This is a genomic window from Streptosporangium nondiastaticum (genome assembly GCF_003011965.1).
In the GTDB taxonomy this organism is placed as follows: Bacteria; Actinomycetota; Actinomycetes; order Streptomycetales; family Streptomycetaceae; genus Streptomyces; species Streptomyces nondiastaticus.
Genome location: NZ_PXWG01000009.1, coordinates 56,559 through 108,101, shown reverse-complemented (window position 1 = coordinate 108,101; position 51,543 = coordinate 56,559). Strand labels below are relative to the sequence as shown.

General features: G+C 69.6%; 59 protein-coding genes (1 of these 59 cut by a window edge). 44 read left to right on the top strand and 15 right to left on the bottom strand.

Translation table 11 applies throughout. From position 1 onward, the window contains the following. Positions 1–1,297, top strand: a 1,297-nt coding sequence (locus tag B7P34_RS06860; protein WP_223267576.1) for a globin domain-containing protein, incomplete at its 5' end; no start/stop codon positions are given. Positions 1,298–1,313: 16 nt separating this feature from the next. Here B7P34_RS06860 and B7P34_RS06855 read toward each other — a convergent pair. The 5 genes from B7P34_RS06855 to B7P34_RS06835 all read right to left on the bottom strand — a co-directional run bounded on the left by B7P34_RS06855 (position 1,314) and on the right by B7P34_RS06835 (position 5,488). Further along, positions 1,314–1,820 (bottom strand): NUDIX hydrolase, encoded by a 507-nt coding sequence (locus B7P34_RS06855; protein ID WP_106674897.1) that lies wholly within the window; start codon positions 1,818–1,820, stop codon positions 1,314–1,316. Positions 1,821–1,874: 54 nt separating this feature from the next. Beyond that, a complete protein-coding gene (locus tag B7P34_RS06850) occupies positions 1,875–2,774 on the bottom strand; it encodes a LysR family transcriptional regulator (RefSeq protein WP_106674896.1) in 900 nt (299 codons plus the stop codon). A gap of 40 nt (positions 2,775–2,814) precedes the next feature. Next, a complete protein-coding gene (locus B7P34_RS06845) occupies positions 2,815–4,299 on the bottom strand; it encodes a tyrosine-type recombinase/integrase (protein WP_106674895.1) in 1,485 nt (494 codons plus the stop codon). Further along, positions 4,269–4,781, bottom strand: coding sequence for an ImmA/IrrE family metallo-endopeptidase (locus tag B7P34_RS39670; RefSeq protein ID WP_223267577.1), 513 nt, complete (start codon positions 4,779–4,781; stop codon positions 4,269–4,271). Before B7P34_RS39670 ends, B7P34_RS06845 begins: the two co-directional genes overlap by 31 nt. A gap of 131 nt (positions 4,782–4,912) precedes the next feature. Further along, positions 4,913–5,488 carry a helix-turn-helix domain-containing protein gene (locus tag B7P34_RS06835; RefSeq protein ID WP_106674894.1) on the bottom strand — a complete coding sequence of 192 codons (576 nt, stop codon included), beginning with the start codon at positions 5,486–5,488 and terminating at the stop codon, positions 4,913–4,915. 233 nt (positions 5,489–5,721) lie between these two features. Here B7P34_RS06835 and B7P34_RS06830 point away from each other — a divergent pair, with 233 nt between their 5' ends. The 11 genes from B7P34_RS06830 (at position 5,722) to B7P34_RS06785 (ending at position 11,615) form a co-directional block, all read left to right on the top strand. Further along, positions 5,722–6,039 (top strand): helix-turn-helix transcriptional regulator, encoded by a 318-nt coding sequence (locus B7P34_RS06830; RefSeq protein ID WP_223267575.1) that lies wholly within the window; start codon positions 5,722–5,724, stop codon positions 6,037–6,039. Beyond that, positions 6,036–6,158 (top strand): hypothetical protein, encoded by a 123-nt coding sequence (locus tag B7P34_RS39275; protein ID WP_286157452.1) that lies wholly within the window; start codon positions 6,036–6,038, stop codon positions 6,156–6,158. Before B7P34_RS06830 ends, B7P34_RS39275 begins: the two co-directional genes overlap by 4 nt. Next, on the top strand, positions 6,155–7,054 hold the full coding sequence (locus tag B7P34_RS06825) for a YqaJ viral recombinase family protein (RefSeq protein ID WP_106674893.1): 900 nt from the start codon (positions 6,155–6,157) through the stop codon (positions 7,052–7,054). Before B7P34_RS39275 ends, B7P34_RS06825 begins: the two co-directional genes overlap by 4 nt. Continuing rightward, on the top strand, positions 7,051–7,473 hold the full coding sequence (locus B7P34_RS06820) for a hypothetical protein (RefSeq protein WP_106674892.1): 423 nt from the start codon (positions 7,051–7,053) through the stop codon (positions 7,471–7,473). Before B7P34_RS06825 ends, B7P34_RS06820 begins: the two co-directional genes overlap by 4 nt. Before the next feature lie 66 nt (positions 7,474–7,539). Next, entirely contained in the window at positions 7,540–8,517 is a 978-nt protein-coding gene (locus B7P34_RS36685) for a mucin-2 (protein WP_146166758.1), read from the top strand. Beyond that, positions 8,514–8,921: a hypothetical protein gene (locus tag B7P34_RS37325; protein ID WP_106674890.1), complete on the top strand. Its 408-nt coding sequence runs from the start codon at positions 8,514–8,516 to the stop codon at positions 8,919–8,921. The genes B7P34_RS36685 and B7P34_RS37325 overlap by 4 nt, the downstream gene beginning before the upstream one ends. 256 nt (positions 8,922–9,177) lie before the next feature. Beyond that, positions 9,178–9,480: a WhiB family transcriptional regulator gene (locus B7P34_RS37320; RefSeq protein WP_106674889.1), complete on the top strand. Its 303-nt coding sequence runs from the start codon at positions 9,178–9,180 to the stop codon at positions 9,478–9,480. Next, positions 9,477–9,671 carry a hypothetical protein gene (locus B7P34_RS06800; RefSeq protein ID WP_106674888.1) on the top strand — a complete coding sequence of 65 codons (195 nt, stop codon included), beginning with the start codon at positions 9,477–9,479 and terminating at the stop codon, positions 9,669–9,671. The genes B7P34_RS37320 and B7P34_RS06800 overlap by 4 nt, the downstream gene beginning before the upstream one ends. Positions 9,672–9,700: 29 nt before the next feature. Beyond that, positions 9,701–10,333 carry a hypothetical protein gene (locus tag B7P34_RS06795; protein WP_106674887.1) on the top strand — a complete coding sequence of 211 codons (633 nt, stop codon included), beginning with the start codon at positions 9,701–9,703 and terminating at the stop codon, positions 10,331–10,333. Between the two features lie 156 nt (positions 10,334–10,489). Continuing rightward, on the top strand, positions 10,490–10,684 hold the full coding sequence (locus tag B7P34_RS06790; protein ID WP_106674886.1) for a hypothetical protein: 195 nt from the start codon (positions 10,490–10,492) through the stop codon (positions 10,682–10,684). Between the two features lie 25 nt (positions 10,685–10,709). Beyond that, entirely contained in the window at positions 10,710–11,615 is a 906-nt protein-coding gene (locus tag B7P34_RS06785) for a class I SAM-dependent methyltransferase (RefSeq protein WP_106674885.1), read from the top strand. Between the two features lie 312 nt (positions 11,616–11,927). Here the strand turns inward: B7P34_RS06785 and B7P34_RS36675 are convergent, their stop codons facing one another. Beyond that, a complete protein-coding gene (locus B7P34_RS36675) occupies positions 11,928–12,251 on the bottom strand; it encodes a hypothetical protein (RefSeq protein WP_146166756.1) in 324 nt (107 codons plus the stop codon). Positions 12,252–13,070: 819 nt separating this feature from the next. Between B7P34_RS36675 and B7P34_RS06770 the strand changes: the two genes are divergently transcribed. From B7P34_RS06770 to B7P34_RS06710, 13 genes are all read left to right on the top strand, one after another. After that, positions 13,071–13,496, top strand: a complete 426-nt coding sequence (locus B7P34_RS06770; protein ID WP_189382539.1) for a hypothetical protein — start codon at positions 13,071–13,073, stop codon at positions 13,494–13,496. Positions 13,497–13,515: 19 nt separating this feature from the next. Continuing rightward, positions 13,516–15,264: a terminase gene (locus tag B7P34_RS06765; protein ID WP_106674881.1), complete on the top strand. Its 1,749-nt coding sequence runs from the start codon at positions 13,516–13,518 to the stop codon at positions 15,262–15,264. 20 nt (positions 15,265–15,284) lie between these two features. Then, positions 15,285–16,679 (top strand): phage portal protein, encoded by a 1,395-nt coding sequence (locus B7P34_RS06760; protein ID WP_106674880.1) that lies wholly within the window; start codon positions 15,285–15,287, stop codon positions 16,677–16,679. A 152-nt stretch (positions 16,680–16,831) separates the two neighbouring features. Further along, positions 16,832–17,458, top strand: coding sequence for a hypothetical protein (locus B7P34_RS06755; RefSeq protein WP_146166755.1), 627 nt, complete (start codon positions 16,832–16,834; stop codon positions 17,456–17,458). A gap of 112 nt (positions 17,459–17,570) precedes the next feature. Further along, positions 17,571–18,077, top strand: coding sequence for a hypothetical protein (locus tag B7P34_RS06750; protein ID WP_106674878.1), 507 nt, complete (start codon positions 17,571–17,573; stop codon positions 18,075–18,077). A gap of 12 nt (positions 18,078–18,089) precedes the next feature. After that, positions 18,090–19,079, top strand: coding sequence for a phage major capsid protein (locus B7P34_RS06745; protein ID WP_106674877.1), 990 nt, complete (start codon positions 18,090–18,092; stop codon positions 19,077–19,079). Between the two features lie 33 nt (positions 19,080–19,112). Next, the gene (locus tag B7P34_RS06740; RefSeq protein ID WP_106674876.1) at positions 19,113–19,499 is read left to right on the top strand and encodes a hypothetical protein; all 387 of its coding nucleotides are present in this window, start codon (positions 19,113–19,115) and stop codon (positions 19,497–19,499) included. Further along, positions 19,481–19,843 (top strand): hypothetical protein, encoded by a 363-nt coding sequence (locus B7P34_RS06735; RefSeq protein ID WP_146166754.1) that lies wholly within the window; start codon positions 19,481–19,483, stop codon positions 19,841–19,843. Before B7P34_RS06740 ends, B7P34_RS06735 begins: the two co-directional genes overlap by 19 nt. Before the next feature lie 39 nt (positions 19,844–19,882). Then, the gene (locus tag B7P34_RS06730; protein WP_146166753.1) at positions 19,883–20,194 is read left to right on the top strand and encodes an HK97 gp10 family phage protein; all 312 of its coding nucleotides are present in this window, start codon (positions 19,883–19,885) and stop codon (positions 20,192–20,194) included. Continuing rightward, positions 20,194–20,574, top strand: coding sequence for a hypothetical protein (locus tag B7P34_RS06725; RefSeq protein ID WP_106674873.1), 381 nt, complete (start codon positions 20,194–20,196; stop codon positions 20,572–20,574). Before B7P34_RS06730 ends, B7P34_RS06725 begins: the two co-directional genes overlap by 1 nt. A gap of 65 nt (positions 20,575–20,639) precedes the next feature. After that, complete coding sequence (locus B7P34_RS06720; RefSeq protein ID WP_106674872.1) at positions 20,640–21,242, top strand: phage tail protein; 603 nt, start codon at positions 20,640–20,642, stop codon at positions 21,240–21,242. 85 nt (positions 21,243–21,327) lie between these two features. After that, positions 21,328–21,666, top strand: coding sequence for a hypothetical protein (locus tag B7P34_RS06715; protein ID WP_106674871.1), 339 nt, complete (start codon positions 21,328–21,330; stop codon positions 21,664–21,666). A gap of 83 nt (positions 21,667–21,749) precedes the next feature. Further along, entirely contained in the window at positions 21,750–22,085 is a 336-nt protein-coding gene (locus tag B7P34_RS06710; RefSeq protein ID WP_106674870.1) for a hypothetical protein, read from the top strand. Between the two features lie 72 nt (positions 22,086–22,157). On the opposite strand, the gene B7P34_RS06705 is transcribed toward B7P34_RS06710, so the two are convergent. After that, complete coding sequence (locus B7P34_RS06705) at positions 22,158–22,598, bottom strand: phage tail protein (protein ID WP_106674869.1); 441 nt, start codon at positions 22,596–22,598, stop codon at positions 22,158–22,160. A 299-nt stretch (positions 22,599–22,897) separates the two neighbouring features. Between B7P34_RS06705 and B7P34_RS37315 the strand changes: the two genes are divergently transcribed. The 8 genes from B7P34_RS37315 to B7P34_RS06665 all read left to right on the top strand — a co-directional run bounded on the left by B7P34_RS37315 (position 22,898) and on the right by B7P34_RS06665 (position 34,312). After that, positions 22,898–27,724, top strand: coding sequence for a hypothetical protein (locus B7P34_RS37315; RefSeq protein ID WP_189382537.1), 4,827 nt, complete (start codon positions 22,898–22,900; stop codon positions 27,722–27,724). A 49-nt stretch (positions 27,725–27,773) separates the two neighbouring features. Further along, entirely contained in the window at positions 27,774–29,348 is a 1,575-nt protein-coding gene (locus B7P34_RS06695) for a phage tail domain-containing protein (protein ID WP_106674868.1), read from the top strand. Further along, on the top strand, positions 29,243–30,538 hold the full coding sequence (locus tag B7P34_RS06690; RefSeq protein ID WP_106674867.1) for a siphovirus ReqiPepy6 Gp37-like family protein: 1,296 nt from the start codon (positions 29,243–29,245) through the stop codon (positions 30,536–30,538). The genes B7P34_RS06695 and B7P34_RS06690 overlap by 106 nt, the downstream gene beginning before the upstream one ends. Before the next feature lie 15 nt (positions 30,539–30,553). After that, entirely contained in the window at positions 30,554–31,516 is a 963-nt protein-coding gene (locus B7P34_RS06685) for a hypothetical protein (protein ID WP_106674866.1), read from the top strand. A 101-nt stretch (positions 31,517–31,617) separates the two neighbouring features. Beyond that, positions 31,618–32,466 (top strand): peptidoglycan-binding protein, encoded by an 849-nt coding sequence (locus B7P34_RS06680; RefSeq protein ID WP_106674865.1) that lies wholly within the window; start codon positions 31,618–31,620, stop codon positions 32,464–32,466. Further along, positions 32,370–33,779, top strand: a complete 1,410-nt coding sequence (locus B7P34_RS39665) for a DNA cytosine methyltransferase (protein WP_353620233.1) — start codon at positions 32,370–32,372, stop codon at positions 33,777–33,779. The genes B7P34_RS06680 and B7P34_RS39665 overlap by 97 nt, the downstream gene beginning before the upstream one ends. Positions 33,780–33,809: 30 nt before the next feature. Continuing rightward, on the top strand, positions 33,810–34,058 hold the full coding sequence (locus B7P34_RS06670; protein ID WP_106674864.1) for a hypothetical protein: 249 nt from the start codon (positions 33,810–33,812) through the stop codon (positions 34,056–34,058). Then, entirely contained in the window at positions 34,055–34,312 is a 258-nt protein-coding gene (locus tag B7P34_RS06665; protein ID WP_106674863.1) for a hypothetical protein, read from the top strand. The genes B7P34_RS06670 and B7P34_RS06665 overlap by 4 nt, the downstream gene beginning before the upstream one ends. A gap of 74 nt (positions 34,313–34,386) precedes the next feature. Here B7P34_RS06665 and B7P34_RS06660 read toward each other — a convergent pair whose 3' ends face one another. Continuing rightward, a complete protein-coding gene (locus tag B7P34_RS06660; protein ID WP_106674862.1) occupies positions 34,387–35,742 on the bottom strand; it encodes a helix-turn-helix domain-containing protein in 1,356 nt (451 codons plus the stop codon). Between the two features lie 575 nt (positions 35,743–36,317). Here B7P34_RS06660 and B7P34_RS06655 point away from each other — a divergent pair. The 5 genes from B7P34_RS06655 (at position 36,318) to B7P34_RS37310 (ending at position 39,830) form a co-directional block, all read left to right on the top strand. Further along, entirely contained in the window at positions 36,318–36,563 is a 246-nt protein-coding gene (locus tag B7P34_RS06655) for a hypothetical protein (RefSeq protein ID WP_106674861.1), read from the top strand. 457 nt (positions 36,564–37,020) lie between these two features. Further along, positions 37,021–37,632, top strand: coding sequence for a hypothetical protein (locus B7P34_RS06650; protein WP_146166752.1), 612 nt, complete (start codon positions 37,021–37,023; stop codon positions 37,630–37,632). 421 nt (positions 37,633–38,053) lie between these two features. After that, positions 38,054–39,028, top strand: coding sequence for a radical SAM/SPASM domain-containing protein (locus B7P34_RS06645; protein WP_223267572.1), 975 nt, complete (start codon positions 38,054–38,056; stop codon positions 39,026–39,028). Between the two features lie 181 nt (positions 39,029–39,209). Then, positions 39,210–39,569 carry a hypothetical protein gene (locus tag B7P34_RS06640; protein ID WP_106674858.1) on the top strand — a complete coding sequence of 120 codons (360 nt, stop codon included), beginning with the start codon at positions 39,210–39,212 and terminating at the stop codon, positions 39,567–39,569. A 123-nt stretch (positions 39,570–39,692) separates the two neighbouring features. Continuing rightward, positions 39,693–39,830, top strand: a complete 138-nt coding sequence (locus tag B7P34_RS37310; RefSeq protein ID WP_189382535.1) for a hypothetical protein — start codon at positions 39,693–39,695, stop codon at positions 39,828–39,830. Between the two features lie 1,257 nt (positions 39,831–41,087). On the opposite strand, the gene B7P34_RS06635 is transcribed toward B7P34_RS37310, so the two are convergent. After that, complete coding sequence (locus tag B7P34_RS06635) at positions 41,088–41,963, bottom strand: IS5 family transposase (RefSeq protein ID WP_106674857.1); 876 nt, start codon at positions 41,961–41,963, stop codon at positions 41,088–41,090. 10 nt (positions 41,964–41,973) lie between these two features. On the opposite strand from B7P34_RS06635, the gene B7P34_RS37305 reads away from it, so the two are divergent. Continuing rightward, entirely contained in the window at positions 41,974–42,351 is a 378-nt protein-coding gene (locus tag B7P34_RS37305) for a Pycsar system effector family protein (RefSeq protein WP_189382533.1), read from the top strand. Between the two features lie 39 nt (positions 42,352–42,390). Here B7P34_RS37305 and B7P34_RS06625 read toward each other — a convergent pair whose 3' ends face one another. Beyond that, positions 42,391–42,636: a GntR family transcriptional regulator gene (locus B7P34_RS06625; RefSeq protein WP_106674855.1), complete on the bottom strand. Its 246-nt coding sequence runs from the start codon at positions 42,634–42,636 to the stop codon at positions 42,391–42,393. Between the two features lie 179 nt (positions 42,637–42,815). Between B7P34_RS06625 and B7P34_RS06620 the strand changes: the two genes are divergently transcribed. After that, complete coding sequence (locus tag B7P34_RS06620) at positions 42,816–43,196, top strand: hypothetical protein (RefSeq protein WP_106674854.1); 381 nt, start codon at positions 42,816–42,818, stop codon at positions 43,194–43,196. Between the two features lie 552 nt (positions 43,197–43,748). Here B7P34_RS06620 and B7P34_RS06610 read toward each other — a convergent pair. Both B7P34_RS06610 and B7P34_RS06605 read right to left on the bottom strand, forming a co-directional pair. Then, complete coding sequence (locus tag B7P34_RS06610; RefSeq protein ID WP_223267571.1) at positions 43,749–45,041, bottom strand: cystathionine gamma-lyase; 1,293 nt, start codon at positions 45,039–45,041, stop codon at positions 43,749–43,751. 9 nt (positions 45,042–45,050) lie between these two features. Continuing rightward, complete coding sequence (locus tag B7P34_RS06605) at positions 45,051–45,431, bottom strand: phage holin family protein (protein ID WP_106674853.1); 381 nt, start codon at positions 45,429–45,431, stop codon at positions 45,051–45,053. Positions 45,432–45,533: 102 nt separating this feature from the next. On the opposite strand from B7P34_RS06605, the gene B7P34_RS06600 reads away from it, so the two are divergent. The 3 genes from B7P34_RS06600 to B7P34_RS06590 all read left to right on the top strand — a co-directional run bounded on the left by B7P34_RS06600 (position 45,534) and on the right by B7P34_RS06590 (position 47,008). Then, positions 45,534–45,851, top strand: a complete 318-nt coding sequence (locus tag B7P34_RS06600) for a cupin domain-containing protein (RefSeq protein WP_106674852.1) — start codon at positions 45,534–45,536, stop codon at positions 45,849–45,851. Positions 45,852–46,000: 149 nt separating this feature from the next. Further along, complete coding sequence (locus B7P34_RS06595) at positions 46,001–46,219, top strand: DUF5326 family protein (RefSeq protein ID WP_106674851.1); 219 nt, start codon at positions 46,001–46,003, stop codon at positions 46,217–46,219. Between the two features lie 372 nt (positions 46,220–46,591). Beyond that, positions 46,592–47,008, top strand: a complete 417-nt coding sequence (locus B7P34_RS06590; RefSeq protein WP_223267570.1) for an SsgA family sporulation/cell division regulator — start codon at positions 46,592–46,594, stop codon at positions 47,006–47,008. Here the strand turns inward: B7P34_RS06590 and B7P34_RS06585 are convergent. The 3 genes from B7P34_RS06585 to B7P34_RS06570 form a co-directional block, all read right to left on the bottom strand. After that, positions 47,005–48,612: an SPFH domain-containing protein gene (locus B7P34_RS06585; protein ID WP_106674850.1), complete on the bottom strand. Its 1,608-nt coding sequence runs from the start codon at positions 48,610–48,612 to the stop codon at positions 47,005–47,007. The genes B7P34_RS06590 and B7P34_RS06585 overlap by 4 nt on opposite strands. 236 nt (positions 48,613–48,848) lie before the next feature. Then, complete coding sequence (locus B7P34_RS06575) at positions 48,849–49,028, bottom strand: hypothetical protein (RefSeq protein WP_223267569.1); 180 nt, start codon at positions 49,026–49,028, stop codon at positions 48,849–48,851. Between the two features lie 65 nt (positions 49,029–49,093). Then, complete coding sequence (locus tag B7P34_RS06570) at positions 49,094–50,557, bottom strand: YibE/F family protein (protein WP_223267568.1); 1,464 nt, start codon at positions 50,555–50,557, stop codon at positions 49,094–49,096. A 195-nt stretch (positions 50,558–50,752) separates the two neighbouring features. Here B7P34_RS06570 and thiC point away from each other — a divergent pair, with 195 nt between their 5' ends. Further along, on the top strand, positions 50,753–51,543 hold the 5' portion of the coding sequence (thiC, locus tag B7P34_RS06565) for a phosphomethylpyrimidine synthase ThiC (protein ID WP_106674847.1). Its footprint extends 970 nt past the window's final position; only the first 791 of its 1,761 coding nucleotides appear in the window; it begins with the start codon at positions 50,753–50,755; the stop codon falls past the right edge of the window.

Below are 51,543 nucleotides of genomic sequence, written 5' to 3'. Positions count from 1 at the left end.
GCCCCCCGCCGCTCCCCCTTCTCCCCCGCCCGAGCACCAGTGGCCGCTTGAGCACCAGCGACCGGCCGAGCACCAGCGACCGGCTGAACATCAGCGCCCGGCCGAGCCGCCGCCCGACCAGCGGTTCCGCCCCGCTCCGGCCCCCGCCCCCGCGGCCGGAGCAGCGGAGTCACCCGACACCCACGCCGTCCGCAGCACCCTGGCGGAGCTGGAACCCGTGGCCGACAAGGCCACTTCGTACTTCTACGCGCTCCTGTTCATACGGAATCCCGATCTCCGCGCCCTCTTCCCCGTGGCCATGGACACCCAGCGCGACCGCCTCTTCAAGGCGCTGCTGACCGCCGCCCGGCACGCGGACGACGCCGTCACCCTCACCACCTACCTCTCCCGGCTCGGCCGCGGGCACAGGAAGTACGGCACGCGGCCCGAGCACTATCCCGCCGTCGGCGAGTGCCTGCTCGCCGCCCTCGCCCGCTACGCCCCCGCCACCTGGAACGAGGCCACCGAAGCCGCCTGGGTGCGCACGTACACGGCGATCTCCCAGATCATGATCGACGCTGCCGCCGAGGACGAGGAGCAGTCCCCCGCCTGGTGGCAGGCCGAGATCGTCCGCCACGAGCTGCGCACGCCGGACATCGCCGTCGTGACCGTACGGCCCGATCAGCCGTACCCCTTCCTCGCGGGCCAGTACACGACCCTGGAAACCCCCTGGTGGCCGCGCGTGTGGCGGCACTACTCCTTCTCCGCCGCGCCCCGCCCGGACGGGCTGCTCTCCTTCCACGTGAAGGCCGTCCCCGCGGGCTGGGTGTCCGGCGCCCTCGTCCACCGCGCCCGCCCGGGCGATGTCCTGCGGCTCGGTCCCCCCGCCGGTTCCATGATTGTGGACCACAGCACTGACAACGGCCTGCTGTGCCTGGGCGGCGGCACCGGCATCGCCCCGATCAAGGCGCTCGTGGAGGACGTCGCCGAACACGGTCGCTGCCGCCCCGTCGAGGTCTTCTACGGGGCGCGCCACGCCGGCGACCTCTACGACATCGACACCATGCTGCAGTTGCAGCGGGCGCACAACTGGCTCTCGGTGCGGCCGGTCGTCTCCGACGGCCCCACCCGCGGCCTGAGCGGCGAACTCCCCGCCATCGTCCGCCAGTACGGGCCCTGGCCCGCCTACGACGCCTACCTGTCCGGCCCGCCCGGGATGATCCGCAGCGGTGTGGACACGCTGGTGGGCATCGGCATTCCGTCCCACCGCATACGTCACGACGAGATCGGCGGCCTCATGGCGGCGTCACCGGGCTGACCCGCGGGAACCGCTGCTACCCCAGGTCGTCGGCCAGCAGAGCCCGTACGCCCTCGATGTTCGCGTCGAGGTAGGCGCGCAGCGACGGGGGCACCAGCTCCACCGAGGCGATCCCGGCCCGCGTGAAGGGGATCCGCACCACCTCGTACGTCCCGCGCGGCTCGTCGACCTCGGGGCCGTGGCGCTGCGAAAGGTCCATGGAGGCGAGCCGGCAGACGAAGAAGTGCTGCACCTTGACGCCGTGGGCGGCGTGGTGGAGGGAGTGGGTGACGGTGTCGACGAAGGCGGGGACGACATCGACGACCTTGGCGCCGAGCTCCTCGTCGACCTCGCGGTGGAGCGCGGCGACCACCGTGGTGTCCTCCGGCTCCATGCCGCCGCCGGGGGTGATCCAGTACGGCGCCTGACCGGGTTTGGTGCGCTTGATCAGGATCATTTCCAGGGCGGCGTGGGGCCCGGGATCGCCGCCGCTGTCGAGGAGGATGGCGCGAGCGGTGCGCTTGACCACTGGACGTTCGGTCATAGGGGACATCTGCCGCGCAGGGCGGTCGGCGAAACCCCTGGCGGCAGCCCTTTCTCACCAGGAAACGGCAGCGCGCAGCAGCCACTCGTGTGCCCGTGCGAGGTGCGGGTGGGCCAGCGTGCCGGTCCGCACGACGAGGAAGTAGGTGCGCAGCGGGGGGACGGGCGGGTCCAGGAGGGCGACGAGTTCGCCCGTGTCGAGGGCGTCCTCGCACAGGTAGCGGGGCAGCACGCCGATGCCGGCGCCCGCGATGACGCAGGAGAGGACGGTCCGGAGGTCGGGCACGACGACGCTGCCGGAGGCGACGGGCTCGGTGTCGAAGACGGCGGCCCAGTAGCGGGTGACGAGCGGGAGGGTCTCGTGGACCTCGACCACGGGCAGGTGCGCAAGGGCCCGTACGCCCTTGTCGCGCACGACGGCCGGTCCGCCCAACCGCGCCGCCCAGCGCGGCGCCGCCACGAGGACGTGCTCCTCGTCGCAGAGCGGGGTGGCGGTCAGCAGCCGGCCGCGCGGGCGCGCGGTGGTGATCGCGAGGTCGTGGTGGCCGGCGGACAGGCTCTCGAAGAGCTCGTCGGAGGTGCCGTGGGCGACGCGTACGGTCAGGCCTTGCGCGATGAGGGGAGTGAGCGCGGGAAGGGCACGCAGGCCGGTGAACTCGGGAGGGCCGGCGAGGTGGAGGGTGCGGTGCGGCGTTCCCTCCTCGTCGATGCCCGCCTCGGTGATCTCCAGCAGCGCGTCGACGTGCGGTGCGATCTTGTGGGCCAGTTCCTCGCCGGTGGTGGTGGGGCGCACGCCGCGGGCCAGGCGGAGGAAGAGGGGGCGGCCCAACTGCGTCTCCAGCGTGCGGATCTGGCCGGTGACGGCGGGCTGGGAGAGGCCGAGGAGGGCCGCGGCGCGGGTGAAGGACCCGGCCCGGTGCACCGTGACGAACGTGCGCAGCAGGGCCAGATCCATGCCGTCTCCCCTGACTCGGTGCTTGCCGGTCGTAGGGGAACTATAAATAAGTCGATAGGGCGGTGTCGCCGGTGTGATTGGACACTGACGCTGAGTCAACTAGCCTTGACCGAGTGGTCATTCGTGCGGGGGTCGCGCGTCCGGCCACGACGGCTCGAGTCAAGAGGGGGGAGACTCGAGCCGTCCCCCCTACTCGCACTGCCTGACCTGCGGGTTTGTGGTGCGGGTAGGGCTTCCAGATGTGCTCTGGGGAGAATCTGGGGAGTTTCAGCGCCGGGGGAGCAGCGGGCGCCGCGGGCGGGACGTAGCCCATCATGCGGTCGACGGCGTCGGCCCCCTTCTTGCCGGACTGCGGCATGAAGTGCGCGTAGTGCTCGAACGTGATCGTAGGCGTCTCGTGGCCGAGCCAGTGAGACAGCGTGACGATGTCCTCGCCGCCCTGGAGCACGGTGGAGGCGTACGTGTGGCGCGTGACGTGGAAGCCGAACTTGCGGGGCATCTTGAACGTCCCGCGCCGGGCTCCCGAGGGCGGAGCGGGGATCACGCCGGCTTTGACGAGGGCCGGTTTCCAGGTGCGCAGGTTCCAGGTGTTGAAGTTGTTCGCCGCCCCGTTGACCGTGGTCATCACCAGGCGGTGGGTCTGCGTCTCCGGGGCGGTCGATTCGCCCCACGGCAGCTCTACCGCGACGGGCGGAAACTTCGCCATGTGATCACGCGCCTCCGCCTCGACGGAGGGGGCCATGGGGACGACGCGGGTCTTCTCGCCCTTGGGGAGCTTGTAGAAGATCTTGTTGTTGATCATCTGCACCTGCCGGCGCACATGGATCACATGCTGCTCGAAGTCGAAGTCCTCTTCCGCGAGACCGAAGACCTCGCCCTGCCGCAGGCCGCACCCGGTGCCGAGCACGACTGACAGGCGATGGCGGGGGGAGATCGCCGCCAGGACCCGCCGGACGACCGCCGCGGCCCACGCTTCCCGCTTCTCCTTGATCTTCTTCGACGGGAAGACTACCGACTTGGATCGAGCCGGGTTCTGCGCAATGCGCTTATCGTCCACCGCGACATCGAGGATGTTTCGCAGCGTCGAACAGATGCTGTGTGCATAGGTGTTGGCAAGCTTGGCCACCTTGTCCAACTGGACGATGAACTTACGCACCACCGCGGCATCGATGTGAATCAGGGACAGGTGGCCGACGAAGTTGTGGATGTGGTTGAGCTGGTGGCGGACGTTCCGCGAGCTCTTTTCCGTGCCACCTTTGCCCTCCAACCACACGGTGGTGATGTACTCGGAGAGGGTGATGAGGCCGTCGCGCGGGTCGGCGAAGGTGCCGCGGCTTACATCCGTCTGAGAGGTGGAGAGCCACGTCTTAGCGTCGCTCTCCAGCTCGAACGACCGGTCCGCGATACCGGGTATGCCAGCCACCCGGTATCGCATGCCTTTCCCGTAACGGGCAGTCCGCTTGCGCTTGCCGGTGACCGGGTCTTTCTTCTTGGTCAGCCAGCGATCCTCAATGTATCCAGGCACTCAAGGTCTCTTCTGTGAAGGCGGAGCCGCACCCGAAGCATGTGCTCCGTGACTTGCAGCTCCTGCGCTGCTTCTTCGTAGGAATCCGCCCAGCGCATCGCGGCCTCAAGGGCAGCGGTGGAGATCAGCCGACGGGCCGCAGCCTCATCGGCGCGGCTTTCCTGTCGGCGGCCCCAGATGTGGGCGGCGGGGTGTTCAACCGCGCGGCAGTCGACGTCACCGCGGTGTGCGTGCTCAACCTCGTGGGCGAGCGCGCACCGCTCTTGGACGGCCGTAAGCCGGTTGGCAAGGAGGATCAGACGACGGGACGGGACCCACCACGCCCATGAGTCGGACAGCTCCGCGTACCGGACGTGCAGGCCAAGCTGCTCAGCCCGCTCCAAGGGGGAGTAGGGCTCCCCGGCAGATTCGGGCACGCGGGCGCACACGGGGTCAGGGGAAAGCCGTGCCGTTGCGGCCTTCCGGTTGTAGGCATGGGTCATCATTCGCCCCCCCATTTCAAGCTGTTAAGCGGCCGTCCGATCATGAATCGGCTACACAGATGCGTGCAAGTGGCATTTACAGTGGTATTTGCTTGAAATGGGGTTGTGCTTGGGACGAACCTGTTACAGGTTTACAGGTTTTCGCCGTCAAACCGGCGAACGGCCTCGTCCACCGCGCTGCGGTCGCTCTCGGGACCTCCGTCGCCCTTGGCGGAATGTGCAACCGCCTCGAAATGCTCCTGGGTCAGCCGTGGGCGCTCCGACTGCGCGCGCATGGTGAAGGCGAGGAGCCTTTGGGTGGCTGCCTCAAAATCTGCGATCGCCTCCGGCGGGGCTCCGTGCTGCTGACATGCCATCTGGAACTTGAGTGCGCCGTACATGGCTCGGGCGACCTCATCGATTCCGCTCATGGCGGGCTTCAGCTCCGCCTCCACCACGGGTGCAACCACAGATACCTCGGGGGCCGAGGTCGGGGCAGGCATGCCGGATAGAACGTCGTCGACGCAACTGGGCGCCCAGCCCAGCGCGGTCGCGATGAGTGTCAGGGTGTACGGCCGCCGACCTTTCGGGGCGGTACCTCGCTCGGCGTTCTTCACGCTGCCCACGGACACGCCGGCGCGTTCGGCGAGTTCCTGCTGGCTCAGGCCCTGGCGTTCCCGCTCCTGGCGCAGGGCGGCGCTGAGTATCGGCCAGCGCTCTTGTGGCATGTCGGTCACGATCCTTGCCCCGTCGTTGGCTAGCCGTGGTTTCCCCGGTCGTGGTCAAAGTACGTCCCCCTTCTCTTGATCTGCAACGCGTCGAAACGCGCCGCAACGCCATGGAACGCCATGGGGCCATCGATGTCAATCGAATGGCTTTTAACGCTTGTTTCGTTGTCTTTCGTTGTCTAAGTTGATGGCGCGGGGGGCAACAAGGCCCCCGCTGAACCCAGGGGGGTTTTGTGATCACTGGCGCCGTCATCGCCTCATCCGCGGCCCATGCAGACGTCATCCGGCCCGCTGTCCTGCGCACCGCGCAGGCCGCCGCCTACCTCGGCGTGGCCATCCCGACCCTGCGTACCTGGCGTCACCGCCGCCGCGGGCCCAAGTCCTTCCGCATGGAAGGCCACGTTGTCTACCGGCTCGTTGAACTCGATGCCTACTTGGACGCGTGTGAGGCGGCCGACTCCCGGTCGAACCCGGAGTTGAACCCGCTCAACCAGGCGCGGCCGAAGCGCGACCGGTCCGGCCGTCGCGTGAGTGAGCGGTGGGCGGCATGACCGCCTGGGTCATCGTCGGGTCCCTGCTCGTCGGCGGGGCGACCTCGGCGTGGCTCATCCGTACCGAGGGCATGCCCGGCCGCCGACGCGGCCGGCACCGCGGGGGTGACATCCGATGACTACACCGCAGATACCCGCCGCCCGTCTCCTGGGCACCTTCGCCCCGGGCACGGCCGAGTGGGACCGCGCCCGCTCGGGTCTCGTCATCACCGCCACAGAAGTTGCGGCCGTCATGGGACTTTCGCCCTGGCGGACCCGCGCGTCCCTGTGGCACCGGAAGGCCGGGACCGTCCCGGCAAAGACGGTCGCATCAACGGTCGCCATGAAGTGGGGCACCCGCCTGGAGCCCGTGATCGCCGACGTCTTCGCGGAAACCCACCCGGACCTCGCCGTCCACACCACGGGCACGTGGGCCAACCGGGCCCGGGGCTGGCAGCGCGCCACCCCGGACCGCATCCTCACCCCCGCCGACGGCGGGCCGGCGTCCCTGCTGGAGATCAAGACCAGCCGCTACGAAGAGGACTGGGCCGGCGGCGTTCCCCTCTACTACCGCTGCCAAGTCCTGTGGCAGCTCGACACCCTCGGCCTCGACGTCGCACACGTGGCGGTCCTGGTGGCAGGACAGGACTACCGCGAATACACCGTCCCTTACGACGCTGCCGAGGCTGAAGTGCTGCGGGAGTCGGCAGCCGAGTTCCTGCGGAGCGTGGCCGCGGGCGAGCCGCCGCCGGCGGACGAGCGCCCGGCCCCGCCCCCAAATTCCGGGCGCGTGCCGGAACCGGTGGGTGACGTCGACATAGCTCCGGACCTCGCCGAGGCGTACCGGTCCGCGGTCCTCGACGCCCAGCGTGCCGACGCCCGGAAAACAGACCTCGCCACCGCCGTCCTGGCCGTCATGGGCGATGCCCGCCACTGCCGCGCGGCCGGACAGAAGATCGCCACCCGGTCCGTGCGTCCCGACGGCAGTACCCGGTCCCTCATCCCCAACCGCACCTACATGAAGGCAACAGCATGACCAGCTCCACGCCGGCCGCCGCCGTCCACACCGTTCGGGACGACGCCGCGACCACGCCCGAGGAAGCCGCCCCGCCGGGCGCGGTGCACCTCGACCAGTTCCGCGCCCAGCGGCGCGCCAACCGCCTCCTCGCCCGCATCCGCGCGGCGGCCGGTCGCGACCAACTCGCCCTGGTGCAGGAACTCATCCTCGACCACGGCCTGACGGAAGGGGAGTTCTCCGCCAACGACTTCCGCCGTCAGCTTCCGGACGACCTGCCCCACGGCCTCCTCGGCGCCGCGGTGCGCGGCCTGGCCGCCTCCGGCGCGATCACCGCCACCGGCCGGACGGTGCCGAGCACGGCGCCGGCGACGCACGGCCACCGCATCACCGTCTACCGCATCACCGCGGCGCCGGAGGAGACAGCACCCGCGGCGTGAACACGCCCGCCCGGTGACCGGGCGGGCCGCGTGCAATCAGTCAGGACCAGGGGAGGGGAACAGAACATGTGGGCGCGGCTGGACGATGGCTTCCACTCACACCCGAAGATCATCCGGGCAGGCAACGCCGCCGCCGGGCTGCTGGTGAGGGTCATTTCGTATGCAGGTCAGCACCTGACGGACGGCGTCATCCCGGGGGCGGTCGTGCGTGAGTACGGGACCGCGCCGCAGATCCGCAAGCTGTCCGCCGTCGGGCTGCTGCACACCGCCGGGCACGAGTGCGTGCGCTGCCCGCAGCCGGACCCCGGCGACTACCTCGTCCACGACTTCCTCGCCTCCAACCCCTCCAGATCCCGCGTCGAAGCCGACCGCGAGCGAGCAGCCGAGCGCCAGCGGCAGGTACGAGCGGCAAAAACCGCCGCTGCTCCGGACGCGAACCGCGCACGAACCACACCCGCTTCACGTCCGAAGCGCACGCGAAACGACGCCGATTCGACCCCCCGTTTTCCGGCAGCGCCGCAGGTCAAAGAGGTGCGTCACGCCGGACGCCTCGCGGGCGCGCACGTAGACCCGACCCGTCCCGACCCAAGTTCTATCCCTACCGGGATAGAACAGTCCCCCCTTCACCCCCCACAGCGCACACCGGCCGGGCCGGAGGCGGCCGGCGTCCCCGCCTTCGCACAACCCCTCGCCGATCAACTCACCGCGGCCGGATGCCACGTGGGATGGCGAACCGACAGCAGCGACCGCGAGGCACTCCGCAGACACCTCGACCGCATCCCCGCCGACCGGCTCGTGGACGCCGCACGCCGTGCATGGAACCCCGCCAACCCGCCACGCACCATTCGTTACCTGCTGAAGGTCTGGGATGCCCTCCCCGACACCCCCGCCGACGCACCCGCCGCACCCCTCCCCGGCCCCTTCGTGGACCGGCACCAAGCCGCCAGCGACGACCAGTTCGCCCGCGCCCTGGACCGCGCCCGCGCCCGCATGGCCGCCGAAGACGCTGCCGAGACCGACGCACAGAAAGCCCTGATCTCGTGACCCCCGAAGAAACCGTGGCCCTGACTCGCTATGTCCGCGCCATCTGCCCCGGCCAGCGCTTCGACGAGTACACCCCCGACGCCTGGCACGACGTCCTCGCCCCCTACAACCTCGCCGACGCCCGCGCCGCCGTCATCGCCCTCGTGGACAGCGGCAAAGCCTTCGTGGCCGTAGGCGAGATCACGGCGAAGGTGCGCGAACTGCGCGCCGGCCGCTCCCGCCACATCCACGGCCCCGGCCAGCACCCGGAGATACCCGACGCAGACCCTGACGACATCCCCGCCTACCTCGCCGCCGTCCGCGCCCAGCGCATCCGCGCCGCCGACCCCACCACCCGCCGCCGTCCCCTCGCCGAACTACTCGCCGCCACCGGCCGCCACGTCCCGAAGGAACTCCGCCCTTGACCAGCCGGGGGAGTGCGAGAAAGACGGCGCCCGCCACATCGGATTCCACGTCTACCTCTCCAGCCTCTCCCGCCGCTTCTACCCCACCAAGGTCAACAACGGCCACAACGGCCCCTCCCGCGGCCCCGCACCCGCAATCGCGACCTATGACCGGCAGGCGTCCGTAAACGCCCCACACGGAGCCGTACAGCCATTCGAACCCGCGGGGCCGGTTCTACCCCGCCCCGCCCCGCCAACAAGCACCCACAGGAACCGCGTGCCGCCGATCAAAATCACCCCACCGCCCTACGTCCCCCGCAGCAATGAGTACCGCGTCCCCTGCGCGACCGCCCCCGCCCTCTTCTTCCCACCCGACCGGCAAGAGCTGCCGAAGGAGTACGCCGAGCGAGTCGCCGCGGCCAAGGAGGTCTGCTCCGGCTGTGCCATCCGCTCTACCTGCGGTGCCTGGGCCCGCGAGCACAGGGAGTGGGGCATCTGGGGCGGTCGCACCGAAGCGGAGCACGCCTACCGCCCCACCTCCCGACGTCACGTCGCACGCACGGAAGCCGCCGCCGCATGACCAGATCCACCGCCACCACCATCACCGACGACGGCCTGGACGACCTTTACGAGCGCCTCGCCACCGCCGCCCACATCGCCGACACCCTCCTGTGCACCACCCACCGGCGCACGGAGATCGTCATCACGCTGCGGGACTTGTGCGCCGGCGACATCGCCCCAGGCCACGCCATAGCCCAGATCGCAGCCTGACCCCGTCGGCAGCAAGGAGGACGCACACCATGACCGACCCCAACCGCCCCACCTGCACCATCTGCCACCGCCCCCTGTGGGCCGACGAGTGGCACCGATTTGCGTGCCGTCAGTGCGAACGGCGGATCGCCGACCACCTCGACCACCTCCCGGACCTGATCCACGATCTTCATGGACTCCTGACCCCCGGATCCCGTCGCGCGCTGGACGGACCCATCGCCCGCTCCAGCGCCGAACCGCCGGCCCCGATCCGCCTCGACATCCTCGACCGCATCACCGCCGCCGCGGCTGTGCTGGACACCTGGCTCGCCGACTGGCACGACCACCTCCAATGGCCGTCCCCCACGTACCGCACCGATCCACTTGCCGAGGCCGCCGCCGCCCTGCGGACCAACCTGCCCTGGGCCGTCGAACAGCACTTGGCGATAGACGATTTCGCCCAGGAGATCGCCGACCTTCACAGCGACGCAACCGGGCTCCTGGACCCCGGCAAGCGCGCCCGGCGCATCGGGCACTGCCCCGCCCCCGCACCCGACGACCCCGCGCAGGCGTGCGGCGCCGTCCTGCGCTACGTCCCCGGAGCGGCCACCGTCACGTGCCGGTGGTGCCGAACCACCTGGGACGCCATCGACCTGGGCGCAGCGCTCGCCCTAGCCGTCTGACCAGCAGGGGTATTTGGGGATCCCCTCCGGCCGTGTCACACTCAATCGCAGCACCCCCCGTATGTCCGCATACCGGTGCGAAAGCCAGAAAGCCCCTCCGGCCCCTCCCCCCCCGGCCGGAGGGGCTTTCTCGTACCCAGGCGGAGGCAGACGCACGTGTCCCCAACCACTCCCCTTATCTGCGACACCGTCGCCGCCGCCCACCACTTCCACGTCACACCCGCCACGGTCCGCCAGTGGATCCACCGCGGCCACGTCCGACGGTCCGGCTACGACCAAGCCGGCCGGGCCCTGGTCGACCTGCGCGAAGTCCGCGACTACGTGACCCAGCGGGGCACCACGGCAGCGTGAGCGCCTGCACGAAAGGCCGCGCCCCGTGTCTCAACTCGCCCTGATCGACGCCGCCCCCGTGACCACCGGGCGCGCCCTGCCGGGCATACAGCCGTTCTCCGTCCTCCGGACAGACCTGGGCCCATGGCGAGACCGCCGCCGCGCCTGGGAAGACCTCGGGCTGCACAGCCGACGAGGACGCGACGTCACCACGTTCAACACCGGCGGTTCCTTCGGCCGGAAGCTCGCCGACGTCAACGGCGGACTCTCCACCTTCGATCCCGTCCTCGCAGAGGCGTCCTACACCTGGTACTGCCCGGACGGCGGGCAAATCCTCGACCCCTTCGCCGGCGGCTCCGTGCGCGGCCTCGTCGCCGCCAACGGCGGCTTCCGGTACACCGGTATTGACCTGTCGCCCGTCCAAATCGACGCCAACGAGGAAGCCGCCGCAGACTGGCGCGCCCGCGACCTACTCGCCTCCGAACCCCGATGGATTCACGGCGACGCACTCGAAGAACTCCCCGAACTGCCCACGGCCCACGCGGACTACGTCTTCACCTGTCCGCCGTACCACGACCTTGAGCGATACAGCGATCATCCAGCCGACCTGTCCACCATGAGGTGGGCGACGTTCGCTGAGGCGTACAGCGCGATCATCGCCGAAACCGTCCGCTGTCTCGCGCGCGACCGGTTCGCCACCTGGGTTGTGGGCGAGGTTCGCAACAGCACGGGCACCGCCCGCGGCCTTGTGCCGCTCACCATTGCCGCACACGAAGCGGCCGGCGCCCGCCTCTACAACGACGCGATCTTGGTCAACACCCTCGGCACCGTCCCCATGCGACTCGGTGCCCAATGGCGCGCGTCCCGCAAGATGGGCAGACACCACCAGTACGTACTGACCTTCATCAAGGGCGACCCCCGCAAGGCCACCGCCTCACTGTCGACTCCCTGACCCACCACTGCGCCCACCGGGGTAGCCGGTCCCTGCCTCCGGGGAGGCACCCGCACCGCACGGGTGAGCCGGTTCGACTCCGGCCGGGATCACCAGGGAGTCCGCACCGCCCACTAGTAACCGGTCCTCGACATCGAGGGCGAGCCGAACGGGGTCGCAAGCCCGTGCGGACTCCTTACACGCCCGCCTGACCCAAGGGAGAGGTGCGCGGCCAATGCGCAGCCAATCGGCTCGGTTATGCCGCAGAGATCCCGGTTCGAACCCGGGGGCGGGCACTAGTAGAGCTTCCGGATGGTGTACTCGTCGTGGCCGTCAGGGGTTGTTCGGCGACTTCTCCATCTCGCCCGGGCGAGGCCGCCAGATGATGTCGCCGAGGCTCATCTTGCGGACCTCCCGGATGAACAGCGGCAGCGAGCCGCCGGGCAGAGCATTGGTGCCCGGCGAGTCCTGCATCTTGTGATACAGGTCGGTCAGCCGCTCGTCCGACCAGTTCTCGAACATCATGCGATGGAACCCGTAAGGGTCGTTCTTCAGCTGTCCAGCCGTCCAGTGGCCCCCGGAACTGTCCGCGACCGCCTGAATGGTGCTGTCGGGATCGTTGGCCTTCCATCCCGACCATCCCGTCAATCCGGGCATAGTGGTTCCCTTCCGTGCGGGCGCGCATGACGCACACCAGCGCCTGTCCCAGGTGGTCCTGTTCGTTCCCCACCCCGTCGGATTCTGACCCGGCTACGGACGACTCGCAGCCCGGACTGCGTCTGTTGGGTGAAAAGCCCTTCTGCCTCTCGGCGCACCGGACCGGCTCTCGAAGGCTCCACAGGAAAGACCCGGGCCCAATTCCCACCGTCACCGACACCCGGAGGTGACGGCCCCTGCCCTGGCACACCAGCAACCGCGCCGCTCGCCTACCCGGGAACTGGTCGGTGATCCGGGCCCGGGTCCTGGCGCGCGACCCGGTATGCCGCATCTGTGGCATCCGTCGTTCGACTCAGGTCGACCACGTCCAGGCCATGACCGACGACCACCGCGACCGGGCTCTACAGGGCGTATGCGGCCCCTGCCACGCCCAGAAGAGCGCGGCCGAGGGCGCCGCCGGCCGCGCCCGCCGCCCCGGCCGGCGCCGCCCCGACGACCCCCACCCCGGCCGACTGGGGTAACTCTGTGTGACTACCCCCTGGGGGGTGACCCCCCTCCCCGGTTCCGACCCAGGGCGATGGGCAATGCACCTGTCTTTCTGTACGGGTTTCCGAGCCCGTGAACCGGGGCCTTGACCACGTTGCCCGTGCATCACGCATCCCGCCGCTACTCGGGGTGGCCTGCCGAGGTCGTGAGGCAACGCGCGGGAACCGCCCGTCCCCACGAGTAGCTCGCACCTCTGGTGCGGCCGACAGGGGCGTAAGGCGGGCGGTCTCCCGCTCCCTCTTTCTCTGAACACAAGCAGTCGGAGGTGATCGCGTGGGCACCCGCGGACCCGTGCCGAAGCGTTCAACAGAGCGGCGCCGCCGCAACAAGGACGGCGCCGAACCGGTGCGCACTGCGTCCGCTTCCGGTGTGGTCGAGTGGCCCGACCCTGACGCGAGTTGGCACGCCATTGCCTGTGACTGGTACCTCTCCCTGGGCGCCTCCGGGCAGTCCCAGTTCTACGAGCCGTCCGACGTGGCCACCGCCCGGTACGTCGCCGAGGCCATGTCCCGGAACCTTGCCGCCGGCCGGTTCTCTGCCCAGCTCTTCGCCGCAGTCTCCTCTGCCATGACGGAACTCCTGACCACCGAAGGTGCCCGACGCCGCGTGCGCGTTGAGCTGGAGCGGGCGCCCGCCGAGGAGGAGAACCCGGCCGGCGTGACCGCCATCGCGGACTACCGGGCCGCCCTCGGCGCCTGACGCCTGACTCCCGGAGGGGGTGGTCGCCGCGACCGCCCCCTCCGAAGAGGATCTTCCCCCGGACGTCATCGAGCCGGTGGTCATCGGCCCGACGTGGCGCCGCGGGCCCGACGGGCGGTTCGTCCTACCGGAGTTCTCGCTGGGCTGGCACGTCCTGTCGTGGACCGCTGAGTATCTCCAGCACTCCGCTGGAACGCCCTGGAGGTACACCCCGGAACAGGCACGTTTCACTCTCTGGTACTACGCCGTCTCCCCGGAGACGAATCGATTCCTCTACCGGGACGCGGTGTTCCAGCGGTTGAAGGGCCACGGGAAAGACCCGCTCGCCGCGACCTACGCCGCGGTGGAGTTCGTGGGCCCGTGTCGGCCGTCGGGCCGTGTCGCCGGTCCCAACGATCCCTCCGGGGTTCCGGAGGGGCAGCCCCTCGGGCAGCCCCATCCAGAGCCTTGGGTGATGCTCGCGGCGGTCACGCAGTCGCAGACCCGCAACACCATGATGGTCTTCCCGGGGCTCTTCAGCCCGCGGGCCATCGAGGAGTACTCCATCGACCTCGGCAAAGAGGTCATCTATGCCCACAAGGGCCGGGCCCGGATCGAGGCCGTCACCTCGTCGCCCCGTGCCTTGGAAGGCTCCAGGGCATCCTGGAGCTTGATCAACGAGCCGCATCACTGGCTGGCTACCAACGGGGGCCACGAGATGGCAGCCGTTATCGAACGGAATGCCACCAAATCGGCTGACGGCTCCGCGCGAACCCTCGCGATCACGAACGCTTACGAGCCGGGGGAGAACAGCGTCGCGGAGCGGACGCGGGAGGCTTGGGAGGACGCGCAGGCCGGCCGCGCCGTGGACACCGGTCTTCTCTATGACTCTCTGGAGGCCCCGCCCGGTGCCAAGCTGACAGCCGCATGGGCGCCGAAGGTGATCGAGGCCGTTCGCGGGGATGCCACCTGGCTGGACATCGACCGTATCGTGGCCTCGATCCTCGACGTCCGTAATCCGCCCAGCCGTTCACGGCGGTTTTGGTACAACCAGATCGTTGCCGCAGAGGACGCGTGGTGCGCGCCCTATGAGTGGGATGCCTGCGCCCGGCCCGACTTGACCCTGTCCGACGGCGACGAAGTCGTGTTGTTCCTCGACTGCTCCAAGAGCGACGACGCCACCGGCCTGGTGGCCTGCCGCATGGCCGATGGCCACGTCAGCACCCTCGGGGTATGGCAGCGACCGCCACAGGTCGACGTGTGGAACGTCCCCCGCGAAGACGTCGACGGGGTAGTGGACAACGCCTTCAACAGGTTCCGGGTGCTGGCGTTCTTCGCCGACCCCGGCACGGGCGAGGACCAGGTGGACGGCAGCCGCTACTGGGACCGCTTCATCGACGCCTGGGCAGAGCGGTACGGCGCCCGGCTCCTGGTCCACGCGACGACGACCGGCACCCGCCGGCATGCCGTCGAGTGGGACATGGGCGGCGACCGCCGCCGCCAGGAGGAATTCACCCACGCCGTGGAACGCGCTGAAGTGGACATCCTGGAACGGCAGTTGACGCACGACGGCCACAAGATCATGCGCACCCACGTCCGCAACGCGCGGAGACGCACGAACGCCTTCGGCATCACGATCGGCAAGGAACACCGGGCCTCCCCCCGGAAGATCGACCTCGCCGTCTGCATGATCGGCGCCCGCATGCTCCGCCGCCTCGTCATCAACAGCAGCAAGTACGGCAAGCGCCCCCGGGCGCGCGGTAAGGGACGGGTCATCGTCCTCGGATAGCAGCGAGGAGACCACGCACCTTGTCCACCCCTGCCCTGCCCACCCTCGCCCTCGCCGACGCCGAGGCCGCCACGCTGTCCCGGATGGTAGCCACGGCGGCCGAGGACACATGGCGCCTGCGGACGCTGGACGACTACTTCACCGGCCTGTCCCGCATGGCGAACCTCGGGATCGCCGTGCCGCCGGCGCTCCAGGCAGTCCGTACCGTCACGGGGTGGCCGCGGATCATCGTGGACGCGTTGGACGAGCGCCTCGACATTGACAGCCTGAAATGCCCGGACGATGCCGGGGCCGAGGCCGCGGTGGGCGCCATCTGGGACGCCAACGACCTCGCCGTGGAATCGCAGCTCGCGCACCAAGACGCCCTGGTCTACGGCCGCAGCTACCTCGCGGTCGGCGTTGACGAGTGGGGCGATCCGCTCGTGTCGGTGGAGTCGCCGCAGCACATGAGCGTGGACTACGACGTCCGGACCCGCACCGTGCGCGCGGCCCTGCGCCTGATCACCGCGGGTTCCCAGAGATCCGCCACCCTCTACCTGCCCGATCAGACGGTCTACCTGGAAGGCTCCGGGACCGGGTGGACGGTGGCCGACCGGCAGCCACACAGCCTCGGCGTGGTCCCCGTGATCCGCCTCGCCAACCGGCAGCGGATCGCCGACCGGCGCGGCTCCTCCGAGATCACCGAAGAGGTGCGCGCCCTGACCGACGCCGCGTGCCGGACCCTCCTGGGCCAGGAGATCGCCCGCGAGTTCTTCGCCGCTCCGCAGCGCTACGTCCTCGGTGCCTCGGAAGGCTCGTTCCAGGGGCCGGACGGCACGCAGCGGAGCGCGTGGGAGACCTACATCGGCCGCTACCTCGCACTGGAGCGCGACGAAGACGGCGCGGTTCCCGAGGTCGGGCAGTTCCCGGCCTACGACCCGGGCGTCTACGGCCGCATTGTCGACACCTACGCCCGCCTCGTCGCCGGCGTCACCGCCCTGCCCGCGCACATGCTCGGCTACACCACCGACAACCCCGCCTCCGCCGAGGCCATCCGCAGCGCGGAGGCCCGGCTGATCAAGAAGGCAGAGCGGCGCCAGCGGAGTTTCTCCGGCCCGTGGTCGCGCGCGATGCGCCTCGCCCTCCAGCTCACCGGCGCCACCGCACCCGTGCCGACCGTCAACGTCCAGTGGCGCGACCCCTCCACCCCGACGGTGGCCGCCCAGGCCGACGCCACCACCAAACTGGTGGCCGCCGGGGTCCTGCCGGCGGACTCGGAGGTCACCCTGGAACGGGCCGGTATCGACCGCGCCCAGCGGCAACGTATCGCCGCCGACCGGGCCCGCAGCGCCGGCCGGGACGCCCTGGACCAGATCGCCCGCACCCTCACCAGCGACAGCCGCGCCAGCAAGGCCGACTACCAGGCCGCCGCATGAAGATTCTTCGGGCGCTTGCCGACGGACACCGCCGCAGGCAGGAAGCCCTGTCACGGGTCCTGCGGACGGAGTACATGACGGCATGGGCGCGCCACCGAGCCGCACCCCCGGGCCCGGAGGCCGAACGGGCGTGGTCGGCGACCGTCACGCGCATGGTCCACAAATACGGCCTGGCCTCCGCGTCCCTCGCCGCCGACTACTACGACGAAGCCCGCCGGGCCGCAGACGTAAAGGGCTCCTTCACTGCCACGGTGGCCGACCCGCCGCCTGCGGCTCAGATCACCGCCGCCCGCAACGCTGTGCGCCGGACCGCCGCATCCCAGCCCCAAGTTGAGGACGGCGCGGAAGCCGTGGAGGCGTGGCGCCGCACGCAGCAGGAACGCGACCTTGCCGCCGTGCAGCGCCTCGCCGCGCAGGCCGGCCGCCGCACGATCGAGCAAGCCACCCGCGCGGACCCCGAGGCGGTCGGATGGGTGCGCGTGACCGGCGGCAACTGCTGCGCCTTCTGTGCCCTCCTCGCCATCCGCGGACTCATCTACGGCGACCGCACCCGAGCGGTGCGCACCAGTTCCGGCGACCCGTACCACGACCGCTGTGCCTGCACCCCCGAGCCGGTCTTCCGCGGCCGGGCGTCCGAGGGCGAACCGCAGGTCGCCGAGTGGGAAGAGCTGTACTACGACGCCTCCCACGGCGTGTACGGCACGGAGAAGCTCCGAGCCTTCCGGCGTGCTTTCGATACGAAGTACGGCAGGGGCCGCGCCCCCGCCCCGACCGCCTGACACCCCCTGCCCCGTTCCGCAAGGCCGCCTTCCGCTGCCCGCCCTGTCCTTCCCCCGGCCCTGTCACCCACCCCTGTGACGTGGCCTTTTGCACGCCCGGAGGTCGTCACTCATGCCCCACCCTGACCCCACCACCGCGCCGGACGGGACCGCTGTCCAGGACGATGCACCGCGCTCGTGGGAGGACCCCACTGCCGCCCGCGCGGAGATCGAGCGCCTTACCGCCGAGCTAGCCGGCCACGTCGCGCGCGTCGCCGAGCTGGAGCCCGCCGCCGCCCAACTGCATCAGCTTCAGGAGGCCGGTAAGACCGAGGCCCAGCGACTTACGGAGCGCGCGGAGGCCGCGGAGCGCCTGGCCGAACAGACCCGCGCCGAGTTGATCCGCGCGCAGGTCGCGCACTCCAAGGGCCTCACCGCCCGACAGGCCGCACGCCTCGTCGGCACCACCCAGGAGGAGCTGGAGGCCGACGCGGACGAACTGCTGGCCGACCTCACCCCCACACCGGCCGGCCACCGCCTCATGCCGCCTGACCCCTCGCAAGGCTCCTCCGGCCAGCACACCGCCGCCGACCCCGCCGCGCTGTTCGCCGGGCTCCTCCACAACTCCCTCCACCGCTAAGGAAGTCGCGCCATCGCCAGCACCACCCCGATCCAGACCCGCGGTGTCCCCTCCCAGCTCCTCCCGCCGGAGATCACCGCCCCAATCTTCGACCGCGCCGTAGAGTCCTCGGCCGTCATGCAGCTTGCCCGGCGCGTGCCGCTCTCCCTCACCGCCGAGACCGCGATCCCCGTGTCCGGCGACGTCCCCCTGGCGGACTGGGTCGACGAGGCGGGCACCAAGCCTCTCGGCTCCACCTCCATGACCGTGCGGACCATGCGCGGCAAGAAGGTCGCCGTCCTCGTCCCCGTCAGCGCCGAAGTGGCCATGACCAATGCGGCGGGCGTGTACGCGCAGCTTCAGCGCGACCTGCCCACCGCACTCGGCCGCGCCTTCGACTACGCGGCCATCCACGGCAAGACCATGGCCGGCGCGAAGGGTCCGTTTGAGGACCATCTGACCGCCACGCCCAACACCGTGGCTCTTGGCGCGACTGCTCAGTCCAAGGGCGGTATTTACGCCGATGTGGTCACCGGCCTGAAGAGCGTTGCCGCGGCTGGCTACGACACCACCGGTTTCGTGGCTGACCCGCTCCTGAAGCCCGAGCTGCTGCTCGCCACCGACGCGACCGGCCGCCCGATGTTCGTACCGGATCCGGCCGGGCAGGGCACCGTTTCCCGCGGTTCCCTCATCGGCTATCCCGTTGCTTACAACCGGGGCGTGGGCGGCAAGCTCAACAGGCAGAGCAGCACCGCCGACACGGGCCTTCGCGCGGTCGCCGGCGACTGGGACCAGGCCGTCTACGGCGTGGGCATGGACATCACGATCAAGACAACCGACGTCGGCACCTACGTCGACGCCGACGGCCACGTCCACAGCGCCTTCCAGGAGAACCTGATCTTGATGCTGTGCGAGGCCCACTATGGGTTCACGATCGGCGACAAGAGCGCGTTCGTCACCTACACCGCGCCCGCCATCGCGCCGAAGGCACCGAAGCAGGGCGACTTCGCCCTGGCCGCCTAACTCCTACGCAGATGGCAAGGGCGGTGATCATCGGTGCCCGTCGTCACGCCGCAAGACCTCGCCGACCTCCTCGGCCAGGACGTGCAGGAAGACCGTGCGCGGATGATCATCGTCCAGGCCGAGGCCCTGTGCCGGGCCGTGGTGAGCCCCTTGCCCGAGGGCGCCGGCGCCGTCGTGCTGTCCGTGGCCGCCCGCGCGTACGCCAACCCCCAAGGCATCGTGGCCGAGACGGTGGGTCCGTACAGTGTCCAGCGACCCCACGCCCAGGCCGGTCTGTACATGACCCGGGACGAACGCCGGTCCCTCAAGCTCATGGCCGGCCGCGGCGGCGCCTTCAGCATCAACCCGACTCCACCCGGGGCGGGGGCACCGCCCGGCCGCCCGGCGTCATGGGATCTGCCGTGGTGGTACGACCAGTGATCAGCCTGCCCCCTCCCCGGTTCGGGGAGACGGTCACCGTCCTGCGCCCCGGCCCGCCCGTCCGGGACATCTACGGCAACGACGCTGGCGGCCCCGACGCGGAGCACCCGTTGCCCGGATGCGCGATCGCCCCGGGCCCCGGCGGCGAAATCGTGGGCGGCCAGGACACCGTCACCGAGCATCTGACGATCTACGCCCCCGCGACCGTCGACGTCCGTCCCACTGACCGGCTACGGATTCGCGGCCTGACCTACACGGTCCACGGGCCGGTGGAGGCGTACCACTCCCCACTGACCGGAACGACCGCCGGTGTGCAGATCATCGCCCGCCGCGTAACGGGCTAGCCCCTTGTCCACAGGCTGTAGAGGAAGGGGGTCCTCGTCGTGCCACCGAAGGTGAAGATCAACCGAACGGGGCTCCGTCAGCTCCTCGACTCCTCCATGATCACAGCGGCCTTGATGTCGCACGCGGAGGAGATCAAGGCGGTGGCCGAAGCTACCGCCCCGGTGGACTCCGGCACCTACAAGGGGTCGTTCGAGGTGTGGGCCCGGCGCCGGATGGGCGTGCGCAAAGACCGCACGGGCGCCGCCGTGATCAACTCCGCGCGGCATGCCCGGTTCGTGGAGTACGGCGGTGACGGTGCCCCTGCCCATCACACCCTCCTGCGTGCCGCAACCAACGGCCGGGGCACGTGATGTGGCCGGACGCTGAAGCGGCCCTGATCGCCTGGCTCACCCCCCACCTGGGCGTGCGGGTGTGCACCGATACCCCCGCCGACCTGGACCACGCCGTCCCCCTCCTGCGCCTCCAGCGCATCGGGGGCGGCGATGACGGGTTCCGCCTCGACCTGGCAGTGGTCGACCTCGATGCGTTCGCGGTCACCCGGGCCGGCGCCGCCGACCTGGCTACCCGCGCCCGTACCGCGCTGCTAGCGGACCTGCCCGGCTCGGCTCTCCCGGACGTCGTGTTCACCTCCGCGGCAACGGTGGCCGCCCCCGCCTGGCGCCCATGGGCGAGCCAGGCCGTGACCCGGATCGGCGCGACCTACGCCGTCCGCCTCCACACCCGCCCCTGACGGCGCCCCTACTCCCAATCCCCGTGGCTGCTACGGGGGTTTGCTCACCTGAAGGAACGTTCCCCTTGGTACAGATCACCCGCGCCGCCGACCTGGCCATGGTCGGCGCCAACGGGGGCGGGTGGGTCGCCCCGCTCGGCACCCCCGGCCCCACCACTCTTGGCACACCCCCCGCCCCGTGGTCCGGACTTGGCGCCATCAGTGATGACGGCCTGAAGTACGGCGTGGACGAGGACATCAAGTCCTTCCAGCCGTGGGGCGTGACCAGCGCCTTTCGCACTCAGATCACGAAGTCGGTCCGAACTTTCGGCCTGACGCTGTGGGAGACCAACTCCCTGATCGTGAAGTCGATCATGTTCCGTATCCCCGTCGGCGACCTCGTCGCCGGCCAGGACGGGACGGCACGGTTCGCGGAGACTGCGAGCCCTTCGCCAGACCGCCGGAGCTGGTACTTCCTCGTAGCCGACGGCGACACCATGAGCGGCTTTTACGTGCCGGCCGGAGAGGTCACCGATCGCTCGGACGTCCAGTACAAATCCGAGGAGATGGCGGGATACGACATCAAGATCACCGCCTATCCGGACGCCAGCAACAACACCGTCTACCACGTGTTTTCCATGAAGGCCCCGACGGCACCCAAGGAGAACCCGCCGGCCCCGAAGACGTGATCGACCCCGGCCCCCACGCCCCCTCCTCCGCCACCTCGTGTCACCCCGGCCCGGCCGACTGAACCAGTAAGGACGCCCCACCTCCATGACCACGCACGACCTGCCCGACACCGACCTCGCCACCAAGGGCCAGGATACCGACGCCATCGGCGACTACGTACCGGCAGAACTGGCCGGCCGCCCCGTCCGCGCCCTGCCCTCCCAGCGCTGGCGCGCCTCCCACCTGCGCGCCCTGAACGCCGGTGACCTCGACAGCTTCGCCGAGAGCGTGCTTCACCCCGACGATGTCGATGCCTGGTACGAGGGCGACCCGACGCAGGACGAGATCGGCAAGTGGGTCGCGCAGGTCGCCGAGGCCGGCGGCGAGGCGCTGGGAAAGTCCAGTGGACGCACCAGGTCCTCGAAGAGCACGCGGAAGCGGTAGAGGCAGACCTTCGCCGCTACTACCCCGGTACGGACCTGCTGGATCTGCACCGGGGCCGCCTCACCTGGCGGCAGGTACGCGTGATGATCGAGCACCTCCCGCCCGAGGCAGCGACCATGACCGCCCTGCGTAACAACGCGCCGCCCGCCGACCTCGACGCGCAGGCCGAGGGCGCCGACCCGTCCCGGGGCCGCTGGTCGCAGACTGACCTGCTCCTCGCGCAGACCATCGACGCCGTCAACCGCCTCACGCACTACTACGCCCTGGTCAACACCAGCGGCGGCAAACAGCCGGACCCGCCCTCGCCGGTCCCGCGCCCCGGTGTCCCCCGCACCCGCGCCCACCGCCCGCGCATGAGCGACGCGGCGGCGCAGACGCTGTTGCAGATCATCAACGGCCACCCCGGCCCGCCCGCGTAACGCCTGTCCTGTGACAGTGCACCTTCGCCGAATGCTGGCCTCGGTGGGGGACTCGGGGCGGGAGAGCTGCCATCACTCGATGGTCATGTCTTCGTAGGTGATCGTTACCTTCTCGATCGCCGGGTCAGTGTTGCCGGCTTGCAGAGTCGGCCCTGACCACGATGAGGCCCAGGCGTTGATCAGGTTGACACGCCTGACCGGGGCCTTGTTTCCGTCAAGGAGCGAGATCGAGATGTTCGTCGGCGCCGAATCGCCCCCTTGGCCAGCTGCCGTCTGCTTGACCCAGTCGATCCACGCCGGGTTCTGGTCCATGGGCCGGGTCAAGGTGATGTGCGGGAGCACTTCGGCAACGGGATTCTTCCGGGTGAGCAGGTGCCCATCTGGCGTAACACTCTTCACCTCAATGGCATCGGATCCAAAGCTTAGGCCGCTGAGGCCCTGGTAGGTGGCCACCCGGAGCTTCCCCAGGTCCACGGCAAAAACATCCGTACTGATCGCGTCGCCGACGCCCATGTGAACTCCATTCGATCTCGCGCCCTACGTCACAGTCCGTCACCCGGGGACCGGTCACGAGGCGCCTCTCGTCTCCAGCCGCAGGAGCTTCCCCTCCCCGCCCGTGCACCATGCGTAACCCCGGATTTGTGCCCCGAACGAGCCAGACGCCCTCTGAACGCGAACAAATGGGCGGTGCAGCGACGAGCACACGGCCAGACGTTGCCTGATCAACCTTTATGACAACCGGTCAAGGGTCGTCGTCATAGAACCAACGTCCGCCGGGTCGGCGGTCACTCCCGCACGTAAGGAGGGCCGCCGTGGCAATCGTTGTCGGCTCTGTCGAGGTTCAGGTCATCCCCAACACCCGGGGAATCGGCCAGCGTTTGCGGACGGCGCTTGCCGAACCGGCCACGAGTGCAGGGCAGGAGGCCGGGCGCCTGGCCGGGCAGGCGTTCACGCAGGCCATGACCGCCGGTGTGGGCGGCGGCGCGCAGATCGGCACCACCCTCGGCCGCGATATTGCCGCCGCCCTCGCCCCCGCGATTCGCCGTGCCATCCCCGACGCCGTTCGCGCCGGTGGCACCCGGGCCCGTCAGCAGGCCACCCGCGAGGGCGAGCAGACCGGCGGCGCGTTCGCCCGGTCGCTGAAGACCCGGTTGGAGGCAGCGTTCCGGACGCTGCCGAAGATCACTATCGGTGCGGACACGGCCGAGGCTGACGCGGACCTTCAGGCGCTGCGCGTGCGCATGGAGGCCCTGGCCGGCAAGACGGTCGGGGTCGACATCGACGCGGAGGCCGCCCGTGCGGAAGCCGAGGCCCTGGAGGCCGAGCTTCTGCGCCTGGGCGCCGCGCACCCGGACGTGACGATCCGCGCGGACACCGCCGCTGCCCGCGCCCACCTCGCCGCGGTCCGCGAGGAGATCGACCGGATTACGGCCCGTCCCGGTGTCGTCCGTCTGGAGACCGACGGCAGTTTCGGCGGCCGTCTGCGGGCCCAGGTTCAGGCCGCGCAGGCCGCCCTGCCGGAGATCAACATCACGGCGGACACTGAACCCGCCCGCGCTCAGCTCGCCACGCTGCGCGCCCAGCTCACCACCCTTGCCACGGCCCGGATCGGCATCGATGTCGACGCCGGCGCGGCCATGGCGCAGATCGACGCCGTCCAGGCCCGCCTGGCCGCCCTGGCCGCCTCGGACGCGGACATCGACGTGAGGGTGGATGCCGCGCAAGCATCCGCCGCCCTGGCCGCGGTCCGCGCGCAGGCCGACGCCCTCGACGGCAAGCGGATCGATTTCGACTTCTCCCCAGCCCTGCTGGGGACCCTGGGCCTCACCCTCGCCCTCGCCGGACTCGCCGCCGCCCCCGGCGCGGAAATCCTCGCCGGGCAGGTCGCCGGCCTCGCCGCGGCCACGGTCGTTGCCGCATCCGGCTTCGCCGTCCTCGGCGCCGTCGCCGCACCGGCAATCATCGGGATCGCGCAGGCACTCCAGGCCAAGAAGGCGGCTGAGGACGCCGCCGCCGCGGCCACCGACACCGGGGCCCGCGCCGCCGCCCAGGCGACGCAGCGCGCTTTTCAGCAGGAAGGCGCCGTTCGCGCCCTGGCCACCGCGCAGCGCAACGCTGCCGAGCAGATCGCCGCCGCACAGCGGCAGGTAACCCAGGCCGAAGACGGCGTCCGTCGCGCCGAGCAGCAGCTCACCCGCGCCCAGGACGACGAGCGGCGCGCGCAGCAGGAGCTGACCCGGGCCCGTGCCGACGCCGTCCGGCAGCTGGAGGACCTGAACAACCAGGTCACCGACTCCGCCCTGTCGGAGCGGGCGGCGACGCTGCGCCTGACGCAGGCCAAACAGGACCTGGAGAAGGTCCGGGCCGACCCCGCCGCAAGCCAGTTGGAGCGGGATCAAGCCCAGCTCACCTACGACCAGGCCGTCCAGGGCCTGAAGGAACAGTCCCTCGCGCATAAGCGTCTGGAGGCCGACGCCCGCCGGGCGAACGCGGCCGGTGTTGATGGCGCGGAGGGGGTGCGGCGCGCGCAGGACGCCGCCGCGCAGGCCCACGAGCGCGTCGCTGACCAGGCCCGCGCCGTTGCCGACGCGCAGGCCCGGGTAGCCGACGCCGTCCGCGGTGTGGCGCGGGCCCAGGCCGCGGCGGCCGACACGATCGCCAACGCCGAGCGGCAGGTGGCCGCGGCCCACATGCAAACGGCCGACGCCACGTCGACGGCGGACACTGCCGCGCAGAAGTACCGCCGCGCCCTCGACGAGCTGTCGCCGGCCGCCCGCGCCACCTTCGACGCCGTCGTGGCGCTGAAGGAGGGATTCAAGGACTGGTCGGCGTCGCTTCAGCCGGAGGTGATGCCGCTTTTCACCCGCGGCCTCAACGGCGTGCGGGCATCCCTGCCCGCTTTCACGCCCTTGGTGCGCGAAGCGGCGGCCGGTGCCCGGGAGTTGATGGATGCCACGGCGGCGGACTTCAAGACCCCTTTTTGGGATCGCTTCCGTGATGACCTGACGCAGGCCATCCGGCCTGCCATCCGGAATACCGGGATCGCACTCGGGTACTTCTTCAAGGGCTTTGCGGGCGCGCTGGGCGCCGCCCTGCCGCACACGGAGAGCTTCACTCAGCGCCTGGTCGATCAGGCGAAACGCTTCTCTGAGTGGGGAGACCGGCTCCGCGACTCGCCCGGCTTCGCCGCCTTCCTTGCGCGAATTCGCCAGAACGGCCCGGTAGTTGGCGGGATTCTCCGCGATATCGGCACGACTTTAGGCAACGTTTGGACGGCCGTTCAGCCGATGTCCGGGGTCACGCTGCTCTTCGTCGGCGACCTCGCCCGCCTCGTCTCCCTCGTCCCGCCGGGCGTCCTGGAGGCCATCGGCGTTGCGCTGATCACCATCAGCCTCGGTCTGCGCGCCGTCGCTGCCGCGGAATGGCTGGTCAACGCCGCCACGACGGCGATGGCGCTTCTCGTCCAGGCCACGCCTGTCGGCTGGACGATGGACGTGATCCTGCTGGTGATCGGTGCCCTCGTCGCCCTGGGCCTGGCCGTCGTCTACCTCTGGCAGCGCTTCGGCTGGTTCCGCGACGGGGTGACGGCGTGCTGGGACGTCATCAAGGCGGCCTGCCTCCTCGCCTGGACCACGGTTATTCAGCCGGTGTTCGCGTGGATCGCGGGCATCGTCATGGACCGGGTGGTCCCGGCCTTCATGTGGCTGTGGAACTCCACGCTCTCCCCTTTTTTTGCCTGGATATCGGTCCAGTTTTCAACTATCTGGGGGACGTACGTTCAGCCGGCGTTCTCCTGGCTCGCCGACTTCATCATGACGCGGGTCGTTCCGGCCGTCCTGTGGCTGTGGCAAGGCGCGGTCGTCCCCGCGTTCCAGATGATCGGGCAGATCGTCTTCGCAGTGTGGACCGGAGTGCTTCAGCCGGTCCTGTCGGCCCTGTGGTCGATCATCGCGAACAGCCTCTTCCCGGTCGTCCGCGACTTCGCCCAGGCCGTTGTCTGGCCCATGTTCCAGCTCATCGGCCAGGTCATCAAAACGGTCTGGCTGGACGTGATTTGGCCGACCCTCCAGCTTTTCTGGTCGTTCATTAAGAACATCCTGTGGCCGGTCATCGTCCTTCTTTACGACGCCGTCGTGAAGCCCACCTTCGCGCTGATCGGTGCGGCGATCGTCGCCGCCTGGACCTACGTCATCCGGCCCGCGGTCGGCGCGTTCTCCTCCTTCCTGAAGGACATCCTCGGCCCCGCGATCTCGTGGCTGTACTACAGCATCGTCAAGCCGGTGTGGCGCTGGATATCCGACGCCATCACGTGGGGGTGGCAGAACGGCATACGGCCCGCATTCGACGCCCTGAAGGACGGAATCGGCGCAGTCTCCTCCGCCTTCGCGCACGCGAAGGACGGGATCGCGACTGCGTGGAAGAAAATCGAGGGCGCCACGAAGGACCCGGTCAACTTCGTGATCGGGACCGTATGGAACTCGGGCGTCCTTGACATCTGGAACACCCTGACCGGCTGGATCCCAGGCATCGGCGACAAGCTGAAAATGGAAAAGCTTCCCCTGCTTGCCGCCGGCGGACCTCTACCGGTCCGCCCCGGGGTCTTCAACCGCCCGACGGCCATCGTCGGCGAGGGAAATCCCCGCTACCCGGAATACGTCATCCCGACCGATCCCCGATACCGGGCACGCGCCCTCGGACTCCTCCAAGCCGCCGGCACGCAGATGCTCGCCAGGGGCGGAATTCTCGGCTCGGCCCTCGACTGGGGCAAGGAATCCGCCGGTAAGGCGTGGGACTGGACGAGCGACAAGGCCACCAAGACGTGGCGCGGCGTCAAGGGTGCCGCGGACATGCTGGCCAACCCCGGCCAAGCCATGGATGCGCTGCTGAAACCCGTCCTCGGAGACCTGGACGGCCTGGACGCGGCGAAGTGGGCGCAGATGATCGGCGAGGTGTTCCGGACGCCGGTCATGGGCCTGAAGGACACCGTCACCGACTTCGTGAAGGGCTTCTTCTCCGCAGGTGGAAGCCCGCAGATGGGGGGTGACACCGGCGGTAGCGGGGTCACCCGCTGGACGCCGCAAGTGCTCCAGGCCCTGAGCATGCTCGGGCAGCCGGCGTCCTGGCTCGATACTGTCCTCCGCCGCATGAATGATGAATCGGGCGGAAATCCGAACATCGTCAATACCTGGGATATCAACTGGCAGGACGGTACGCCGTCCGTCGGTTTGATGCAGGTAATTGGGCCGACTTTCGATGCATATGCGGGGCCTTTTCGGAATACGGGCCCGTTCCTGTACGGGACTTCCGTCAACCCACTTGCCAATATCTATTCCGGCCTGAATTACGCCTTGCATAGATATGGGTCACTGTCCGCTCTGGATCGACCGGGCGGCTACGACTCCGGCGGCTACCTGCCCCCGGGCCTGTCCCTCGTCTACAACGGGTTGGGCCGCCCAGAGCCCGTTTTCACGCCCACCCAGTGGGACATGATCGCCGACTCAAAGGGCCTCAACTCCCCGGGTGGGAACGGCACAACTGCCGGTGCGGCGCCGGTCATTCACCTGCACGCCGTACCCGGCATCCCCACGGAACAGCAGATCGTGTCCGCGCTGAAATTCGCGGACGCCCTGTACGCCTGACCAGTACGGCCCACGCGCCAACCACCCATGAAAGAAAGGGGGTTGGCGCGTGAGCTTACTGGCCACGCTGAACTCACCGTCCGCCGTCGTCTCCGCCGGCATCCTCCCCGAACCAGAGCACGCCGCAGCCGACGCCCCGCCCCGCGTCACGCTCACCACCGGCAGTGGCCAAGAGTTCCTTCTGACCGCGGACCTGTCCCACCAAGGGGCCTGCATCGCGATCCTCCCCGGCCCCACCGGCATGGACGCCCCGCCAGTACAGGCCACGGTCACGGAGTACGCGGGGATGGACGGCGGCCGTCTGGTCAAGACCCGCGCCGCCTCCCGCCGCATCCAACTCCCGCTGCTGCTGTGGGCGCCCACCCGCCCGGAACTCCTGGCGCTGAAGCGGCGCTTCGTCGCCGCCCTCGTCGCCGACCGGGGCCCGTGCGTGCTGCGGGTGGCGGAGGCCGACGGCACCGCCCGCAGCATCCGTGTCCACTACACCGCCGGCATGGAAGGCGACGAGGGCAGCGACGGCGTCGGCCTGACCTTCACCCGGTACGGGCTCCAGCTCACCGCCCCCGACCCCTATTGGTACGGCGACGAGCGAGCCGAGACCTTCCGCGTTTACGGCGCGCCCGGGTTCCTCTCCCACCCCGCCGGGTCCTGGACAGTGCTGCTGTCCGACACCATGAACAACCCCTCCGCCTGGACCTCCTCCGGCGCGGCCGGAACGGTCCTCACCGACCCCCGGGGCACGGACGGCCAGTACACCCGCCTTGCCGCCGGTGTCCGGACGGAGGCGACGACCGCGGTCCCCTACGACGGGACGAGCCTGTACCGGCTGACCGCCCGGGTCCGCCGCAGCAACAAGGCCGCCGCCGACGCGCAGACGTCCGTATCGGTCGGCCTGGCCGGCCTCACTGCCGCCGGTGCACCGGTGCATGGTGGGACTCGGTTCATCACCGCCGCCGGCCGCGCGCTCTTGGACGCCGACGGGTGGGTGGACGTCATCGGCTACGCCCGAGGGCGGGCGCTCGAGAACGCCTCCCCGGCCGACAGCAGCGTGGCCTACCCGGTGGAGTCCGGCCCCGGCACGATGCCCGTCGGCACGGCCACGGTGCGGCCGGTGATCCAATCCGACGCCACCCCGCTGGACGTCGACCACCTCACCCTCGCCCGCCTCGACCCCACCACCACCGGCGAACCGCACACCACCCCCTTCTTCCCCCTGCGGATCGCCCCGAGCGTGATCGGTGACGAGGGTCTGCCGGTCCAGGCCACCACCGACGTGGACGCGTGGCCGGTATGGCGGATCACCGGACCCCTCGGCCAGCAGGACGCCGGCCAGCCCGTCATCCCCCTCCGCCTGGCCAACCGCACCACCGGCCAGCAGCTCACCTTGTCCTACGGCATCCCCGCCGGACGGACGGTCCTGATCGACACCCGCCCCGGCATCAAGGCCGTCTACCTGGAGACCCCCGACGGCACCCGCGGCGAGAACCTGTGGCCCCACCTCACCGGTCCGGCCTCCCTGTGGCAGCTCGTCCCCGGGGAGAACGTCATCTCCCTCACCGCCACCGGCGCGTCGGAAGAGTCCGCGGTCACCCTGACCTATCAGCCACGACACCTCGGAGCCTGACCCTGCGGCGCTACCGCGTCGACGTCCGCGACGCGGCCCTCCGCCGTGTCGGACAGATCGACTCCTACACTTCCCTGGACGTCATCGTCCGCCACCTCGACGTCGGCGCCTGGACCCTCGTCCTACCCGCCGACCACCCCCATGCCGGGCTCTTTGCCAGCGGCCACGGGGTGATGATCTGGTCCGACGACGCCCCCGAACCCCTGTTCACCGGCCCCTTGACCAGCATCCGTGACGACTGGTCAGCCACCAGCGGCGGGACACTGACCTTCTCCGGCGTCTGCGACAACACCGCACTCGCGGCCCGCCTTGCCTTCCCCGACCCCGCCCGCGCCCCCGACACCGGCAATGGCCGCTACAGCGTCGACTACTGGACGGCCGCGGGCCCGGCCGGCGACATCATCAACCGCCTCGTTGCCGCCAACGCCGGACCGGCCGCCCTGCCCGGTCGGCGCGTCCTGGGCCTGGACCCCGGTCTGACCACCGGCCTCGGCGACGCCACGAAGGTCTCACTGCGCTTCGACACCCTCCTGTCCGCGACACAGACCCTCGCCACCACAGCCGGCCTGGCCGTGCGGATCACCCAGCCCGACCCCACCACGCCCCGCCTCGCCCTCCAGATCGGCACCACCCGCGACCTACGCGGAGCGGTCCGCTTCTCAACCGACCTGGGCAACCTCGGCTCGTACTCCTACCAGCTCACCGCGCCCCGCACGACGCGCGCCGTCGTCGCCGCTCAGGGGCAGGGCAAGGACAGGTTCTTCTGGCAATGGGCCGCCCCCGATGCCGAAGCCGAGTGGGCCCGGGTGGGGGAGACGTTCGTAGACCAGCGCGACACCGCCATTCCGGGGCGACTGGACGACTCCGACGAGCAGTTCCGGTCCCTGCGCACCTCGGCCACCAACGCCCTTCAGCAGGGTGGAGCGCAGGCCGAACTGTCCCTGGCGCCGGTCGACACCGAGCAGTGCCAGTACGGCCGCGACTACCGCACGGGTGACACGGTCACCGTCACCACCACCGCCGGCACAGACCTCGTCCACCCCGTCCGCGAGGTGCACCTGACGGACACCGCGGACGCCAGCTCCGTACAGGCCACCGTCGGCACCGAGGCCGCCACCCAAACCCCCGCCCTCTATACCCAGGTGCGGCGACTGTGGCAGGCCGTACACGCCCTCAACACCCGCTACTGATCAAGGAACCCGCGCTTGGCCGAGTACTACTTCCCCTTCGACAGCGGCGCCGGCACCACCGTCACGAGCGAACAGTGGTCGCAGATGACGTCCATGTGGCAGACCGACGGCATCCGCGCCCCGCGCACCAGCGATCCCGCCGACCCCCTCGCCACCACGGCCACCGGCCAGGACATGACCGTCAACATCGCACCTGGTCACGCCACAGTCCAGGGCTTCCACTACTACTCCGACGCCGAGCGCCACGTGGTGATCGCCGCCAACGTCGGCACCCAGCCGCGCATCGACCGAATCACCGTCCGCCTGTCCCGCACCGGCCAGCGCATCTCCATCGCCTACCTCCAGGGCACCCCGGCAGCCCAGCCCCAGCCCCCCGCACTCAGCCAGGGGCAGGACGGCGTCTTCGACGTCCCCCTGTGCCGGGTAGCCGTGGCCCCGCAGGCCGGCGCCATCGCCCCCCGGGACATCGTGGACGAGCGGGTGTACGCCCTGACACAGACGGTCTACGCCACCGCCGCCGCCCGCGCGGCGTCCCCGGAACGGGCCGTCCCCGGAAAGCTGGCCTACCTCCAGGCCGAAGACCGCATGGAGATCTACACCAACGGCACCTGGACGCCCTTGTCGCCCGGCCCCTGGCAGCCCCTGCCCCTCCCCGCCGACGTCGCCGCGCACGGCGGCAACCCGCGCTGGCGCCTGGTGAACGGCACGATCGAGTTGAGCGGCTCCGTAGAGCGCAAGGATGGCAAGGACTTCAACGTCGCTGACAGCTGGCTGCTGGCCGTCCTGCCGCCGGAGGCACGGCCGAAGTACATGCGTTCTTTCATCTGCGCCACCAGCTTCAACGCGGTCAAGAATTCCAGCATCCGCATCGACGTCACGTCCGGCACTGACCCCTACCCGGGCCAGCTACAAGCCCAGGTGCAGTCACCGGTGAAGTGGATCTATTTGGACAGCATCAGGTTCGCCATCGACGCCTGATCAGCACCCGGCCAGCGTGAGCTGCCCTCATCACCTACCTCCCCCCGCCCCGCGCCAGCATCCGGCCGGGGCCTTTTTATGTCCCAACAGGAGCCATTTGCATGTCCCTTGCACTTGATGTGATCAATACAGCCCGTGATGAGATCGGGTACCACGAAGGCCGCGAGGACGGTGACTGGAACAACATCCAGAAGTACGCGCCGGCCGTACCCGGCCTTGAGTGGGCCCAGGGTGAAGCTTGGTGCCACACGTTCGTGAGCTGGTGCTTCCAGGAGGCCGGTGCGGCAGACCTGGCCCCCGTCACGGCCTCGTGCTGGGAGGGCGTCCAGTGGTTCCAGGACCGCGACCGCTACACCGACTACCCCGTCATCGGCGGCATCGTCTACTTCGGCGCAGGCGGCGGCTCCCACACGGGCATTGTCGTCGCGTACACGGACGACGAAATCACCACCGTGGAAGGCAACACGAACTCGAACGGGTCCGCCGAGGGCGATGGTGTCTACCTGAAGACCCGCCTCCGCCGCAGCTCCTACATTCACGGCTACGGGATTCCCGACTACCCCGAGGGCGTCGTCCTGGCCGACCCGGATTGGCGAGGTCGGTCCGGCATCACGTTCTTCGGCCACGAGGCCAGTACGGATGACATCCCGGCCAGCGAGGACGGGGCCGAGCACGGGCGGGACCGCGGGGCCAATGGGTTCGAGCCGTTCCCCGGTGAGCAGTGGTTCCGCGACGCGCCCGACTCACCGATCATCACCGCCATGGGCCGACGCCTGGTCGAGGAGGGCTGCTCCGCCTACCGCGAGGGCCCCGGGCCGCAGTGGACGTCCTCCGACCGCGCAAGCTTCCGGAAGTGGCAGCGCAAGCTCGGCGACGCGCCGCACGAGTGCGACGGGTGGCCCGGCCCGCTCCAGTGGGCCGCGCTGAAGGTCCCGCGCACTACCGCGTGACCACCGGCGTTCTGACCCGGTCCCTTCCGGGCTCCCCGCACCGGAGCGGGGGTCCCGCGGATGGGACGGCTGACGGGCAGGCGCTGCGGATCGGCTCCCTGTGCTCCGGATACGGCGGCCTGGACATGGCCGTGCAGGCCGTATTCGGCGGCACGGTCACGTGGGTTGCAGACCCCGACCCTGGCCCCGCCCGCATCCTCGCTCACCACCACCCCGAAGTGCCCAACCTCGGCGACATCACGGCTACTGACTGGACCGGTGTCGAACCGGTCGACGTGATCGTGGGCGGCTACCCCTGCCAGCCTTTCAGCACCGCCGGCCAGCGGAAAGGAGTGAACGATCCCCGGCACATCTGGCCTCACATCGCCGCCGCCCTTGGCGTTCTACGACCCCGCCTCGGGGTGTTTGAAAACGTCGCAGCTCACATTGGCATGGGCTACGGCAACGTCCTCGCCGATCTTGCCCACATCGGGTTCGATGCGGAGTGGACTTGTCTACGTGCGTCCGCCGTGGGTGCCCCCCACCGGAGAAACCGCCTCTTCCTCCTCACCTGGCCGACCGACCCAGGCCACTCGCCACGGCCCGGCCGCAGGTCAGACCCTGCCGGGTTGGCTGCCCGTCGCCGGCGGCACGCTGACCGGTCCGGCTGCTCCGATCCGGCCGGGCGGACGTCAGCCGCGCTGTCCGACCGCTGCCGCCCTTCTCCTGCCCACCCCCTCAGCCTCCGAAGCGGCCGGGGCGGGACACCAGGGCCGGGCCGGGGGCATGAACCTGCGCACCGCCATCGACCTGCTCCCCACGCCCAGAGCGTCGCCGAACGAGGACCGGCAGACGCGCCGCACCCCGTCACAGGAAGCCGGGACACACGGCCGATCCCTGGCCGCGGAGGTCTGCACCGTGGCCGGTCCTGCCACACCGCCCCACGCGAGGAATCGCACCACCATCTCGTCGGGCACGCGGATCGGCAGGCGGCACGCGTCGCAGATGCGCCAGACCCCGCCTCCGTGCTCGCGCCGGAAGAAATCTGGGGACCATATGCCGGGGCCGTGGCCCGATGGGCCCCTGTCATCGGCCGTACCGCTCCCCGCCCAACCGACGCTATGGGACGCCTGAGCCCCTTGCTGGTGGAGTGGATGATGGGTCTTCCCCCAGGCCACGTCACTGCCGTTCCCGGACTGTCCCGAGCCGCCCAGCTCAAGGCCCTTGGCAACGGCGTTGTGCCACTTCAGGCCGCGACGGCCATCGAACACCTTGCCCAACGCGCCCTCACCCGCGGCGCACCCATCCCCGCGCTGATCGACATCGACACCTAACCCCTGCGCCCAGAGAAAGCCCCACGACGTATGACCGACGCCACCCGTCGCACCATCCGCACCACCGTTCAGACCGCGATCACCCTCGCCGCGCTCCTGCCCGTCATCGTGGACGCGTCCGGCATCCCCGCGACCCTCCCATGGGCGGCCGGCGCCCTCGCCGTCGCCGCCGGCCTTACCCGGATCATGGCCATCCCCGGGGTGCAGGCACTCCTGCCCCGATGGCTGCGCACCGAACCGGCCATCCCCTCAGCCTCCACGGACAAGGGGGCCGTGTGACCGACCCGACCCCCTCGGATGTCGCCCTGGAGCTAGAGAAGCTCCGCGGCGTCGTGGAGGTCGGATTCGCGCGCGCCGACGGTGCACTCGCCCTTTTGGTCCAGAGGGATGACCAGACTGACCAGCGCCTAACCGACCTCGACTCCCGCGTGGCTGCCGTCGAGCGCGGCCGGTGGCCCCTGCCGTCCCTCGCCGCCCTAGTCAGCATCGCCGCGGTGATCGTGTCCGTCTGGCAGGCGACCACCACCCACTGAATAGCGCCCCCCGCCCCGGTCACAGACCGGGGCGGGGGGCGCTATTTGCATTTCCTGCCTGTTCTCGCAGCGAGTTAGGCCGCGGCCAGGGATGCAATGTGGGCGCGAGCTTCCTTCACGCGAGGTTCGGAGCGGTGTCCGGCCAGGGCCTTGCTGACCTCCTGAAGGCGCTGCACGCCCCTCTGAGTGTGAATCCCTGTACTGAGTGCCTTGATGGCCCGTTCGGTTGCGTCGAGAGCTCCATCCAGATCACCGGCCCGCTGGTAGGCGAGGGCGAGCGTTCCACAACGAACGGCCTGGTCTCGTGGGGCAGCGTGCGTCACGGACTTTTCGAGTGCGTCTGTCGCTCGGCCGGCCTGGCCGGTGGCGAGCAGAAACCGTCCTTCCGTTGACCTGAGCTGCGATTCACCGAACCACCGCAGGTAGGCAGGACGGTCGTCGCTCGCCCGTTCCAGAGCGGAGAACGCCCTGTTGAGCGCTTGAGCAGCCCGCTTATGTTCACCAGCCTTGCAAAGAACGGTCGTTTCGTGAGCCGCCAGCGAGGATTGCATGGCCGGCGGGACGCGACCGCTGACGCTGCTCGCCGACTCCATGAGGCCCACTGCCGCTCGCTGCTCTTGGTGATTGGACGCCTGCGTCGCCATGAAGCACAGCGTGTGAGCGCCCAACATGTCGTCGTTGGCCGTCTTGGCGGCCCGCAGCGACGTCGTGTAGTTCTTCTGCGCCGCCGCTTGGAGACCTGCGTCGTAGCTCATCCACCCCAGCAGGCAGCACACCTCGGCGGCGAGGGTGTACAGCCTCTTGCCGATGTCGTCGGTGTAGCGGCTGTTGCTGATCATGCGTGTGAGCAGTTCCAGATCGGCGCGTGCCGAGTCGAGGAAGTCCACGCCGCCGGTGTCCTGCTCCATGGCCCGGATGGACTCGATACGCACGGCCATTCGATCTACCGTGCGGCTGGTGATCTGGTCGCCCTTCGTGGCTGCTGCCAAGGCGGGGTCAGCGGTTGCCCACTGCGTACCAATGCCGGCGAGCGCAGCGCCGCTGATCCCGATAAAACCCCTTCGGTCCACTGGTTCACTCCCTAGTGCCGTCAGAGCCTCCAGCGTAGACCTCTGGGTCCACGGGGCCGCAATGACTTGATCCTCCCAAGCGGGGAGCCACAGGGGCCAGGGCTTTTGTCCGAGGGCCTCCACGGAGACGCGCAGCCCAGAGGAGTGGAGGTAGTCGGCAATCACCAGTTGAGTGACCGCGTCGGGCGCATGGTCGCCTCGCTCCCACTTGTAGATGGTGGAGCGAGTGGTGCCCAAGTGATGACCGAGCCGTTCGCCATGGCGGCGAACGGCGGTGGCGAACTGCATCTTGCCCATGCCCAGTTGCTCCCGGACGAAGGCGAGGGGGTGCAATAGAACGGCTGACCTGGTGTCGATCACAGCAACTCCTCTGCTGATGATGAGACAACTTAACGTGACCAACTCACCTGTCCAGGGCGCCGGATGGGCCTTGAAACCCATGTGAAACCTTCCGGCCACTCGGCGGCTGGGGGATCGTCGGAGTGTCGGCCCAGGGGTCAGCCGGGCGCCGAGGATGCATCGTGCCGTCAGAGGAGATGCTGCGCGTCCAGTCCTGGGCCGACGCCTGCCAACGAATCTCCGCGCCAAAGGCCACGCTCGCGTGCAGCGCAATGGCGATGACGGATCGGCGGACCAAATGAGTCATCTCCGGGAAGGGGCGACATACCTCCTACAGGTACGTATGTGCTGCATAGGGGGCATGTTGTGACCAGGACCCAACCTGAGGTCGCGCCGGTACCCGACTGGGTGGCCGTCGGGAAGCTCGTTCTCGACACGACCGTGGATCGAGTCGGGGTGGTCCGTGGCATTGGTGGGCCCATCCGCCTGCGCGATGACCCACCGCCGTCCTTCGTGTGGCTCCTGCCTCCCCGTGGCGGTTATGAGTGGCGAGCGATGATTCGCGACCTCGAACCCCGCGGTGACAAGGCCACCCGGTGATCGGCGGCGGCCAGGAGGAGGCGGAGAGTCGGCTGCCCCCGCCGTTGGGCATGGAACTGCTCCGGGTCCAGCCCGCGATGATCAAGCTCCACGACTTTGTCGACATCGATGGAGCGTGGCATCCCGTGATCAACATGGTGGCAGCGCCGGGGGGCCGGGTGTTGATCTTCAAAAACCGTCCCCCGCAGATCGTTACGGGACTGATCACCATCTCACGAAAGATCAACTACTCAATTCTGTAAGCGGGTTACTCATGAACGAGTCGGGATCGCATAAGAGCGGTGGGGCGCCGTCCCGGAAGACGGGCGGGAGGCTTGAAGCCGTCGGCGTCAACGCTGCCGCGCGGCGAAGCAGCGCACGGGCCGCTTTGATCCGCGCTGCCCAGCGCGGGCCCGGTGGAGTCCTCCTGGTGCGTCATGCGCTCAAGGGAAACGTGGACAACCCCGAGTCCTCCCCGCCCGGTGATGTGGCCGAACTGCCCTGCTGCGAGGCGCTCGGCAAGCTCTTAAGCGCTAGGGACAAGGCCGCCGGCGAGGGTAGGAGGAAGGCTGTCGCGCTACTGGTCGGCGCCATTGACCGTCACAGTCACCGCCATGCGTCGGCGAATGGGGCGGCCTCGCCGCGTCAGCCGACGCACCCGGCCGACGCGGAGGCGCTGCCGGTACGCGCGCTGTCTCCGCGCGAAAGAGGGCCGCGGTGATGCGCGCCGTCATCGGGCACGTTCCCCACAAGATCACCGTCCACCCGGCGACCGTTACATACGGCGCGGCCTGCCTGGGCTGTACGTGGAGGATCAAGGGGAAAAGGTCGGCTGAGGTCGTGCACGACGCTTGCGTGGAGCATGGCCTCGCGTCCAGGAACGGGCACGTGCAGTTCTGCACCCGGGCCCAGGGGATTTCCTACGTACTCCGTCAGGCTCCGGGCACCCGCGAGTGGCCGAGGCCGCCGAAGATTCAGGTTCCCCTGGCCGACAGCGACCGGGACGGCCTCGGCACCACTTTCCGGGACCCCCTGGCGACGGATGCCGCCGTAGACGAACCCACCCACGAGATCGTCGTACATCAGCAGACCGTGATGTATGGCGCGGACTGCCTGAGCTGTACGTGGAAGGCCGAAAGAGAAGAGGCGCCCGAACGCGTGCAGGACGCCTGCATGGCGCACACCGGCCGGGACATGCACGAGCTGTTCCGCACGGTCACGGAGGGCCTCGCCTACGTGCTCCCGAAGGACAGAGACGCCCCTAAAAGAACGCCGGACACCCAGACCTCCCGCGGCCGCCGTCGCCGCGGTTCCTTACGGAAGAGGGCATGACATGCGGCAGCCCCTGACGACTCACCCCGTCCCCGTGGCGCACGGCAGCGGGCCGTCCAGTTCCGCGCCGGCCCGCGTCTGCGCCGAATGCTTCCGGCTGGCCGTGGCTCGGTTGGACGAGGCGCTTCGTTCCCATTTTCGTACCGCACACCCGGCACACCCGGTGAACGCCCGATGAGGCGCCACGCGGCACACCGGAGCACCTCGTGGACCAACGTGGCGGGGGTGATCGGGGGATTGGTCATGGCCAGCCTTGTCGTCGCCCTCTGCTGCACCGTCGTGTGGCTCTCCCTCCACGGCGCGGCCCACCGCACCTGAGCCGCCTGCCTCTCCACCGGATGACGGGCCTCACCCCCGATACCCCCCGGTGGGGAGGCAGGCCCCTATGCAGTTCGTGTGTCCGTTCCAGAGAGGAGCGCACGTGAGCGCGTTACCGCCCCTGTCCCCACTGTTCGCCTGGTTGGAGATCACAGAGTTCTGCAACCTGCGCTGCCGTCACTGCTATGCAAGTTCGTCACCGAAGGGCACCCACGGCGACATGGCCACGGCTGACTGGCTGCGCGTCATTGATCAACTGCGCCAACTGGGCGTCAGGCACACGCAGTTCATCGGCGGCGAACCGACGTTGCACCCCGACCTGCCGACCCTCATCCGCCACGCCCTGGCCGCCGGCCTGAAGGTCGAGGTCTTCAGCAACCTCACACACATCTCCGAGAACGTGTGGCAGGCCCTCCAGCTCCCGGGCGTACGCCTGGCCTTCAGCTACTACTCCGATGACCCGGAGGACCACGAAGACGTCACGGACACCGTCGGGTCTCATGCCCGCACACGGGCCACCATCGAAGAGGCCAAGGCGCGGGGCATTCCCCTTCGGGCGTCCGTGATCAAGGTCCTCGATGGGCAGAGGCACGATCAGGCCCGGGAGGAGCTGCTACAGGTCGGGTTCTACGACGTCAGGGTTGATCGCCTCCGGCAGTTCGGTCGAGGCGCAGATGGCCGTGCCCCGGACATCAAGAACCTGTGCGGCCAGTGCGGGGTGCGAAAGTTCGCTATCTCGCCATGGGGGGACGTCTGGCCGTGCGTGTTCTCCCGATGGATGCCGGTAGGCAACGTCCACCACAACTCCCTCACCGACATCTACCGCGGTGAGCAGATGCGTGCGGCGGTCGCCAGCCTGGCGGAGGTCTTCCCGGAGAAGCACTCCATGGGCAAAGACAAGAAGCCCGACGTCGTATGCACCCCGGACTGCCAGCCCAGTTTCAACACGTGCTCCCCTCAACTGGTGTGCGCGCCGGACGCCGAGTGCGGTCCGACCGGACAGAAGAAGAGCGTCGTTCTCTCCCCCCATCGCTCGGTTCGCTACTACGACCCGGGCGTCTCGAACACCGATTGCTAGGGCGCCACAGAGAGGTTGAGGGGCTGCCGGCCATGCGCCAGCAGCCCCTCAACGCTCTCCCATTCGATGGTCGCTCGTAAGAGGTGACACCGCCGGTATCCCCGTGATCAGCGACCCCACGGGAGTAGCGTGAGGCCGCCTGGGGCATCCCGGCACGCACGTGACGACGCACGGAGTTCATATGACCAGCTCACCCCACACGCTGTACGTGGCCCGGCGCGACTCCTACGCAGCCTTCCTGACCGCCATCGACGCGGAAGCCGACGTGGCATGGAACAAGGCGACAGGGCACTACCCCGACGCTGACACCCTGCGCGCGGTCCTGGACGAGGCGTTCGCCAAGACTCGCGAGATGTTCAACGTGATCGACGTCGAGGACACGGGCCCCCGCAAGGAAGCCATGGCCCTCGTCACCGAAGTCGCCAAGCTTCGAAAGGCGAAGGACGAGGAAGGCCAAGCCTGGGTCGAGTACAAGAAGGCGCGCGAGGACTACGTCGATGCCGCCCGTCAGTACCTGAGGGAGACCCTTCCGGGGAACTGACCTCTGCGTTGTGGCCCCGGCCAGTGGTCGGGGCCAAGCCGGACGGCGCCGAGCGACCACCCCCGAGAGCCCGAGCAGCGCGTGCTGCTCGGGCTCTTTTGCACGTCCAAGAGGAGAAGAACTATGAGCAGCACACCGCCCGCACCGCAAGGTGAGACCGGGCTCGACCAGGCCCTGAAGACCGTTGCCGAATCGCTCGGCAAGACTGACGTGAAGATCGCGTTGCTCTTCGGGGCGGACACCGCCTTAGGGCGTGTCTGATGGGTCGGAGTCATTCGGCTCGGGCAACTCCGGACTTTTGAGCGCGCTGGTTTCTTGAGGCACACGGCGTGCGTATGTCCTCGCGCGCCCTTGACTGGCTCTTGCGCATCCATGGACTGGCGTATCAACAGATGACCGGAAGGGCAGCTTCCCTGTGTGCAGAGCGGCCAACCGGCCGCCGCGTTCCAGGGAGGCCAGTCATCAACAGCATCCGTCGCGCCCTCGGCGCCTGTACGGCGGGCATCGTGCTCGCTCTCGCTGGTGTGGCCGTGGCCACACCAGCCCAAGCCGACGGCCCAGTCCAGACCATTGTCTGCGGGGCGATCGGCGACGTCAGCGACCAGCTCGTTCCCCCCGTGTGCGACAGCTGACCGGCCGAGGAGGTACAGCGTGTACACCGTGCTCCGCAGGGTGCTGACCGGGACGGTTGTGGCAGGGCTGGCGCTGGGCGCATCACCGGGTGCCACCGCGACGGCCAGTCCCTCGCAGCTGGCAGCGGCAAGATCGAAGGTCTTCCTGCCTTCGGACCGTGGACACATCTTCACGGTGCCGAACGGGGTCACCACCGTGACCATTGACGTGGTCGGGGGCGGAGCTGGGGGTGGAGCCGGGTCGGAGACGTCGTATGCCGGTGGGCAAGGCGGCGGAGCTGGGGCTATCGTCCGCTGCACAGTTCCTGTGCCGCCGAAGACACGGATGTACATCACGCCAGGCCGTGGCGGCGTCGGCGGCGGTTTCGCTCCCGGCAGTGCCCTTGCCCCAGGCGGTTTGGCCAGCTCTTCGGACGTGATTCCCACCAGTGGTGGAGGCCGAGGCAATCCTGCTGCCTTCTCAGTGGGTGCCGCTGCGGGCGGTCCTGGCCACTCCGGATACGAGCGCGAGGACGGTTATAACGGCAAGGGTGGCGCCACTGCCGCGTGCAACGTGAGGGGACAGAGAGTCGCTCCGGCTTCCTTCGCCGCCGGAGGTGACGGTCAAGAAGGCCGCGATGTGTATGGAGGTGCGGGGGGCCAGACCGGGGCCCTGCCTGCCGGATGCCCGAAGGGCAGTGGAGCCGGAGGGAAGGGGGGCCCCAGCGCGAAGAAAAGAGAGCAGGCGAAGGGTCACCGTGGGGGCAACGGCTGCATCGTGCTGAGGTGGTGACCCTCGCGCCGTAATCCCGGGTTCGAGTGCGGCCCGTCGGCGCGGCGAGCCGCACTCGAAACCGTTCGCTGAGGTCTGCGTGCCAAGGGGCGCTGCTTCTGCCGGCAAGTCAGCTCAAAGCCACAGGCGAAGGGCTGCGACGGTCACGGTGCCGTGAAAAACGTATGCCCTTTTGTCGAAGCGCGTGGCCACGGCCCGGTTGAGCTTCAACCGGTTGATCAGGCGTTCGACTTCGTTCCTACGGACGTAGCGTGCCGCATCGAAGGCAGTGGGCCTGCCACCGTTGCGGCCACGGCGCCTGCGGTGGGCCTGCTGGTCGCGGCGTTCGGGGATGGTGTGCTTGATCTGCCTACGTCGCAGATAGCGGCGGTTGTGGCGTGACGAGTAGGCTTTGTCGCCGCTCAGGTGGTCCGGTCTGGTGCGCGGATGACCACCGTTAGGGCGGGGCACGCGAATACGTTCCAGAACCGGGATCATCTGCGGGGCATCGCCCCACTGTCCAGGCGTGATCAGCATGGCCAACGGCCGCAGTCCGCCCTCACCTGCCAGGTGAATCTTTGTCGTCAGGCCACCGCGGGAACGACCGAGGGCCTCATCCGCACGGTGCTGCATGGGCCGGGCGCGCTTGCCGGGTTTCCACGGCGCCTTCCTGCGTGCGCCGGCTGCGTGCTGATGAGCACGGCACACGGTGGAGTCCACACTCACCATGGACCAGTCGATACGGCCTTTTGTATCGGCATCAGCCTGGACAACCCGGAAGATCCTCTCCCATGTCCCGTCCGCGGACCAGCGCCGGTGCCGGTCGTAGCAGGTCTGCCAGCTCCCGAACCTCCCTGGAAGGTCTCGCCATGGGATGCCAGTCCGTATACGGAACAAGATCCCGTTGATGACTTCCCGGTGGTCCTTCCACCGCCCGCCCCGACCGGCATTCTTCGGCAGGTGCGGCTCCAGCTGAGCCCATTCAGAGTCGGTCAGATCACCCCGCCCCACACGGTCTTGAATGATTGGCAGCCCGGCTCGTCACACACTCATCAGACACGCCCTAGCCGCGCTCGTCCGAGGGGCCCTCTCCAATGGCCCCATAGCCTCCCGTATCACGGCAGGCGTGGCCGCCGGGTGTCTGGCGCTGGGGATCGTGTTCATCACGCTCGCCGTCTTGCCCCGGCTTCAGGACAACGGCACCTCGTTCCTCCACTGGGCATCGCTCAGTCTGGAGGAGATCCAAGAGGCCGTCCGCGAGGACGTGCGTCCACAGCAGGTTGGAATCTTGGCTCGGTTGGCCAAGATCAAGTACCGGTTCCTTCAGGTCGCGTCTGTCGCCATCGGCTTGGCCGCAGTGCTCCTACTCGCGTCGGATGTCTTTGCCGCCGGCGGGTGACGGGTTCCGGGGCCGGAGCGGGCTCATCGAGAGGACGTCTCAGTCGCTGCGCTTCACGAAGGTGCCCTTCCCCCATTCGGTCTCGACAATCCCTTGTTCCCGAAGCTCGCGCAGAGCCCGGCGCGCAGTCATCCGCGCCACGCCAAAGCGTTCGGCCAGTTCCGGTTCGGACGGAAGCTTCGCACCCGGCTCGTACTTGCCCTCTTCGATCTCTGCGACGAGCGCATCAAGCACCCGCATGTAAGGGGCGCGCGGGCTATGGGGGTCACTTGGACGCTCAGGCATACGCAGAGCGTAGACAAACCGGCCATTGATCGGACACTTAGACAGGTGGACAGGGCGAAACAGTGGACAGGTTAGACAGGTCGGAATAGCGTCTCCCCGAAACGAAAAGCGCCCCGAAGGACCGTTGCGACCGGTCCGCCGGGGCTTAGCCGACCAGCTACATGGAGCTGAACCGACTCATGCGCGATCGTATCGCCCGCGCCCTCGAATGGGTGCTCCGCCTGCTACTGCCCACCCCCGGGAAACACCGGGCCGTCTACCGCAGCGCCCCCCACGTCACGCCTCCGACGGACCTCTCCAAGGACAACCCGTCCCCGAGCCGCCCCGTCATATGCGCTCCTCGGACCCCCATCCCCGTTCATGTGCTCGTCAGGACCATGCCCATCCCCCCGAGTACGCGCCCGCTCGTCCCCCTCTACATGCAGCACTGGCAAAAGGAACTGGAAAAGCGGGAGCGGCAGCGGCAACGATGCGTGGCCCTCGTGGCCGGCGCCATGGGCTACGACTACGAGTACACCTACGACGGAGCCCATGCGCACCCGGCGGTGGTGACCGCATGATGGCCTACGACGAATTGTTTCCCGAGGTCCCGGCGAACCGCCCTGCCCACTGCTGCAACTGCGGTAGAGAGACTGTGGCACCGGTGACCATCGCCTACGTCCAGGGCACAAGTGGACCCGGGTACGCCCGAGTTGCATGTCCCGACTGCGCCCCGAAGGTCGCGCCTATGGGCGCCACGGGCCCGCGCTGATCTGATCGCAGGGCAGGAACCCGCCCCGTCCGGCCGCCGTGCCGGGCGGGGCTCTGTCTTGTTCGCCCGCGATCCGGGGGCGCTGAGCCCGAGGGGCGCCGCCGTAACGGCTGTCGTCCTGGTCCGTCCGTCGGCGATCGACCGTCGCGCGTTGAGGCCAGATAGCAGGACGCCCCCCGGCTCGGACGTGCGGAGCGGGGGGCGAAGCGGGTCCTCCCCGTGGGGAGAATCTGGGGAGAACGGGGGAGCGTTTGGGGAGCGCGAGCCCCCAAAACGCAGCGACGCGGGAAACGCTCTGAAACGCGAAAGATGCAGGTCAGAGGGCCTTATAGTCGCATCCCCCCAGGTCAGTCAGGGGGAGCTAGGTTCTTGAGGGGGGAGACTCGAGCCGTCCTTGTGGGCGGGCCGCCTCGTCCAGCGCCGCCTTGTCCTGCACTGCTTCGTCCAGTGCCGCGAGCACGTCCGCGACGAGGTCCTCGGTGTCCTCGACGCCCACCGAGAAGCGGATGAACCCCTCCGGCACGGCGTCGCCGCCCCACCGCCCGCGCCGCTCGGCCGTCGACCGCACGCCGCCGAAGCTGGTCGCTTCGTCGACGAGTCGCAGGGCGGTCAGGAAGCGTTCGGCGTGCGCCCGGCCCGGCAGGACGAACGAGACCACGCATCCGAAGCGGCCGCCGCGCATCTGCCGCAGGGCGAGCGCGTGGGCGGGGTCGGTGGGCAGTCCGGGGTGGCGCAGGCCGGTCACTTCGGGCCGGTCGCGCAGGGCTTCGGCGAGTGCGAGCGCGGTGGCCGCCTGCCGGTCCACGCGCAGCTGCAGCGTCGCCAGGGAGCGATGGGCCAGCCAGGCCTCCATGGGGCCGGGGATCGCGCCGGCGACCTTGCGCCAGTCCCGTACGGCCGCGGTGAGCCGTGGGTCGCGTGCGGCCACGTACCCCAGGAGGAGATCCCCGTGGCCGGTGAGGGCCTTGGTGCCGCTGGCGACGGAGAAGTCGGCGCCCAGTTCGAGGGGGCGCTGGCCGAGCGGGGTGGGGAGGGTGTTGTCGACGGCGACGAGTGCGCCGTGGCGGTGGGCGGCGTCGGCGAGGCGGCGGATGTCGCACACGTCGAGGCCGGGGTTGGAGGGCGATTCGAGCCACAGCAGCCGTGCCCCGTCCAGCGCGGCGAGCTGTGCGTCCCCGGCGGTCGGGGCGGTGCGCACGGCGACGCCGAACGCCTCCAGGCGGTCGCGCAGCGCGGGCAGCAGCTGGTAGCCGTCCGAGGGCAGGACCGCCGTGTCACCGGGCCGCAGCTGGGAGAAGAGAACAGCGGAGATCGCGGCCATCCCGGAGGGGAAGGTGACCGCCTCCGCCGCCGGGCCGGGGCCGTCGGGGGTCTCCAGCGCGGCGATGGCGCTCTCCAGGGCGGCCCAGGTGGGGTTGGCCTCGCGGCCGTACGTGTACGGGCCGGAGACCTCGCCCGGGAGGTGGTAGTGGGCGGCGAAGGCCGGGCCGGGGAGCGCGGGCTCGTTCGCCCGCGGTTCCGGCAGGCCCGCTCGTACGGCCCGGGTGCCGTCGCCTGTCATCGGCTGCTCCTTCGTCCTCGTCGGCTGGTCGTTGCCGTCCGTCCGGTCGTTGCCGTCCGTCAGGTCGTACGGCTTCGGTTCGGCCCTTCGCACGGTGCCGGTTCAGTCCTTCTCGTCCGGCAGGATCACGTGCATCGCCCACGCCACCACCGAGATGATCACGCCGCCGACCAAGGCGTTCCAGAACCCGTCGACATGGAAGGCGAGCCCCAGCTCCTTGGTGATCCACGAGGTCAGCAGCAGCATCAACGCGTTGATCACCAGCGTGATGAGGCCGAGGGTGAGGATGAACAGCGGGAAGGACAGCAGCTTCACCACAGGCTTGACGATGAAGTTGACCACGCCGAAGACGAGCGCGACGAGGATCAGCGTGAGCACCTTGCGCGCGGTGTTCTCACCGGAGAGCGTGATGCCCTTGAGCAGCCAGATGGCGACCGCCAGGGCCGCCGCGTTGGCGATCGTCTTGACTACGAAATTCTTCATGGTGAGATCGTTGCAGACGCGCCCGCCCGGCGCGGATCAGCACGGTCGGCGGCCGGCGAGCGGGCCGGTCACGGACGAGGAGCGGCAAGAGGTGGACGGTAGATGAAGGCCTTCCGGCTGGATGAACTGGAGGGTGAGCGCCTCGCGAACGACGGCGCGTACCTCCAGTTCCTGCGCGAGCGGAACATGTCGGTCGGGCTGTACGCGCTCGACGCGGGGCAGATGGACCCGCAGACCCCGCACGCCCAGGACGAGGTGTACGTGGTGATGAGCGGCCGGGCGTCGATCACCGTGGGGGAGGAGACGACGCAGGTGGGGCGCGGGAGCGTGGTGTACGTGCCGGCCGGGGTGACTCACCGCTTCCACCACGTCAGCGAGCCGCTGAGGGTTCTGGTGGTCTTCTCTCCGCCTGAGAGCTGAGGGTTCGCCCCGGAAACCCGTAGGGGGACGCTCAGGGGTCGACGGGGGCTGCGGGGGCCCCGTCCGGCCCCCCGCCCGTCCTAGCATCGAAGCAAGGCCGGAGCAGCAGGGCTCCGGAACCACGAAGCGGAAAGCAGGGGACGAACGACATGGCCGAGAAGGGGATTTTCGCAGGACTGCCCTGGTGGGTGAAGTGGATCGCCGTGCCGGCGCTCGTCCTCGTGGTGTTCGGCAGCCTGATCATGACCGTGCTGGGCTTCGTCATCGCACTGGTCTTCAAGGCCCTGCTGCTGGTCGCGCTCATCGGCGGGCTGATCTTCATCGTCAAGAAGTTCACGTCGTCGTCCTCGTCGAAGAGCGACTGGTAGCCCTCGGCCGCCGAGCGCAGGCCGAGCGCAGGCCGAGCGCAAGCCGAGCGCAAGCCGAGAGGCCGACGCGGGCCCGCGGCCCCTCTGAGAGCTCGTCCTTCCGGTCGCCGCCCGGACCGGTGTTGACGGCTCTGGCAATTTCTCTGCCCTGAATCCCCCGGAACGACTCCGCCCCGTAGTCGAGTCGCTACGCTCCAGAGTCATAGAGCTCGTAAGCTCAGTCTCGGTCTCTATCGGTAGCTGAAGAATCACTCCTCGTGATCCGTGGATGCCGTCGAGCGATGGCGTCCGGGACGCGAGGAGCCAATCCCGGCCAAAACGACGAATACGGGGCATTGGGCGATGCGTGAAACGGTCCAGGCAGAAGTGATCATGACCTTCCTCGTCTCCGAGGAGCTGTCCTTCCGGATCCCGGTGGGACTGGACTACGACAGCAGTGATCCCTACGCGGTGAAGTTCACCTTCCACCTTCCCGGCGACGCGCCCGTGACCTGGGCGTTCGCGCGGGAGCTGCTGCTCGACGGGCTCAGTCAGCCGTCCGGCGAGGGCGACGTGCACATCGCCCCCGCCTCCGCCGAGCACCTCTCGGACGTCTTCATCCGGCTGCAAGTGGGCTCCGAAGGGGCCCTGTTCCGGGCCGGCGCGGCGCCCCTCGTGGCGTTCCTCGACCGGACCGACCGCATCGCCCCGCTCGGCGAGGAGCGGTCGGTCGCCGACTTCGACTACGACCTCGCCGCGGCGCTCGACAACATCCTCGCCGGCAACACCGAGGGGCAGAACGCCGGTTAGCGGCCCGGCATGCCTCCGCCGGCACCGCCCTCGTCCCGGACCGGCACCCGCTCGGCGCGCGGGGGTGCGCCCTTCGGCGTCGTCCCGGCCCCCAGCGCCCCTGAGCTGCCGTTTTCCGGGCCCCCGTGCCCGCCGGTCCGTCCGGCACCGGGGACACCGAGACCGTTCCCACCGGGCCCGCCCGATCCGTCCGCCGCGCCCGCCGCTCCGGCCGTGCCCATGGCCGTGAGCAGCTGCCGCGCCAGGCCCAGCCCCGTACCCCCCATCGTCAGCGCCTTCGCAAACATCTCGGACATCCCGTCCGCCCCGTTGAGCAACACCATGTGGTCAACGTTTCCGAAGGCTTCAGCCCCCGCACGTACGATCTCGGGCCACTTTTCGGCCAGTTGCTGCGCGACCACCGCCTCCTGGTTCTCCGCCAGGGCCGCCGCCCGTGCCTTGATCGCCTCCGCCTCCGCCAGACCCCGCGCCTTGGCGGCCTCGGCCGTCGCCAGACCCTTCGCCCGCGCGGCCGCCGCCTCGGCCTCACCCGTCGCCCGGGTCGCGTCCGCCGCCGCGGCACCGCGCGCCTTCGTGGCCTCGGCCTCGGCGCCGGCGGCCGCCTTCACGCGCGTCGCCTCGGCGGCCGCGGCAAGCTCCGTCTCCCGGGCCTTCGCCTGGGCGGCGGAGATACGGGCGTCGCGCTCCGCCTCCGCCAGGGTGCGCTTCTCGTAGGCCGCCGCGTCCGCGGGCTTGCGCACGTCCGCCTGGAGCTGCTGCTCCCGCCGGTGCGCCGCCAGCTCGGCCACCCTCGTCTCCTGGACCACGACCTCCTGCTGGGCCGCGGCGTCCGCCAGCGGACCCGCCTGCCGCGCCTTCGCCGCCGCGCTGTCCCGCTCGGCCTGATAGCCGGCCTGCAGGATCTCCGAGTCGCGCTGGGCCTGCGCCATCCGGGCCGCGGCCTGCTGCTCGGCCTCAGTGGCCAGCCGGTCGGCCTCGGCCTGGGCGATCCGGGCATCCCGCTGCACCGCCGCGGCGTGCGGCGCGGAAAGGTTCTTGATGTAGCCGGTGGGGTCCTGGATCTCATGGATCTGCAGCGAGTCGATGATCAGGCCGAGCTTCTCCATCTCGGTGCCCGAGGCGGCGCGGGTCTCGCCCGTCAGCCGCTCCCGGTCGCGGATCATGTCCTCCACCGTGAGACCGCCGACGATCGAGCGCAGATGGCCCGCGAAGACGTTGTGCACCCGCTCGCCCATGAACTTCTGCTGGTCCAGGAAGCGCCGGGCGGCGTTGGCGATCGACACGAAGTCGTCGCCCACCTTGAATATGACCACACCGTGGACCTTGAGGGGGATGCCCTGCTTGGTCACACAATCCACATGGAGATCGGCCTCGTTGAGGTCGAGCGACAGCTTCCGGACCACCTGGACCCCGGGCAGCACGAGGGTCCCCCGCCCCGTGACGATCCGGAACCCCATCCCCTCCTCCAGCCCCTCGGTGCGGTGCTTGGAACCGGAGATGACGAGCGCCTCATTGGGCTCGGCAACGCGCCACATCAATTTGAACAGCCCGACCACGATGGCCACAGCGACGAGGACGACCCCCGCCACGACGCCGATGAGCATGCGTCCAGCCCCCCTTATGGGCCCCGCGACGGGGCCCGAGCTCGAAAGTGTGCTCCAGCGCGAGCCGGCGGTGAAGACCCGGACGCGGCTTGGCACGGTCCTGATACGAGAGGTGTGCACGGGCGTGACACAGCAGGGTTATGAGGCCGGCGCAGCGCCCCTCTTGTCCCTTCTGCCCCGGCCGCCCCACCCGTAAGCAGGCGCCGGGCGCCCCTGTATCGCCCGTATCGCCGCCATCACCCGTAGGCGGAGGTCACATAGACCGTGCGCGGCGGCTGATACTCCATGATCACCACCACCGTTCCGCGTTCTATCCGCTCCCCCGGCTCCGCCGCGTAGGCCAGGAAGGCCTCGGCCCCGCCGCGAACCCGCACCATGACCTCCCCGACCAGCCCCGGCCCGACCGTGCCCGTCACCCTGCCCTGCTCCCCGACCACCTGCGGCTCCCCCCTGTGCGATCGCCCGGTCCGGCACCGCGCGGTCACTTGGCGCGCCGGCGCCTGCCCCCCTTCGACCTGCCGCGCCCGCCCGCCCGCGCGCCGGCACCCCGGCCGGTGCCCGGGCGCGTGCCCTTCCCCGTACTCGCATTGTGCCGGTCGGCACTGACAACGAGGGCTGCCAGCAAGGTCGTCACCGGCACCGAGGCCACCAACCCGATGCTGCCGACGAGGGTCCGCACGATCTCCTCGGCCACGATCTCGCTGGTCGCGACCGTTCCCACCCCGCTGTCGGCGATCGAGAACAGCAGCAGGAGCGGCAGCGAGGCACCCGCGTACGCCAGCACGAGCGTGTTCACGACCGACGCGATGTGGTCCCGGCCGATGCGCATGGCCGCTCCGTAGAGCTTGCGCCAACTCGCGCTCGGGTCGGCGTCCTTCAGCTCCCACACCGCGGAGGTCTGGGTCACCGTCACGTCGTCGAGCACGCCGAGCGAACCGATGATGATCCCCGCGAGCAGCAGGCCGCGGATCTCGATCTCCGGGTAGAGGCTGTGCACGAGCCCCGTCTGGTCGTCGGTGTTGCCCGTCAGGTGGGCCCAGCCGGTGAACAGCGAGCCGAGCAGGCCGATCAGCATCAGCGAGGTGAGCGTCCCGAGCACGGCCACGGACGTCCGGGCGGTCAGGCCGTGGCACATGTAGAGCGCGATCAGCATGATCGCGCTGCCGCCGATGACGGCGACCACCAGGGGATCGGAGCCCTGCAGGATGGCCGGGAGGATGAACAGCGTGAGCACCCCGAAGCTGATCACCAGCGCGATCAGCGCGAAGACCCCGCGCAGCCGGCCGACGACCACGACCGCCAGGGCGAACACCGCCGCGAGTATCGCCATCGGCAGTGTCCGGTCCACGTCGGTGACCGAGTACTGCAGGTTCTTCGGCGCCTTGGGGGCGTACGCGAGGACTACCTCCTGGCCGACCGTGTAGTGCCGGGAGGCGCTGGGCTGGACGAGCTCGGTGAAGGTCCGGCCCTTGTCGGGGCCCGAGGTGACCTCGATCTCCGACTTCTCGCAGGGGCCCTTCGCCTGCGGGGGCCCGCCCGGTCCCCCGGGCCCTCCCTGCGCCTCCGGCGGCGGCTGCTGCGGCTGGGCGCCCGCCTTCGCGCAGTCGAGCTCCTCGATCTTCACGACGCGGCCCGACTCCGTCTTCTGGTCGAGGCCGAGCCCGGAGTGCTCGTGCGGGGGCGCGCCGCCGGGCCACAGCACGACCAGCCCGGTGAGCACCGCGGCGGCGAAGGGGATGAGGATCGCGCCGATCACCTTGCGCAGGTGGGCGGAGCCGGGGGAGGCGGGGCCATGACCGTGGCTGTGGCCATGACTGTGGCCATGACTGTGGGCATGGCTGTGGCCGGGGGAGCGGCCGTGCTCCGCGGAGGGCGGATGCGGGTGAGCGGCCGGAGGGCCGGGCTCGTGGGGGTGGGCGGGGGAGTGCTGGTCCGTGGGGGTCACGCCCCGCATCATCGCAAGCCCCCCTGGCTCTCCGTACGGGAGAGGCGCTAGCGTGGTGTCACCTTTGCAATCGCGGGAGCTCGGAGCACCGGGCTGAGAGGGCGCTGACCTCCGTACGGAGATTCGTACGGAAGACCGCTGCGTCGACCGCCGAACCTGTTACCGGGTAATGCCGGCGTAGGGAGTTCTGGTCTCATGACCTCGCAGGATGCACGCACGTCCGAATCCGGCCGGGAGATCGGCTGGCACAAGGACTACGTGACCGGCTCGCGTCCGGACCTTCGGGTGCCGGTTCGGCGGGTCCACCTCACCAACGGGCAGGACGTACAGCTGTACGACACCTCCGGCCCGTACACCGACCCGGCGATCGAGACGGATGTCCGGCGCGGCCTCCAGCCGCTCCGGGAGAACTGGATCATCGGCCGTGGTGACACCGAGGAGTACGCCGGGCGCCCGATGCGCCCGGAGGACGACGGCATCAAGCACACGTCGCCGCGCGGGGGTCTGAAGAATCTCGACGCGGTCTTCCCGGGCCGTCCGCGCCAGCCCCGCCGGGGCCGCGGCGGACGGGCCGTCACCCAGCTCGCGTACGCCCGCCGCGGTGAGATCACCGAGGAGATGGAGTACGTGGCCCTCCGGGAGAACGTTTCTCCCGAGACCGTCCGCGAGGAGATCGCGGCCGGCCGGGCGGTCCTCCCGGCCAATGTGAACCACCCGGAGATCGAGCCGATGATCATCGGCAAGAAGTTCCTGGTGAAGGTGAACGCCAACATCGGCAACTCCGCCGTCACCTCCTCCATCGAGGAGGAGGTGGAGAAGATGACGTGGGCCACCCGCTGGGGCGCCGACACCGTCATGGACCTCTCCACCGGCCGCAACATCCACACCACGCGCGAGTGGGTGCTGCGCAACTCCCCCGTGCCGATCGGCACCGTGCCGCTCTACCAGGCCCTGGAGAAGGTGGACGGCAAGGCCGAGGAGCTCAC

Coding starts and splice junctions, on each gene's coding strand:
- B7P34_RS06855 (WP_106674897.1), bottom strand. CDS start 1,820: ATGACCGAACGTCCAGTGGTCAAGCGCACCGCTCGCGCCATCCTCCTC.
- B7P34_RS06850 (WP_106674896.1), bottom strand. CDS start 2,774: ATGGATCTGGCCCTGCTGCGCACGTTCGTCACGGTGCACCGGGCCGGG.
- B7P34_RS39670 (WP_223267577.1), bottom strand. CDS start 4,781: ATGACCCATGCCTACAACCGGAAGGCCGCAACGGCACGGCTTTCCCCT.
- B7P34_RS06835 (WP_106674894.1), bottom strand. CDS start 5,488: ATGCCACAAGAGCGCTGGCCGATACTCAGCGCCGCCCTGCGCCAGGAG.
- B7P34_RS39275 (WP_286157452.1), top strand. CDS start 6,036: ATGACCGCCTGGGTCATCGTCGGGTCCCTGCTCGTCGGCGGGGCGACC.
- B7P34_RS06825 (WP_106674893.1), top strand. CDS start 6,155: ATGACTACACCGCAGATACCCGCCGCCCGTCTCCTGGGCACCTTCGCC.
- B7P34_RS06820 (WP_106674892.1), top strand. CDS start 7,051: ATGACCAGCTCCACGCCGGCCGCCGCCGTCCACACCGTTCGGGACGAC.
- B7P34_RS36685 (WP_146166758.1), top strand. CDS start 7,540: ATGTGGGCGCGGCTGGACGATGGCTTCCACTCACACCCGAAGATCATC.
- B7P34_RS06800 (WP_106674888.1), top strand. CDS start 9,477: ATGACCAGATCCACCGCCACCACCATCACCGACGACGGCCTGGACGAC.
- B7P34_RS06795 (WP_106674887.1), top strand. CDS start 9,701: ATGACCGACCCCAACCGCCCCACCTGCACCATCTGCCACCGCCCCCTG.
- B7P34_RS36675 (WP_146166756.1), bottom strand. CDS start 12,251: ATGCCCGGATTGACGGGATGGTCGGGATGGAAGGCCAACGATCCCGAC.
- B7P34_RS06755 (WP_146166755.1), top strand. CDS start 16,832: ATGGTCCACAAATACGGCCTGGCCTCCGCGTCCCTCGCCGCCGACTAC.
- B7P34_RS06750 (WP_106674878.1), top strand. CDS start 17,571: ATGCCCCACCCTGACCCCACCACCGCGCCGGACGGGACCGCTGTCCAG.
- B7P34_RS06725 (WP_106674873.1), top strand. CDS start 20,194: ATGTGGCCGGACGCTGAAGCGGCCCTGATCGCCTGGCTCACCCCCCAC.
- B7P34_RS06715 (WP_106674871.1), top strand. CDS start 21,328: ATGACCACGCACGACCTGCCCGACACCGACCTCGCCACCAAGGGCCAG.
- B7P34_RS06710 (WP_106674870.1), top strand. CDS start 21,750: ATGATCGAGCACCTCCCGCCCGAGGCAGCGACCATGACCGCCCTGCGT.
- B7P34_RS06705 (WP_106674869.1), bottom strand. CDS start 22,598: ATGGGCGTCGGCGACGCGATCAGTACGGATGTTTTTGCCGTGGACCTG.
- B7P34_RS06680 (WP_106674865.1), top strand. CDS start 31,618: ATGTCCCTTGCACTTGATGTGATCAATACAGCCCGTGATGAGATCGGG.
- B7P34_RS06670 (WP_106674864.1), top strand. CDS start 33,810: ATGACCGACGCCACCCGTCGCACCATCCGCACCACCGTTCAGACCGCG.
- B7P34_RS06650 (WP_146166752.1), top strand. CDS start 37,021: ATGCGCGCCGTCATCGGGCACGTTCCCCACAAGATCACCGTCCACCCG.
- B7P34_RS06640 (WP_106674858.1), top strand. CDS start 39,210: ATGACCAGCTCACCCCACACGCTGTACGTGGCCCGGCGCGACTCCTAC.
- B7P34_RS37310 (WP_189382535.1), top strand. CDS start 39,693: ATGAGCAGCACACCGCCCGCACCGCAAGGTGAGACCGGGCTCGACCAG.
- B7P34_RS37305 (WP_189382533.1), top strand. CDS start 41,974: ATGATTGGCAGCCCGGCTCGTCACACACTCATCAGACACGCCCTAGCC.
- B7P34_RS06625 (WP_106674855.1), bottom strand. CDS start 42,636: ATGCCTGAGCGTCCAAGTGACCCCCATAGCCCGCGCGCCCCTTACATG.
- B7P34_RS06620 (WP_106674854.1), top strand. CDS start 42,816: ATGCGCGATCGTATCGCCCGCGCCCTCGAATGGGTGCTCCGCCTGCTA.
- B7P34_RS06605 (WP_106674853.1), bottom strand. CDS start 45,431: ATGAAGAATTTCGTAGTCAAGACGATCGCCAACGCGGCGGCCCTGGCG.
- B7P34_RS06600 (WP_106674852.1), top strand. CDS start 45,534: ATGAAGGCCTTCCGGCTGGATGAACTGGAGGGTGAGCGCCTCGCGAAC.
- B7P34_RS06595 (WP_106674851.1), top strand. CDS start 46,001: ATGGCCGAGAAGGGGATTTTCGCAGGACTGCCCTGGTGGGTGAAGTGG.
- B7P34_RS06590 (WP_223267570.1), top strand. CDS start 46,592: ATGACCTTCCTCGTCTCCGAGGAGCTGTCCTTCCGGATCCCGGTGGGA.
- B7P34_RS06585 (WP_106674850.1), bottom strand. CDS start 48,612: ATGCTCATCGGCGTCGTGGCGGGGGTCGTCCTCGTCGCTGTGGCCATC.